Annotated in this window: 48 protein-coding genes and 1 pseudogene; 17 read left to right on the forward strand and 32 right to left on the reverse strand. The window is 69.4% G+C overall.

The genetic code is table 11. The annotated features are described in order from the left end of the window. From ACX28W_RS36420 to kdpF, 6 genes are all read right to left on the reverse strand, one after another. On the reverse strand, positions 1-384 hold a 384-nt coding region (locus ACX28W_RS36420; protein WP_459004283.1), incomplete at its 3' end, for a histidine kinase. Positions 385-401: 17 nt separating this feature from the next. Beyond that, positions 402-1,085, reverse strand: a complete 684-nt coding sequence (locus ACX28W_RS36425) for a response regulator (RefSeq protein WP_459004284.1) — start codon at positions 1,083-1,085, stop codon at positions 402-404. Positions 1,086-1,252: 167 nt separating this feature from the next. Continuing rightward, complete coding sequence (locus ACX28W_RS36430) at positions 1,253-1,966, reverse strand: potassium-transporting ATPase subunit C (protein WP_459004285.1); 714 nt, start codon at positions 1,964-1,966, stop codon at positions 1,253-1,255. 3 nt (positions 1,967-1,969) lie between these two features. Continuing rightward, complete coding sequence (gene kdpB, locus ACX28W_RS36435) at positions 1,970-4,111, reverse strand: potassium-transporting ATPase subunit KdpB (RefSeq protein ID WP_459004286.1); 2,142 nt, start codon at positions 4,109-4,111, stop codon at positions 1,970-1,972. Next, a complete protein-coding gene (gene kdpA / locus ACX28W_RS36440) occupies positions 4,108-5,772 on the reverse strand; it encodes a potassium-transporting ATPase subunit KdpA (RefSeq protein ID WP_459004287.1) in 1,665 nt (554 codons plus the stop codon). Before kdpA ends, kdpB begins: the two co-directional genes overlap by 4 nt. A gap of 8 nt (positions 5,773-5,780) precedes the next feature. Continuing rightward, on the reverse strand, positions 5,781-5,870 hold the full coding sequence (gene kdpF / locus ACX28W_RS36445) for a K(+)-transporting ATPase subunit F (protein ID WP_043188605.1): 90 nt from the start codon (positions 5,868-5,870) through the stop codon (positions 5,781-5,783). Positions 5,871-5,905: 35 nt separating this feature from the next. Here kdpF and ACX28W_RS36450 point away from each other — a divergent pair, with 35 nt between their 5' ends. Then, positions 5,906-6,064, forward strand: coding sequence for a hypothetical protein (locus tag ACX28W_RS36450; protein ID WP_459004288.1), 159 nt, complete (start codon positions 5,906-5,908; stop codon positions 6,062-6,064). Positions 6,065-6,505: 441 nt separating this feature from the next. After that, entirely contained in the window at positions 6,506-6,913 is a 408-nt protein-coding gene (locus ACX28W_RS36455) for a hypothetical protein (protein WP_459004289.1), read from the forward strand. Here the strand turns inward: ACX28W_RS36455 and ACX28W_RS36460 are convergent. After that, the gene (locus tag ACX28W_RS36460; protein WP_459004290.1) at positions 6,910-8,541 is read right to left on the reverse strand and encodes a nuclease/transposase family protein; all 1,632 of its coding nucleotides are present in this window, start codon (positions 8,539-8,541) and stop codon (positions 6,910-6,912) included. The two genes, ACX28W_RS36455 and ACX28W_RS36460, sit on opposite strands and share 4 nt — an antisense overlap. 199 nt (positions 8,542-8,740) lie before the next feature. Between ACX28W_RS36460 and ACX28W_RS36465 the strand changes: the two genes are divergently transcribed. Further along, on the forward strand, positions 8,741-8,908 hold the full coding sequence (locus tag ACX28W_RS36465; RefSeq protein ID WP_459004291.1) for a hypothetical protein: 168 nt from the start codon (positions 8,741-8,743) through the stop codon (positions 8,906-8,908). Positions 8,909-9,288: 380 nt separating this feature from the next. Here ACX28W_RS36465 and ACX28W_RS36470 read toward each other — a convergent pair whose 3' ends face one another. Then, on the reverse strand, positions 9,289-9,807 hold the full coding sequence (locus tag ACX28W_RS36470) for a hypothetical protein (RefSeq protein ID WP_459004334.1): 519 nt from the start codon (positions 9,805-9,807) through the stop codon (positions 9,289-9,291). Positions 9,808-10,025: 218 nt separating this feature from the next. Between ACX28W_RS36470 and ACX28W_RS36475 the strand changes: the two genes are divergently transcribed. Beyond that, complete coding sequence (locus tag ACX28W_RS36475) at positions 10,026-11,975, forward strand: APC family permease (protein WP_459004292.1); 1,950 nt, start codon at positions 10,026-10,028, stop codon at positions 11,973-11,975. A gap of 137 nt (positions 11,976-12,112) precedes the next feature. Here the strand turns inward: ACX28W_RS36475 and ACX28W_RS36480 are convergent, their stop codons facing one another. Both ACX28W_RS36480 and ACX28W_RS36485 read right to left on the reverse strand, forming a co-directional pair. Continuing rightward, positions 12,113-12,895, reverse strand: coding sequence for an FMN reductase (locus ACX28W_RS36480; RefSeq protein ID WP_459004293.1), 783 nt, complete (start codon positions 12,893-12,895; stop codon positions 12,113-12,115). Next, on the reverse strand, positions 12,892-13,983 hold the full coding sequence (locus ACX28W_RS36485) for an LLM class flavin-dependent oxidoreductase (RefSeq protein WP_459004294.1): 1,092 nt from the start codon (positions 13,981-13,983) through the stop codon (positions 12,892-12,894). Before ACX28W_RS36485 ends, ACX28W_RS36480 begins: the two co-directional genes overlap by 4 nt. A gap of 125 nt (positions 13,984-14,108) precedes the next feature. Between ACX28W_RS36485 and ACX28W_RS36490 the strand changes: the two genes are divergently transcribed. The 4 genes from ACX28W_RS36490 (at position 14,109) to ACX28W_RS36505 (ending at position 16,442) form a co-directional block, all read left to right on the forward strand. Then, on the forward strand, positions 14,109-14,930 hold the full coding sequence (locus ACX28W_RS36490) for a DUF6597 domain-containing transcriptional factor (RefSeq protein ID WP_459004295.1): 822 nt from the start codon (positions 14,109-14,111) through the stop codon (positions 14,928-14,930). Between the two features lie 91 nt (positions 14,931-15,021). After that, positions 15,022-15,360, forward strand: a complete 339-nt coding sequence (locus ACX28W_RS36495; RefSeq protein ID WP_459004296.1) for a YnfA family protein — start codon at positions 15,022-15,024, stop codon at positions 15,358-15,360. Positions 15,361-15,507: 147 nt separating this feature from the next. Continuing rightward, entirely contained in the window at positions 15,508-16,278 is a 771-nt protein-coding gene (locus ACX28W_RS36500; protein WP_459004297.1) for an SDR family NAD(P)-dependent oxidoreductase, read from the forward strand. Next, entirely contained in the window at positions 16,278-16,442 is a 165-nt protein-coding gene (locus ACX28W_RS36505) for a hypothetical protein (protein WP_459004298.1), read from the forward strand. The genes ACX28W_RS36500 and ACX28W_RS36505 overlap by 1 nt, the downstream gene beginning before the upstream one ends. Positions 16,443-16,486: 44 nt before the next feature. Here ACX28W_RS36505 and ACX28W_RS36510 read toward each other — a convergent pair whose 3' ends face one another. From ACX28W_RS36510 to ACX28W_RS36530, 5 genes are all read right to left on the reverse strand, one after another. Next, entirely contained in the window at positions 16,487-17,542 is a 1,056-nt protein-coding gene (locus tag ACX28W_RS36510; RefSeq protein WP_459004299.1) for a cytochrome d ubiquinol oxidase subunit II, read from the reverse strand. Beyond that, entirely contained in the window at positions 17,539-19,023 is a 1,485-nt protein-coding gene (locus tag ACX28W_RS36515; protein ID WP_459004300.1) for a cytochrome ubiquinol oxidase subunit I, read from the reverse strand. The genes ACX28W_RS36510 and ACX28W_RS36515 overlap by 4 nt, the downstream gene beginning before the upstream one ends. 280 nt (positions 19,024-19,303) lie before the next feature. After that, positions 19,304-20,143, reverse strand: a complete 840-nt coding sequence (locus ACX28W_RS36520) for an SDR family oxidoreductase (protein WP_459004301.1) — start codon at positions 20,141-20,143, stop codon at positions 19,304-19,306. 205 nt (positions 20,144-20,348) lie between these two features. Continuing rightward, complete coding sequence (locus tag ACX28W_RS36525) at positions 20,349-20,885, reverse strand: gluconokinase (protein WP_459004302.1); 537 nt, start codon at positions 20,883-20,885, stop codon at positions 20,349-20,351. 326 nt (positions 20,886-21,211) lie between these two features. Beyond that, positions 21,212-22,405, reverse strand: coding sequence for an RtcB family protein (locus tag ACX28W_RS36530; RefSeq protein ID WP_459004303.1), 1,194 nt, complete (start codon positions 22,403-22,405; stop codon positions 21,212-21,214). A gap of 215 nt (positions 22,406-22,620) precedes the next feature. Between ACX28W_RS36530 and ACX28W_RS36535 the strand changes: the two genes are divergently transcribed. The 3 genes from ACX28W_RS36535 to ACX28W_RS36545 all read left to right on the forward strand — a co-directional run bounded on the left by ACX28W_RS36535 (position 22,621) and on the right by ACX28W_RS36545 (position 26,004). Further along, positions 22,621-23,478 (forward strand): DUF3558 domain-containing protein, encoded by an 858-nt coding sequence (locus tag ACX28W_RS36535; RefSeq protein ID WP_459004304.1) that lies wholly within the window; start codon positions 22,621-22,623, stop codon positions 23,476-23,478. Between the two features lie 147 nt (positions 23,479-23,625). Continuing rightward, the gene (locus tag ACX28W_RS36540) at positions 23,626-24,516 is read left to right on the forward strand and encodes a DUF3558 domain-containing protein (RefSeq protein ID WP_459004305.1); all 891 of its coding nucleotides are present in this window, start codon (positions 23,626-23,628) and stop codon (positions 24,514-24,516) included. 159 nt (positions 24,517-24,675) lie between these two features. Then, positions 24,676-26,004, forward strand: coding sequence for a DUF2637 domain-containing protein (locus tag ACX28W_RS36545; protein WP_459004306.1), 1,329 nt, complete (start codon positions 24,676-24,678; stop codon positions 26,002-26,004). A gap of 71 nt (positions 26,005-26,075) precedes the next feature. Here ACX28W_RS36545 and lysS read toward each other — a convergent pair whose 3' ends face one another. Next, positions 26,076-27,812, reverse strand: a complete 1,737-nt coding sequence (gene lysS / locus ACX28W_RS36550) for a lysine--tRNA ligase (protein WP_459004307.1) — start codon at positions 27,810-27,812, stop codon at positions 26,076-26,078. Positions 27,813-28,163: 351 nt separating this feature from the next. Between lysS and argS the strand changes: the two genes are divergently transcribed. The 3 genes and pseudogenes from argS to ACX28W_RS36565 all read left to right on the forward strand — a co-directional run bounded on the left by argS (position 28,164) and on the right by ACX28W_RS36565 (position 31,049). After that, positions 28,164-29,942, forward strand: a complete 1,779-nt coding sequence (gene argS, locus ACX28W_RS36555) for an arginine--tRNA ligase (RefSeq protein WP_459004308.1) — start codon at positions 28,164-28,166, stop codon at positions 29,940-29,942. 72 nt (positions 29,943-30,014) lie between these two features. After that, positions 30,015-30,098: pseudogene (locus ACX28W_RS36560) on the forward strand (DUF397 domain-containing protein); the annotation flags it as partial. 36 nt (positions 30,099-30,134) lie between these two features. Further along, complete coding sequence (locus tag ACX28W_RS36565; RefSeq protein ID WP_459004309.1) at positions 30,135-31,049, forward strand: DUF4253 domain-containing protein; 915 nt, start codon at positions 30,135-30,137, stop codon at positions 31,047-31,049. 7 nt (positions 31,050-31,056) lie between these two features. Here the strand turns inward: ACX28W_RS36565 and ACX28W_RS36570 are convergent, their stop codons facing one another. The 8 genes from ACX28W_RS36570 to ACX28W_RS36605 all read right to left on the reverse strand — a co-directional run bounded on the left by ACX28W_RS36570 (position 31,057) and on the right by ACX28W_RS36605 (position 40,543). Next, positions 31,057-32,256 carry an aminotransferase-like domain-containing protein gene (locus ACX28W_RS36570; RefSeq protein WP_459004310.1) on the reverse strand — a complete coding sequence of 400 codons (1,200 nt, stop codon included), beginning with the start codon at positions 32,254-32,256 and terminating at the stop codon, positions 31,057-31,059. Positions 32,257-32,386: 130 nt separating this feature from the next. Beyond that, on the reverse strand, positions 32,387-33,289 hold the full coding sequence (locus ACX28W_RS36575; RefSeq protein ID WP_459004311.1) for an SAM-dependent methyltransferase: 903 nt from the start codon (positions 33,287-33,289) through the stop codon (positions 32,387-32,389). Between the two features lie 95 nt (positions 33,290-33,384). After that, complete coding sequence (gene hemB, locus ACX28W_RS36580; protein WP_459004312.1) at positions 33,385-34,377, reverse strand: porphobilinogen synthase; 993 nt, start codon at positions 34,375-34,377, stop codon at positions 33,385-33,387. A 297-nt stretch (positions 34,378-34,674) separates the two neighbouring features. Beyond that, the gene (locus ACX28W_RS36585) at positions 34,675-36,378 is read right to left on the reverse strand and encodes a bifunctional uroporphyrinogen-III C-methyltransferase/uroporphyrinogen-III synthase (RefSeq protein ID WP_459004314.1); all 1,704 of its coding nucleotides are present in this window, start codon (positions 36,376-36,378) and stop codon (positions 34,675-34,677) included. Next, positions 36,375-37,334 (reverse strand): hydroxymethylbilane synthase, encoded by a 960-nt coding sequence (hemC, locus tag ACX28W_RS36590; protein ID WP_459004316.1) that lies wholly within the window; start codon positions 37,332-37,334, stop codon positions 36,375-36,377. The genes ACX28W_RS36585 and hemC overlap by 4 nt, the downstream gene beginning before the upstream one ends. Next, positions 37,327-39,066, reverse strand: a complete 1,740-nt coding sequence (locus tag ACX28W_RS36595) for a glutamyl-tRNA reductase (RefSeq protein WP_459004318.1) — start codon at positions 39,064-39,066, stop codon at positions 37,327-37,329. Before ACX28W_RS36595 ends, hemC begins: the two co-directional genes overlap by 8 nt. Next, a complete protein-coding gene (locus ACX28W_RS36600; protein WP_459004319.1) occupies positions 39,063-39,821 on the reverse strand; it encodes a redox-sensing transcriptional repressor Rex in 759 nt (252 codons plus the stop codon). The genes ACX28W_RS36595 and ACX28W_RS36600 overlap by 4 nt, the downstream gene beginning before the upstream one ends. 377 nt (positions 39,822-40,198) lie before the next feature. Continuing rightward, a complete protein-coding gene (locus ACX28W_RS36605) occupies positions 40,199-40,543 on the reverse strand; it encodes a glutaredoxin family protein (protein WP_459004321.1) in 345 nt (114 codons plus the stop codon). Positions 40,544-40,669: 126 nt separating this feature from the next. On the opposite strand from ACX28W_RS36605, the gene ACX28W_RS36610 reads away from it, so the two are divergent. The 3 genes from ACX28W_RS36610 to ACX28W_RS36620 all read left to right on the forward strand — a co-directional run bounded on the left by ACX28W_RS36610 (position 40,670) and on the right by ACX28W_RS36620 (position 44,761). Then, on the forward strand, positions 40,670-41,611 hold the full coding sequence (locus ACX28W_RS36610) for an HAD family hydrolase (protein ID WP_459004323.1): 942 nt from the start codon (positions 40,670-40,672) through the stop codon (positions 41,609-41,611). 889 nt (positions 41,612-42,500) lie between these two features. After that, entirely contained in the window at positions 42,501-43,283 is a 783-nt protein-coding gene (locus ACX28W_RS36615; protein ID WP_459004324.1) for an ECF subfamily RNA polymerase sigma factor, BldN family, read from the forward strand. 254 nt (positions 43,284-43,537) lie between these two features. Further along, a complete protein-coding gene (locus ACX28W_RS36620; RefSeq protein ID WP_459004326.1) occupies positions 43,538-44,761 on the forward strand; it encodes a DUF5667 domain-containing protein in 1,224 nt (407 codons plus the stop codon). 119 nt (positions 44,762-44,880) lie between these two features. On the opposite strand, the gene ACX28W_RS36625 is transcribed toward ACX28W_RS36620, so the two are convergent. From ACX28W_RS36625 to ACX28W_RS36660, 8 genes are all read right to left on the reverse strand, one after another. Continuing rightward, positions 44,881-45,948, reverse strand: coding sequence for a lysophospholipid acyltransferase family protein (locus ACX28W_RS36625; protein ID WP_459004327.1), 1,068 nt, complete (start codon positions 45,946-45,948; stop codon positions 44,881-44,883). Positions 45,949-45,962: 14 nt separating this feature from the next. Beyond that, complete coding sequence (locus ACX28W_RS36630) at positions 45,963-47,024, reverse strand: NAD-dependent epimerase/dehydratase family protein (RefSeq protein WP_459004328.1); 1,062 nt, start codon at positions 47,022-47,024, stop codon at positions 45,963-45,965. Positions 47,025-47,354: 330 nt separating this feature from the next. Next, the gene (locus ACX28W_RS36635; RefSeq protein ID WP_003948845.1) at positions 47,355-47,453 is read right to left on the reverse strand and encodes a 30S ribosomal protein bS22; all 99 of its coding nucleotides are present in this window, start codon (positions 47,451-47,453) and stop codon (positions 47,355-47,357) included. 141 nt (positions 47,454-47,594) lie between these two features. Beyond that, positions 47,595-47,807 carry a helix-turn-helix domain-containing protein gene (locus ACX28W_RS36640; protein ID WP_004984898.1) on the reverse strand — a complete coding sequence of 71 codons (213 nt, stop codon included), beginning with the start codon at positions 47,805-47,807 and terminating at the stop codon, positions 47,595-47,597. 129 nt (positions 47,808-47,936) lie between these two features. Further along, the gene (locus ACX28W_RS36645; RefSeq protein ID WP_459004330.1) at positions 47,937-48,752 is read right to left on the reverse strand and encodes a phosphatase; all 816 of its coding nucleotides are present in this window, start codon (positions 48,750-48,752) and stop codon (positions 47,937-47,939) included. 304 nt (positions 48,753-49,056) lie between these two features. Continuing rightward, complete coding sequence (locus ACX28W_RS36650; RefSeq protein ID WP_459004332.1) at positions 49,057-50,229, reverse strand: acetoin utilization protein AcuC; 1,173 nt, start codon at positions 50,227-50,229, stop codon at positions 49,057-49,059. Then, positions 50,180-51,394, reverse strand: a complete 1,215-nt coding sequence (locus ACX28W_RS36655; protein ID WP_459004333.1) for an MFS transporter — start codon at positions 51,392-51,394, stop codon at positions 50,180-50,182. Before ACX28W_RS36655 ends, ACX28W_RS36650 begins: the two co-directional genes overlap by 50 nt. Positions 51,395-51,575: 181 nt before the next feature. Next, entirely contained in the window at positions 51,576-52,220 is a 645-nt protein-coding gene (locus ACX28W_RS36660; RefSeq protein WP_459004331.1) for an HAD family hydrolase, read from the reverse strand. Positions 52,221-52,314: the final 94 nt, after the last annotated feature.

Raw genomic sequence — 52,314 nt, forward strand, 5'->3', positions numbered from 1 at the left:
CAGGTGCTGGATGTTGACGGTCGAGATCACGTCGATCCCGGCGGCGAGCAGCTCCTCCACGTCCTGCCAGCGCTTGGTGTTGCGCGAGCCGGGGATGTTCGTGTGGGGCAGCTCGTCGACCAGGGCGACCTGGGGACGCCGAGCCAGTACGGCGTCGACGTCCATCTCGGTGAAGACGCTGCCCCGGTACTCCAGGTCCTTGCGGGGGATCTGCTCCAGACCGTGCAGCATCACCTCGGTGCGTGGGCGGTTGTGGTGCTCCACGAAGGCGACCACGCAGTCGGTGCCCCGCTCGACGCGGCGATGGGCCTCGGACAGCATCGCGTACGTCTTGCCGACGCCCGGCGCCGCGCCGAGGTAGATCCGAAGTCTGCCGCGTGCCATGGTGTTCTCCGTGCCTCTCACGCCTCGAAGCGGTAGCCCATGCCGGGCTCGGTGATCAGATGGCGGGGGTGCGAGGGATCCGCCTCGAGTTTGCGCCGGAGTTGGGCCATGTACACCCGCAGGTAGTTGGTCTTGTTGCTGTGCGAGGCTCCCCACACCTCCTTGAGCAGCCGGCGCTGGGTGATGAGCCGGCCCGGGTTGCAGACCAGGATCTCCAGCAGGTGCCACTCGGTCGGGGTGAGGCGCACGTCGTGGCCCGCGCGGGTGGCCTTCTTGGCGACCAGGTCGACGGTGAACTCGTCGGTGGTGACCAGGACGATCTCGGGGGCGATCGAGACGGAATCGGTCCGGCGCACGGCGGCGCGCAGCCGGGCCAGGAGTTCGTCCATGCTGAACGGTTTGGTGATGTAGTCGTCGGCGCCGGCGTCGAGCGCGGCGACCTTCTCGTCGGAGGCGCGGCGCGCGGAGAGCACCAGGATCGGGACACGGGTCCAGCCGCGCAGGGCCTTGATGACGTCCGTGCCGTCCATGTCGGGCAGCCCCAGGTCCAGTACGACCACGTCGGGCTGGCGCGCGGCGGCGAGCCGGAGCGCGCTGGCGCCGTCGGGGGCCGCGTCGACCCCGTACCCGCGCGCCTGCATGTTGATCACGAGCGCCCGTACGAGCTGAGGGTCGTCCTCCACCACCAGCACGCGGGTCATCGGTGTGTGCCTTTCCTGTTGCAGAGAGGGTGGTACGGGGTGCCGGTGTGCGAGTAACCGGTGTCATGGCTGCGGGAGTTGACGAATCCGAGGGATACCTCGGTCGCCAACTCCCGCGTGGTGCGTGTAAGCCCATCAGTGCGTCAGCTCTTCAGCTCTTCAGCTCTTCAGCCCTTCGCGAGGAGTTCCTTCAGCGCGATGTTGAGTTCGAGGACGTTGACGGTGGGCTCACCCATGAAGCCGAGGGTGCGGCCGTCGGTGTGGTCGTCGACCAGCTTCTGCACCTGGGCGACGGACAGACCGTTCTTCTCCGCGACCCGGTGCACCTGGAGGTCGGCGTACTCCGGGGAGATCGCCGGGTCCAGGCCGGAGCCCGAGGACGTCACCGCGTCGGCGGGGATGTCGGAGACCTTGACCTCGTAACCGGGCACCGAGTTGTCCGTCTTGACGGCTTCCTGGGCGGAGCGGACCCAGTAACAGAGCGTGCTTTCCTCCGCCTTGCCCAGCGGCGGGCAGACGCCGTCGACCGCGCCGTTGTCACCGGAACGGTTGGTGGCACCGGAGAGGATCAGCGCGTACTGGGTGTTGACGCCGTTGGTGCCGAGACCGTTCTGCGGACGGCCCTGGAACCACGTCAGGTCGGCCTCCGCGGTCTCCTGACCCTCCTTCAGCGGCAGGTTGTAGGACTGGCCGATCAGCGAGGAGCCGACGACCTTTCCGTCCACCTTGATCTCCGAGCCGTTCGCCTTGTCGTTGAACAGACCCTGGGCGACGCCGGTGATGACCAGCGGGTAGATGATGCCCGTCACCACGGTGAGCACCAGCAGGGCGCGCAGTCCGGCCCAGAGCAACCGGGCAGTGTTCGTAACCGAGTTGTTCATGGCTCAGCCGATTCCGGGGATGAGGGAGATGATCAGGTCGATGATCTTGATGCCGATGAAGGGCGCGATCAGGCCGCCGAGGCCGTAGATCCCGAGGTTGCGCCGCAGCATCTTGTCCGCGCTCACCGGCCGGTACTGCACGCCGCGCAGGGCGAGCGGGACCAGCGCGATGATGATCAGCGCGTTGAAGATGACCGCCGACAGGATCGCGGAGTCGGGCGAGGACAGGCCCATGATGTTGAGCTTGTCCAGGCCCGGGTAGACCGCCGCGAACAGCGCCGGGATGATCGCGAAGTACTTCGCGACGTCGTTGGCGATGGAGAACGTCGTCAGCGCGCCACGGGTGATCAGCAGCTGCTTGCCGATCTCCACGATCTCGATGAGCTTGGTGGGGTTGGAGTCCAGGTCCACCATGTTCCCGGCCTCCTTGGCGGCCGAGGTACCGGTGTTCATGGCCACACCCACGTCGGCCTGAGCGAGCGCCGGGGCGTCGTTCGTGCCGTCGCCGGTCATCGCGACGAGTTTGCCGCCCGCCTGCTCCCGCTTGATGAGCGCCATCTTGTCCTCGGGAGTGGCCTCCGCGAGGAAGTCGTCGACGCCGGCCTCGTCCGCGATCGCCTTGGCCGTCAGCGGGTTGTCACCCGTGATCATGACGGTCTTGATGCCCATGCGGCGCAGCTCTTCGAACCGGTCCCGCATGCCGTCCTTGACGACGTCCTTGAGGTGGATGACGCCAAGGACGCGGGCGCCCCCGGCATCCTCGATGGCGACGAGCAGCGGCGTGCCACCCGCCTCGGAGATCCGGTTGGAGAGCGTGTCGGCGTCCTCGGACACCTCGCCGCCCTGCTCCCGCACCCAGGTGATGACCGAACCGGCCGCGCCCTTGCGGATCTTGCGCCCGTCTACGTCCACACCCGACATACGGGTCTGGGCGGTGAAGGCGATCCACTCGGCGCCGGACAGCTCACCCTGGTGACGCTCGCGCAGCCCGTACTTCTCCTTCGCCAGTACGACGATGGAGCGGCCCTCGGGCGTCTCGTCGGCCAGCGAGGAGAGCTGGGCGGCGTCGGCGACCTCGGCCTCGGTGGTGCCGGTCACCGGCACGAACTCCGAGGCCTGACGGTTGCCGAGGGTGATGGTGCCGGTCTTGTCGAGCAGCAGGGTGGAGACGTCACCGGCGGCCTCGACCGCACGGCCCGACATCGCCAGGACGTTGCGCTGGACCAGCCGGTCCATGCCCGCGATACCGATCGCGGAGAGCAGCGCGCCGATCGTGGTCGGGATCAGGCAGACCAGGAGGGCCACCAGGACGACCATGGTGAGGTGGGTGTCCGCGTAGTCCGCGAACGGCGGCAGGGTGGCCACCGCGAGCAGGAAGACGATGGTGAGGGACGCGAGCAGGATGTTCAGCGCGATCTCGTTGGGCGTCTTCTGCCGCGCGGCGCCCTCGACCAGGGCGATCATGCGGTCGATGAAGGTCTCGCCCGGCTTCGTCGTGATCTTGATGACGATGCGGTCGGAGAGGACCTTCGTACCGCCGGTGACGGCCGAGCGGTCGCCGCCGGACTCGCGGATGACCGGAGCCGACTCGCCGGTGATCGCCGACTCGTCCACCGAAGCCACGCCCTCGATGACGTCACCGTCACCGGGGATGATGTCGCCGGCCTCGCAGACGACCAGGTCGCCGATGCGCAGATCGGTGCCGGGGACCTGCTCCTCGACCGTGCCGTCGAGACGGCGGGCGACCGTGTCGGTCTTGGCCTTGCGCAGGGTGTCCGCCTGCGCCTTGCCACGGCCCTCGGCCACCGCCTCCGCCAGGTTGGCGAAGATCACGGTCAGCCACAGCCAGGCGCTGATCGCCCAGCCGAACCAGTCACTCGGGTCCTTGAAGGAGAAGATCGTCGTCAGCACCGAGCCGATGAGGACCACGAACATGACCGGCGACTTGACCATGATCCGCGGGTCGAGCTTGCGGCAGGCGTCCGGCAGCGACTTGAGCAGCTGCTTGGGGTCGAACAGACCCGCGCCGACACGTTCGTCCTTGTGGCCGGTCGGCACATCGCTGTGCGGCGCCCGGGTCGGAGTGGCTGTGGACATCGAGTCCTCTTGGTCGTTCGAACGGGACTTCTCTGTACGGGTGGTCATGACGCCAGCCCCTCGGCCAGCGGACCCAGCGCCAGGGCCGGGAAGTAAGTCAGGCCGGTGATGATCAGGATCGCGCCCACCAGCAGACCCGTGAACAGCGGCTTCTCGGTGCGCAGGGTGCCCGCGGTCGCCGGGACCGGCTTCTGCTCGGCGAGCGAGCCGGCCAGCGCCAGCACGAACACCATCGGCAGGAAGCGGCCGAGCAGCATGGCCAGCCCGATGGTGCTGTTGAACCACTGGGTGTCCGCGTTCAGACCCGCGAAGGCCGAGCCGTTGTTGTTGGCGCCCGAGGTGTAGGCGTACAGGATCTCGGAGAAGCCGTGCGCACCCGAGTTGGTCATCGAGTTCCCCGGGGTCGGCAGGGCCATCGCCGCGGCGGTGAAGATGAGCACCAGTGCCGGGGTGATGAGGATGTACAGCGCCGCGAACTTGATCTCGCGGGTGCCGATCTTCTTGCCCAGGTACTCGGGGGTGCGGCCGACCATCAGACCGGCGATGAACACCGCGATGATCGCCATGATCAGCATGCCGTAGAGGCCGGAGCCGGTACCACCGGGTGCGATCTCGCCGAGCTGCATGCCCAGCATCGTGATGCCGCCGCCGAGGCCGGTGAACGAGGAGTGGAAGGAGTTGACCGCGCCGGTCGAGGTGAGCGTGGTCGCCACCGCGAAGATCGACGAGGCGCCGACGCCGAAGCGGTTCTCCTTGCCCTCCATCGCGCCGCCGGCGAGGTCGAAGGCCGGGCCGTGGTGGGCGAACTCGGTCCACATCATGAGGGCCGTGAAGCCGATCCAGATGGTGGCCATCGTGGCGAGGATCGCGTAGCCCTGCTTCAGGCTGCCGACCATCCGGCCGAAGGTCCGGGTCAGCGAGAACGGGATGACCAGGAGCAGGAAGATCTCGAAGAGGTCGGAGAACGGGGTGGGGTTCTCGAAGGGGTGGGCCGAGTTGGCGTTGAAGTAACCGCCGCCGTTGGTGCCCAGCTCCTTGATGGCCTCCTGGGAGGCGACCGCGCCACCGTTCCACTCCTGCGAGCCGCCCATAAACTGGCCGACCTCGTGGATGCCGGCGAAGTTCTGGATGGCGCCGCACGCGACCAGGACGATCGCGGAGACGGCGGCGATCGGCAGCAGGATGCGGACGACACCGCGCACCATGTCGGCCCAGAAGTTGCCGAGCTCACCGGTGCGGGAGCGCGCGAAGCCCCGTACGAGAGCCACCGCGACGGCGATACCGACCGCGGCGGAGACGAAGTTCTGCACCGCGAGGCCGCCGGTCTGTACGACGTGGCCCATGGCCTGCTCGCCGTAGTACGACTGCCAGTTGGTGTTCGACACGAAGGACGCGGCGGTGTTGAACGCCTGGTCCGGGTCGATGGAGGAGAAGCCGAGCGAGCCGGGCAGGACGCCCTGGACGCGCTGGAGCAGGTAGAGGAAGATGACGCCGACCGCGGAGAAGGCGAGGACGCCGCGCAGATAGGCGGGCCAGCGCATCTCGGTGTTCGGGTTGGCGCCGATGCCCTTGTAGATCCACTTCTCGACGCGCAGGTGCTTGTCGGAGGAGTAGACCTTGGCCATGTAGTCGCCGAGGGGACGGTAGGCAAGAGCCAGTGCCGCTATGAGGGCGAGCAACTGGAGCACGCCGGCGAGGACGGGTCCCATATCAGTGCTCAGAACCTCTCCGGGAAAACGAGGGCAAGGATGAGATAGCCCAGCAGGGCGACGGCCACGACCAGGCCGACGATGTTCTCGGCGGTCACAGCGACACCCCCTGGCGCCCGGTGGCAAGGAGGAGATGGCCCAGCAGGGCGGCGGGCACCACGAAGCCGACGCCGCCGATGAATGCAGCCTCGGCGGTCACAGCTTCGTCACCCCCTTGGCGACGAGGGCCACCAGCGCGAACACCGCGATCGTGGTGACGACGAAGGCCACGTCGGCCATCGTGAGCTCCTAGATGAGGTTCGGAAACGAGTCGGACGGTTAGAGGAAAGCGCCTCCCCGACCGAATTCGGCCACCGTTGACGCCTCCCTTACGGCGGCACATACGCCCTTGACGCATCCCTGACGCCGACGTCGGCGGCCTGTGTCAGGAGGTACGGGATCCGGTGTCAGGAGGTACCGGAGAGCCGGTGTCAGGTGATGCGGAAGCGCAGCCGGCAGATCACCGCGTCCGTGTCCTTCCGCACGGCGTGGGCGACCACCGCACCCCGCTGGTTCTGCAACAGCCGCTGCCACAGACGGTCGGGATCCACCGGCCGCATCGGCTGCGTATGGGCGCCGCTGGCGTGTTCTTCGCGCGGAACCCCGGACCTTGTCGCATCCTTGACGCCGCATCCCATCAGAGAGCCGTCAAAGCGTGCTGCCCCCCGCCTTCGGTGTGTCTACCGTCGGTCTTATGGAACGCCGCAACGACGCGCGCGACGCGGCCACCGCCCCCGCGCAACCGCCCTCAGAGGTGGTACACGACCATTTCTGGGCCCAGGACCTGCGCAGCGCGATCCGCTGCGCGGCCGTACTCCTCGGCCTTCTGCTCCTGATCGACTGGGGAGTCGGCACGATCACGACGCTGCGCGCCCTGCTGTGGGTCACACTCGCCGTCCTGCTGTTCGTGGTCCTCTACCCCACCCGGGTCTCCGCGAGCGAGGGCCGGATGGTCGCGCGCGGGCTGCGGGGCACGCGGCGGGTACGGACCGACCACCTCGTCTCGGTGCGCTGCCTCAACGGCGTGGGACAACGCCTCGTCCTGTGCGACTCCTTCGGCGCCCGCGTCACCCCCCGCGTCCTGGTCACCAACCGTTCCTAAAGACTGAGCGGGAGTGAGTCCTGTTGCCAGGGCCCGTGCTCAGCCGCGTGCCCCGAACGGTGTTGGGCACACTGGTCCCCCGCTTTCGCTCCGCATCCGGCGCGCACGGATCGGGTCCGTGGTCCGGGAATGCGGGGGCGGGTTCCCTCACGCCCGGGGATGCCCGGTCGGGCCTGGACGGTCCGATGCCCCTGCTCATCGCTCCGGTGAGCAGGGGGCGGTGCCGTCCGTCGCCGGATCGGATATCCCTGAGCGCGCCTTCCGATCGCCACGGCAGCCGCGTCGTGGCGAGTCGTCTTGCGGTTGCTGCTGGTGAGGGGCTTTTGCCAGTGCTCGGCGCCCCAGCGGCTGATGTAGGCCGGGTCCACCCCGATGATCGCGATGCCCGTCTGGTCGGCCATCGAGGTCAGCCGGGCGCGGAGGCGGCCGGTGGGCATGCCGGAGATGAGCCGGCGGAACCGCTTCTTGCGTCCGTGTTTCTCGCGGGTCTTCTCCGCGCTGAAGTCCAGGTCCTCGATGGCGATCGCCTTCACGCCGCAGGCCCGGGCCCAGTGCAGCAGCCGGGTGAGGGCGTGGCGGACCTGGGCGTCGCGGTGATCTCGTGTGCCGGACAGGTCGTAGAAGAAGCGGCGCGGGGTACCGGTCGGGTTGCCGTGGACATCGAGACGCCAGGCCGCGAGGTGGTCGGCGTTCATGTCGACACCGATCACGCCGTCGGCGAGCGCGGCGGCCAGGGGGATGGTCGGGGTGGGCGGGATCTGCCAGGAGGCGGTCAGGTACCAGCGATCCCGGCCTACGTCCAGGTGGATGCGGTAGGCCACGGCCCGGTTGGCTGCGACGCGGTCGGCCCATTCCTGTCCCCGGTGGGGAAACGTGACACGGCAGGCGAGCATGTACCGGCCGTGTGGGGCGTTCGCCAGATGCCTGAGCGGTGCGGGCAGCTTGATACTTACCTCGCCCTCCGGCGTGACGCGAATCGTCTCGTTGCCGTACCGCTTCCCGGACTCGCCATCGGCGGCGAGGAACCAGCGCTCGGCCTCCCACCGTCGGCGCCACTGCGGCTCGGTGAGCTGGGCGGCGTCCAGGTGGTGCCGGGTGCGGGCCAGGCGCTTGCCGCCGCGCACGACGTGCACGAGCCCGGCTGCGCGGTCGGCCCGCTCGGCGGCCAGCCGGTCCTCCAGCACGCGCAGACGACGAGCCTTGGCGTGCCACTCCTGCCGGGACCGGTAGCCCCCGGGCGCCCGCTTGGAGCCCTTCTGTCCGACGGGCAGGGACAGCCGGTGCTCAATGGCCCTCATGCCCGCTTCCAGGTTCTGGATGTGCGTGAGCTGGCAGCGGCGAGCCAGCGCCCACTGGTCGTGCGACGCCTTGGTTATCGTCCCGGCCCACCGCGACGACGAGGCCGGGGTCAGATCGCGCTTACGTGCCGCCCAGGTGTCGGCGGAGTGTTCCAGGCCGTCCTGGCAGCGCGTCTTGAGGTCCTTCGAGGCGAGAGCGCCCAGATGCACGCCGACCAGGCGCAGCATCTTCTCGTCCTCGGGTGCCAGGTGCTTGACCCGGGTACGGACCGCCACACCGATCGGACCGGACACGACGAACGGCTCCGCCACTTCCCTCAGCGCGCCCACCTGTTCACCCCCGCCCGGCTCCACCCGAAGATCAGATCCCCGTCGCCACATCCAACGAGCGCCACCCGCAAAGGTCACGCATTCGACAGGGGGACATCAGTTCCCTCCTGCAGGATCGATGCCATGGCCGCCATGCGCGGCACGCCACAGACCATCGGGGCTCGCTCCTGCTCACCAGAACACTCTTGAGCACACTTCAGTGGCAGCAGCTCCAGACCCTCCGTTGTGGCACCGCCTCGACGAAGACTCCCGTGTCTCCCCTCGGCGTGGCTCCCTGTCCTGCGGCGCGACCGCGCTGCGCCGCGTCTCGGAGCGGATCGACCGCGAGACGGCGCGGACGGTGTTCAAGGTGTCAGGGCTGGACTGATCCGCTCCGCCCGCTGATGCCTCATTCATCGCGCCGGGCGGTCACACACAGAGAACTCGCCCTGGAAGCGGGCGCTTCGCGAAGGGCCTGCCGGGGTTCACCAAAAAAAGCAAGCCCCGTCTCCGGAGTAACGGAGACGGGGCTGTATGGAGCGCCGGGCAGGCCTTGCACCTGCATTTCCCCGCAGGAAGCGGGGCGTCTTTCCTTGGACCACCAACGCCGGGCTTGCTACCGGGAGTTCCGGTGCAACGCTCAAGATCAATCATACCGCAGCCGCAGCGTCCGCACCATACGACGGCGTCCTGGGCAGGGCATCGGCCCTGCCTCGGCCTCGCAGCACGTCGGCCACGTTCCGCTCGTAGAGAGATGGTTGACGTCACTTACACCTCATGCACCTCATACGCCGCCTCCCACACTCTGCGGCCCTCGGGGGCGCCCCGCCTGCTCCGCGAACGGCAGCGACAGCACCATCGTGAGATCGCCACCCGGGGTGTCCTCCGGGACGGCAGCCCCGGATCAGGGTGTCGCCCTCGGGCCCGCCGGTGAGCGCGACCACGACCCGCTCCCGGGTCGTCGACCCGGTCGGCCACCCAGAGCAGGGTGAGCTGGCGCAGCGCGGTCAGGCGCAGCCCCTCGGGCGGCATGTCCACCAGCTCGAGCCGGCCTCGGCGGCGGTGGCCGTAGTGGCGACCCTGGTGTCGCCGCTGTCGTGCCAGATGGCGTTCGCACTGGGCGCGGCGCTCGCGGCGCCGGCCAGAGCTGACGCGTTCGGCCGCGGACTGGCAGTCCTCATCGACGTCGAGGTCAGTGCCACCGACCGCAAGACCTTCGAGGAGTTCGAGGCATTCCTCACCGGCAAGCTCAGTGGCCTGCCCTGCGTCGGGCGCCTCGAATCCCATCTGACCATGAAGAAGATCAAGACCGGCTCCCGACCGTCGTCACCTCGCCATGCCGATCCCGCCCCTGGTGGCCACAATGGGCGGGCATGGACAAGCGGAGGCATTCGTCTCAACGTGCGCGAGACCCTGAGCCTGTGGATCACTGGACGCATACGCCGGCCCGGCCGTCCGCGTGATGGCCACAACCCCACGCTTGGCAGCACGTCAGGAGCCCGCCGATGGCCACCACCGACCACGCCCCTCCGAGCCGTCTACGGGCGTGGATGCTGGAGGGCCTGTCCGACATGGGCAAGGCCCCGCAGGGCCCGCACGCCCCACCCGAGCCCGCGCACAAAGGCCAGCGCTGGTGGCGGGTGATGTGCCTGACCGGCGTCGACTACTTCTCCACCCTCGGATACCAGCCGGGCATCGCCGCCCTGGCCGCCGGGCTGCTGTCGCCCATCGCCACCATCGTGCTCGTCATCGTCACTCTGGCGGGCGCACTGCCCGTATACCGCCGGGTGGCCGAGGAGAGCCCGCACGGCCAGGGCTCGATCGCGATGCTGGAGCGGCTGCTGACGTTCTGGAAGGGCAAGCTCTTCGTCCTGACCCTGCTGGGCTTCGCCGCCACCGACTTCCTGATCACCATCACCCTTTCGGCCGCGGACGCCTCCACCCACCTCGTCGAGAATCCGCACCTCACCAGCGTCCTGCACGACAAGCAGATGCTGATCACCCTGATCCTCGTGGCGCTGCTCGGCGCGGTGTTCCTCAAGGGCTTTCTGGAGGCGATCGGGGTCGCGGTCGTCCTGGTGGGGCTCTATCTGGCGCTCAACGTGGTGGTCGTGATCGTCGGCCTCTGGCACGTGGTCACGGCGGGGCATGTGATCACCGACTGGTCGAACGCCCTCACCGCCGAGCACGGAAACGTCATCGCCATGGTCGGCGTGGCCCTGCTGGTCTTCCCGAAGCTGGCCCTCGGCCTCTCCGGCTTCGAAACCGGCGTGGCGGTGATGCCGCACGTCGAGGGCGATCCCGGGGACACCGAGGAGAAGCCGACCGGCCGTATCCGGGGCACGAAGAAGCTGCTGACCACCGCCGCCGTGATCATGAGCGTGTTCCTGATCTGCACCAGCTTCATCACCACCCTGCTCATCCCGGAGAAGGCGTTCGAGTCCGGCGGCGAGGCCAACGGCCGCGCCCTCGCCTATCTGGCACACGAGTACCTGGGCGCCACCTTCGGCACGATCTACGACGTATCGACGATCGCCATCCTGTGGTTCGCCGGCGCCTCGGCCATGGCCGGACTCCTGAACCTCATGCCCCGCTACCTCCCCCGCTACGGCATGGCCCCGCACTGGGCGCGCGCCGTGCGCCCCATGGTCATCGTCTTCACCCTGGTCGCCTTCCTGGTCACCTGGATCTTCAACGCCGACGTCGACGCACAGGGCGGCGCCTACGCCACCGGCGTCCTCGTCCTGATCAGCTCCGCCGCCATCGCCGTCACCATCGCGGCCCGCAAGGCCCGCCAGCGCAACTGGACCATCGCCTTCACGGCCATCTCTGCGGTCTTCCTCTACACGACCGTCGCAAATGTCATCGAGCGCCCCGACGGCGTCAAGATCGGCGCCTGCTTCATCGCCGGGATCATCCTCGTCTCGTTCCTCTCCCGCCTCGCCCGCGCCTTCGAACTGCGGGTCACCAGCGTGAGCATGGACGACATGGCGGAGCGGTTCGTACGGGACATCGCGAGCCGCCGGGCCCGCTTCATCGCCAACGAGCCCGACAACCGCGACATCACCGAGTACCGCGAGAAGATCGAGCAGATCCGCGCCGACAACGACGTTCCGTCCCAGGAGGACTTCGTCTTCGTCGAGGTCACCGTCCTCGACGCCTCCGAGTTCGAGGCGGGCCTGAACGTACGCGGCGAGGTCATGCACGGCCGCTACCGCGTCCTGACCCTGGAGTCGTCCTCCATCCCCAACGCCCTCGCCGCCCTCCTCCTCCACGTCCGCGACACCACCGGCTGCATCCCGCACGTCTACTTCGAGTGGACCGAGGGCAACCCCTTCGCCAACTTCCTGCGCTTCTTCCTCTTCGGCCAGGGCGAGGTGGCCCCGGTAACCCGAGAGGTCCTCCGCGAGGCAGAACCGAACCGGGCGCGACGCCCAAGGGTCCACGTCGGCTAGTGCTTTTCAGCCCGTCCGGCGTTTGAGGACGAGCGCGAAGCGCGAAGGGGGGTCTGGGGGCGCAGCCCCCAGAAACGGGACGGGAAGGGGCGGAGGGGGCGACCCCCTCCACCCCAACCCCCAACCCCCGCAGCCGCCTACGGCCGCAACGCCGCGAGCTGCTGCTCGAAGGGAATGACAGTGAACCCGTCGGCCGAGGTGACGGCCCCCTTGAGGGACCGAGGCGAGATGGCGGCAGCGGTGTCGGTGTCGACGCGCGCGCCCGCATCCACCACGTCCGCCGCACCCACCACGTCCGCCGCACTGACCACGTCCGCCGCATCCACCGCACCTGCACCTGCACCCGCACCCGCACCCGCACCCGCACCCGCACCCGCACGCACAACATCCACCCGCCTCACGCCACCACGCACCCCCACCATCAGCCCCACCAGCTCCCCCGCCGCCCTGTCGATCCGCTCAGCCAGTCCCTCCGCGCCCCAGTCCTCGGACGCGGCGTACACCGCGGTCGGCACGACCACCGCGCGCAGGTAGGCGAAGAGCGGTCGCAGGGCGTGTTCCAGCACGAGGGAGTGCCGGGACGAGCCCCCGGTCGCGGCGATCAGGACCGGCTTCCCACTGAGCGCGTCCTTGTCCAGCACATCGAAGAAGGACTTGAACAGCCCGCTGTACGACGCGGAGAACACCGGCGTGACGACGATCAGTCCGTCCGCCCCCGTCACCGCGTCGATCGCCGCGCCCAGCGCCCGCCCAGGGAACCCGTTCGTGAAGTTGTGGGCGATCTCGACGGCCAGGTCACGCAGTTCGACGACCTGGACGTCGGCGGAGGCCTCCCGGACCGTAGCGGCGGCCAGCCGATCGGCCAGCAGCCGCGTGGACGACGGGACACTCAGCCCCGCCGAGACGACGACGAGCTTCATGCGACGGTCACCCCTTCCGAAGCGGCGGCCAGCAGGGACTGGTGGGTCGGCGCGTCCGGCACCCCGGCCGGCCGCCCCTTGGCGAACTCCTCGCGCAGCACCGGCACGACCTTCTCGCCCAGCAGGTCGAGCTGCTCCAGCACGGTCTTCAGCGGCAGCCCGGCGTGATCCACCAGGAACAACTGCCGCTGGTAGTCACCGGCGTACTCCCGGAAGGCCAGCGTCTTCTCGATGACCTGCTCCGGCGAGCCGACCGTCAGCGGCGTCTGGTCGGTGAAGTCCTCGAGCGACGGCCCGTGCCCGTACACCGGTGCGTTGTCGAAGTACGGCCGGAACTCCCGTACCGCGTCCTGCGAGTTGTGCCGCATGAACACCTGACCGCCCAGTCCGACGATGGCCTGCTCGGCCGTGCCGTGCCCGTAGTGCGCGTACCGCTCCCGGTACAGCTCGACCATCTTCTTCGTGTGGTCGGCGGGCCAGAAGATGTTGTTGTGGAAGAAGCCGTCGCCGTAGTAGGCGGCCTGTTCAGCGATCTCGGGCGACCTGATCGACCCGTGCCAGACGAACGGCGGTACGCCGTCCAGCGGCCGGGGCGTCGACGTGAACGACTGGAGCGGCGTACGGAACTTGCCCTCCCACGTCACCACGTCCTCGCGCCACAGCCGGTGCAGCAGCGCGTAGTTCTCGATGGCGAGGTTGATGCCCTGCCGGATGTCCTTGCCGAACCACGGATACACCGGCCCGGTGTTCCCGCGCCCCATCATCAGATCCACCCGCCCCTCCGCCAGGTGCTGGAGCATCGCGAAGTCCTCGGCGATCTTCACCGGGTCGTTGGTGGTGATGAGGGTCGTGGACGTGGAGAGGATGAGCTTCTCCGTGCGCGCGGCTATCCAGCCGAGCATGGTGGTCGGCGACGACGGCACGAACGGCGGGTTGTGGTGCTCGCCGGTCGCGAAGACGTCCAGGCCGACCTCCTCGGCCTTCTGCGCGATGGCGACCATGGCCTTGATCCGCTCGTGCTCGCTCGGCGTCCGGCCGGTGGTCGGGTCCGGTGTGACGTCGCCGACGCTGAAGATCCCGAACTGCATGGTCGCTCACCCTCCGCAGGTTGTTTACGATTCAACTATACCCCGGAACAGTGCCGCGCCCCCCGCTATTCCACCTCTCGCTCCAGCCACCACCGACTGTCAGTACCCGGCCGTACGATCCCTGCATGGCCGCCCCTCGCCGTGACACCCGAGGCATCGTCGACGCCACGGAACTCTTCGCGCGCGTCCGCTTCCGCCGCCGCGAACCGGCCCCATCCCTCCGCCCCTACCTGGAGCACTACTGGCTGATCGACTGGGACCTGCCCCAGCCGTACGCCTCCCATGTGGTCCCCCACCCGTCCGTGAACGTCGTCTTCCAAAGGCACGAGGCCCAGGACCCGGCCGGCTTCGGCGAGGTCGCCGGCATCGGGCTCGGCCTGTTCACACAGAAGCTGGAGGGGAAGGGCCGGGTATGCGGGATCCAGTTCCGGCCGGGCGGCTTCCGACCCTTCGCGCCGGACCGGCCACTGACCACGCTCACCGGACAGCGGCTTCGCCTCCCGGAGGTGTTCCCCGACTCTGAGGGCGCCGTCGCCGCCGTACTCGACCCGGACGACGAGCAGGCCCGGGTAGCCGCACTCGACACGTTCCTCCTGGACCTGAACCCCCGACCGGACCCGCAGGCCGACCTCGCGATGGCCCTGGTCGACCGCATCCGCGCCGACCGCACGATCCGCCACGTCGGCGACTTCGCCCGCACCGAGGGCATGACGGTCCGCGCCCTCCAACGCCTCTTCGCCGCATATGTGGGCGTCGGCCCGAAGTGGATCATCCTGCGCTACCGCATCCACGAGGCCCTGGAGCGCGCGGAGACCTCCCACACCGTCGACTGGGCAGGCCTCGCCGCCGACCTCGGCTACGCCGACCAGGCCCACCTGGTGCGAGGCTTCACGGCGACGGTAGGAGTCCCCCCGACGGCGTACGCGAGCGGCCGCCATCCGTCGTAGGGGCGAGCCCCCGCCGCAGCCCCCTGTATCCCACTCCAGACCGCCGACAGGCGCCGTCCGACAGGTGATCCCCGCATGCGAAAGTGACGGCATGCTCATCGTCCGTTCCGCCGCCCTCTTCGTCATCGCCGCGCTCTTCGAGATCGGCGGCGCCTGGCTGGTCTGGCAGGGCGTACGCGAGCACCGCGGCTGGCTGTGGATCGGCGCGGGCGTCATGGCGCTCGGCGTGTACGGCTTCGTGGCCACGCTCCAACCGGACGCGGAGTTCGGGCGCATCCTCGCCGCGTACGGCGGCATCTTCGTCGCCGGGTCCATCGCCTGGGGCATGGTCGCGGACGGCTACCGCCCCGACCGCTGGGACGTGACCGGCGCGCTGATCTGCCTGGCCGGGATGGCCGTGATCATGTACGCGCCGCGCGGCGGCAACTGAGCCCCGACCAGACCGGGCCCGGAATCGGACCGGACCAGGCCCGGACCAGGCCCGGAACCCGGACAGTTCGACGCCGCCGCCCACCACCTGCCTATCCTGACGGGGATTCCCGTACGCCCGCCCGCGCACCCGCCAGAGGAGCCACTCATGACCGCGCCCGCCACCCCCTCCCGCATCGCCGTCATCACCGGCGCGAGCAGCGGCATCGGCGCGGCGACGGCCCGGCAGCTCGCCGCGGCCGGCTACCGCGTGGTCCTCACCGCCCGCCGCAAGGACCGCATCGAGGCGCTGGCGGAGGAGATCGGCAAGGCGGGCGGCCAGGCGACGGCGTACGCCCTGGACGTCACGGACCGCACCGCGGTCGACGAGTTCGCCACGGCCTTCAAGACGATCGGCGTCCTGGTCAACAACGCGGGCGGTGCGCTGGGCGCCGACCCGGTCGCGACGGGCGACCCGGCCGACTGGCGCCAGATGTACGAGACGAACGTCATCGGCACGCTGAACGTCACCCAGGCCCTGCTGCCCGCCCTCACCGCGAGCGGCGACGGCACGGTCGTCGTGCTCTCCTCCACCGCGGGCCACGGCACGTACGAGGGCGGCGCAGGCTATGTCGCCGCCAAGCACGCCGAGCACGTCCTCGCCGAGACCCTCCGCCTGGAGATCGTCGGCACGCCGGTCCGTGTCATCGAGATCGCACCCGGCATGGTCAAGACCGACGAGTTCGCGCTGACCCGCTTCAGCGGCGACGCCGAGAAGGCGGCGAAGGTGTACGCGGGCGTGGCCGAGCCCCTGACCGCCGACGACGTCGCCGACACCATCACCTGGGCGATCACCCGCCCCAGCCACGTCAACATCGATCTCCTGGTCGTCCGCCCCCGCGCCCAGGCATCGAACACCAAGGTCCACCGGGAACTGTGATGCCGGACGAGCCCTCCGAGGAGCAGGAGCGGGAGCGGGAACAGCGCCGCCTGGTCGAGGAGAAGAAGAACGAGCGGTACGTCTGGTGGTACCTGGCCTACTTCCTCTTCGGCATCCACATCGTCGCGTTCGTGATGATCTACGCGGTGACGCACGCGAAGTAGCGCTCACCGCCCTCCTGTGTGCCGTCGGCCTGGTGTCCGGGCGGTCAGCCGTTCCCCGCCGGGCCGTCACCGTCCTTGCCGCCGCTTCGCAGGTCGGCGTCGGTGAGTGCCTCCAACTCGCCCTGGGTGTCCAGCCAGTACAGAAAGACGACGGCCGGCACGACGAGCACCAGGGCCACCAGCGTGACGATCGCCAGCCAGGTCAGCGTGGCGGGTGCGCCCGCGCCCTCGGCCACGGTCAGCGAGGTGGGAATGAGGTAGGGGCGTTGGGCCATGCCCCAGGCGATGACAGCGGACGCGACCACCCCGACGGCTGTGATGCGGGCCCACTTGCCCGGCGTCCACAGGAGCAGCCAGGCCGTGGCGAGCGTGGCCACCCCGGCCAGGACGACGAAGAACAACCCCACGCCGTGGGTGAGTCCGCGCCCCACGTGAGGGGCGTCCTGGTGGGCGGCCAACAGCGTGATCACAGCCAGTGCGGCGAGTACGGCGAGACTGCCCAGCGCGCGCCGCCGGAAGTAGCCGACCAGATCGGGCGCGTCGAACCGGCGGGCGTCCCCGGTGAGGAACACCGCGCCGAGGAAGGCCGTGGTCGCGATGGCGAGCAGCCCGAACAGAACGGACGTGGGGTTGGCCCAGGCGTCCGCCGAGGCCTCGGTGCCGGGCGCGACCCGGCCCGAGGCGACCCCGCCGACGGCGGCGCCGAGGAAGAAGGGCGTGACGAGCGAGGCCACGGCGAACACGGCACCGTAGAGGCGCCGGCCGGCGAGCCGTCGGGCGGGCTTGCGGAAGGCGAAGCCGGCGCCGCGCAGGACCAAGCCCACGGCGGCCAGGGCCAGGGGGAGCCACATCGCGGAGAACACGGTCTGGAAGAGCGTCGGGAAGCCGGTCCACATGAGGACGAAGACGAAGATCAGCCAGACGTTGTTGACCTCCCACACGGGAGCCATGGCGTGGTCGATGAGCCACCTGGGCCGCTTGCCGCGTTCCGCGCCTCCGGCGGTCAGATCCCAGAAGCCGGCCCCGTAGTCGGTGCCGCCCGCGCAGGCGTAGGCGGCCACCGCGAGCAGCAGCACGACGGCGATGAGGTCGGCGGTCATGGCCGGCCGTCCCCGGACGGGCCGTCCGTGCTGTCGGCCGCGGTGGGAGCGTCGCCGGCGGGGACAGGTGCCCGCGGCCCGTAGGGGGTGTCCGCCTCCGGTGCGTGGGCCGGGCCCTCGGCTGCCTGCTGCGCGTCGGCGAGCCGCCAGCGGGTGCGCATCTTGAGCAGGACGGCGAGGAACGAGCCGAAGATGAACACGTACACCACCAGCACCACGGCGAACATGATCCACAGGCTGGTGGAGCGGGTCGAGGTGACCGCTTCGGCGACCCGCATGTTCTGGTAGACGATCCAGGGCTGGCGTCCCACCTCGGTGGCGACCCAGCCGCATTCGACGGCCACCACGGAGGCGACGCCCGCGCAGGCCGCGCCGCGGTAGAACCACTTGGAGGCGGGAAGCCGACGGTGCCGCAGCCAGACCAGGCCGTACCAGAGCGCGAGCAGCACCAGCACGGACCCGATCATGACCATGAGGTCGAAGGCCCAGTGGGCGATGGTCGCCTGAGTCGCCGTCGGCCGTTCGTCCGCCGGGACGGAGGTCAGTCCGATCACCTTGGTGTCGGGGCTGAATCCGGCCAGGACGGAGTCGAGCAACGGGACCTTGATGCCGCCCGAGACGGATCCGTCCGCGTGCAGGCGGCCGAACAGGTACTCCGGTACACGGGTGTCGGTCTTCCACACGATTTCCATGGCCGCGAACTTCACCGGCTGCTTGTGGAACACCGACCGGGCGATGGAGTCACCCAGAATGAACTGCACCGGAGTGGCCACCGCGGCGACGGTGAAGGGAACGGCGAAACCGAGCCGGTGGTAGCGGTCCCGGCGCCCGCGCAGCCAGCCCACGGCGTAGACGCCCGCCACCACATAACCCGCGGTCACCAGCATGGCCAGGACGAAGTGCCAGTACTGCGGCCCGAACATCGGGGTGAAGATCGCCTTCCAGACGTTCACGTCGACCGGGTTGCCCTCGGAATCGAGCGAGAACCCCTGCGGGGTGTTCATCCAGGAGTTCGCGGCCAGGATGCCGAACGCCCCGAGCAGCGCGGCGGCCGGGAGCGGCAGGGCGAGCAGGAAGTGCGTACGGGGCTTCAGCCGGCGCCATCCGTACAGGTAGATGGCGATGAGCACGGCCTCGAGGAAGAATGCCCACGCCTCGACACCGAATCCGATACCGAAGACATCGCCCCACCTGCCCATCAAACCCGGCCAGAGCAGGCCGAACTCGAAGGAGAGCACCGTGCCGGTGACCACGCCGACCGCGAACTGCACCGCCATGACGGCCGACCAGCGCCGCGCCAGCAGCAGGGCGGTGGAGTCCTTGTGCCGCAGCCCGCGGTAGTGCATCACCAGGGTGATGAAGGGGAGCGCCACGCCCAGGGGCACCAGGATGATGTGGGAGGCCAGGGTGAAGGCCATGAGCTCGCGGGCCGGCAGCAGTTGGGCCGGGGCGTCCGCCAGCAGATGGACCGAGGTGAGCATGGATGCCTTCCCTGTTCGGGACGTACAGGGTTCCGGGCGTACAGGGTTCGGGACGTACGGGGTTCGGGACGTACACGGTTCGGGACGTACACGGTTCGGGACGTACACGGTTCGGGACGTACACGGTTCGGGACGTACACGGTTCGGGACGTACACGGTTCGGGACGTACACGGTTCGGGACGTACACGGTTCGGGACGTACGAGGTTCGGGACGTACGAGGTTCGCGGGACGTACGGGGTTCCGGGGACGTACGGGGTTCGAGGGACCTACGGGGAAGGTCAGCCGCCGGTGGCGAAGCCCGGGAAGAGAGTCATCCCGCCGTCGACGTAGATCGTGGTCCCCACCACGTAGTCCATGAGGTCGGAGCTGAGTGCGACGACGGCGTGGGCGATGTCCTCGGGGTCGCCGATGCGGTCGTACGGGATCAGCCTCAGCAGGTCCTTGCTGGCCTCGGGCGTCTCCCATGCGCTGCGGTTGATCGGCGTCCTGATCGCCCCGGGCGCGACCGCGTTCACCCGGATCTTCTCCGGGGCCAACTCCTGGGCGAGCGTCGCCATCATCATCTGCACGCCGCCCTTGGAGGAGGCGTAGTTGACGTGGCCCGCCCAGGGGATGAGCTGGTGCACCGAACTCATGCAGATGATCTTCCCGGCGGCGCGGGACACCTCGGGGACGACCCCGCGGCGCCGGAACTCCTTGGTCGCCTCCCGGGCGCACAGGAACTGGCCGGTGAGATTGACGTCGATGACCTTCTGCCACTGGCCGAGGGTCATCTCGGTGAACCGGGCGTCGCGCTGCATACCGGCGTTGGCGACCAGGATGTCGATCGTCCCGAACTCCTCGACCATCCGGTCCATCATGGCCGTGACCTGGTCCTCCTGGGACACATCCGCCTGGTAGGCCGCCGCGCGCACTCCGAACGAGGCGATCTCCTCGACCACCTTCTCGGCGGCGTCGGGGTCGGCCACGTAGTTCACGACCACGTCGGCGCCGGCCCGGCCCAGCCCGATGGCCGTCGCCATGCCGATGCCCGAGTTGGCACCGGTGACCAGCGCCTTCTGGCCTTTCAGCAAATGTGCCGGGATCGCTGCCCGCGGTGCGTCCACGGTGACGTCCATGATTGCCCTGCCTTCTCGCTGCGCGGCTCGAATCGGCCCGGCCGCAGCCGGCCCGGCCGGAGTCACGCAATCACCGGCCGCGGCGGGCGGCGAGTCCCGCGAGCCGCCCTTGGGCTGTTGGGCGGAGTATCTTCCCCCGGTCGGACCAGTACCGGGACCGGCCGGTCGGTCACCTGTCGGGCTGCCCAGGCCGGGCAGCCCGGGCTCACCGTGCGCTCCCCCGCATCAACGACAGCACCTCGTCGACGACAGCCTCCGGCGGCTGATCGATCTGCACCACCAACGGGTGCTCGTCGGGCTCCGGCTCCTGGAGGTCCGCGAGCTGGCTGTCCAGCAGGGCGGCCGGGAAGAAGTGCCCGTGCCTGGCAGCCAGTCGGGAGCGGATCAGCTCGCGCGAACCGCGCAGGTAGACCAGACGGACCCCGGGCCGTCCGCCCAGAAGCCGGTCCCGGTAGGCGCGCTTGAGTGCGGAACAGGTGACCACGGCCGGCTGACGCGCCGCGATCTCATGGTCCATCCAGGCCCCGATGGCATCCAGCCAGGGCCATCGGTCGATATCCGTGAGGAAGTGACCGGCGGCCATTTTGTCGCGGTTGGACGGGGAATGGAACTCGTCCGCATCCCGGTAGGCCCAGCCGAGCCGCTCCGCGAGGAGCCGCCCCACCGTGGTCTTGCCCGACCCGGACACACCGACGACGAGCACCAGATCCGCCGACGGCCCGGCGGACGCGTCGCGCGCCACGGACCCACGCAACGCAGGCTCAGGCGCCCCGGCCGTCAGACGTTCTCGGGACCGGGAGCCGCGCACACCCACCCTTCGCTGCCCTGGATGCCACCTGCTCCGGACGGGTCCCGCCTGCATGACTCGTCATGACGCGTTCCTCCGTGTCGCACGGCCGGCCGGTCCGCCGCACGTTCCCGAGAGACGGACCGGATACTTCCAATCTCGGCCACCCGGCCCCACGGCGCACCCCGGCCACCGACGGCACGGACCCGACGTCGATCTCATTGCTACAGCGACCGTCGATCCCTGTGCCGCAGCGACCGGAGTCCTGCCCGCTCCGGCTCTCAGCCCTTGACGCAGACGACCTGCTTCAGCTTCGCAACGACCTCCACAAGGTCACCCTGCTGCTCCATGACCTGCTCGATCGGCTTGTACGCACCCGGAATCTCATCCACGACGCCCGAGTCCTTACGGCACTCGACGCCCTGCGTCTGCTCCTCCAGGTCCCGCGTCGAGAAACGGCGCTTCGCCGCGTTACGACTCATACGCCGGCCCGCGCCATGAGACGCCGAGTTGAAGGACTTCTCGTTGCCGAGCCCCTTCACGATGTACGAGCCCGTCCCCATCGAACCCGGGATGATGCCGTACTCCCCGGCCCTGGCGCTGATCGCTCCCTTGCGCGTGACCAGCAGATCCATGCCCTCGTAGCGCTCGCGGCTCACGTAGTTGTGGTGGCAGCTGACCTCCGGCTCGAAGGTCACTCGGGCCTTCTTGAACTCCTTGCGGATCACGTCCTTCAGGAGCGCCATCATGATCGTGCGGTTGTACTTCGCGTACTCCTGCGCCCAGTAAAGATCGTTCTGGTACGCCGCCATCTGCGGGGTGTCCGCCACGAAGACGGCGAGGTCACGATCGACCAGCCCTTGGTTGTGCGGGAGCTTCTGCGCAACACCGATGTGGTGCTCGGCCAGTTCCTTGCCGATGTTCCGGGAGCCGGAGTGGAGCATCAGCCAGACCGAACCACTTTCACTTATGCACACTTCCGTGAAGTGATTCCCGCTTCCGAGCGTCCCCATCTGCTTAGTGGCGCGTTCCTGACGGAATTTGACCGCCTCGGCGATCCCGTCGAACCGCCCCCAGAAGTCGTCCCACCCGGCAGTGGCCAGCCCATGGAACCGCCCCGGCTCAACCGGCGAGTCATGCATCCCCCGCCCCACCGGAATGGCCTCCTCGATCTTCGACCGCAGCCGCGAAAGATCCCCCGGCAGATCATTGGCGGTCAGCGAGGTCCGGACGGCCGACATCCCGCACCCGATGTCCACCCCGACCGCCGCGGGACACACCGCACCCCGCATCGCGATGACCGACCCCACCGTCGCACCCTTCCCGTAATGCACATCCGGCATCACGGCCAGCCCCTTGATCCACGGCAGCGTGGCCACGTTCTGGAGCTGGCGCAGGGCGACGTCCTCGACCGACGCCGGGTCGGTCCACATGCGGATGGGGACCTTCGCCCCCGGTATCTCTACGTACGACATAACATCCTCATTCCCCCGGACAACAACAGAAGTCACATAACGCAAAAACGGCGCCAAGGTCGAGGTATGGGACAACGGACCGGCGTCCACGGCATTGCGTGCGATACACATTGTCCTCAGGTGCCGCCCCCACGCGGCAACCGAATAACCACAGGACAGCACCACAGGACATCCCGGGCCCCAGGCCGCCGGGAACCGTCGAGAGGAGCCTCACCGTGCAGCGGAAGGCGTATGTACCCGGCGTCGCCGCGCTCCTCGCGGCAGTGCTGGCCGGCTGCACCGGCGGTTCCGGAAGCAACGACCCGACGGACGACGCCAAGCCGGGCAGCGGCGTCACGACCACCCCGGCTGCCCAGCCGGGCAGGTACCGCACGCTCCCCGAGGCCTGCGGCGCCGTCACCCACGACAGCCTCGACTCCCTGCTGCCCGGCATCAAGCAGATCACCGACCAGGACGAGCGCGACACGGCCTACGAGGGCACGGCCACGCCCACGTACGACACCGACCGCCGCGTCGGCTGCAGTTGGAAGGTGGAGTCCACGAACGCCACCGACCACCTCCGCGTCGACTTCGAGCGCGTGGTCTCGTACGACAACACGGTGAGCGACGACACCCGCGCCGAGGACGTCTACGGAACCGAGGAGACGGAGGCGGACCTCCCCGAGCCCGCCCCCTCGACCACCGTGTCCGACACCGCGACCGGTACCGCCACCGACCCGGACGCCACCCCCACCGACGAGGGCTCCGCCACCCCCACCCCCTCCAACTCGAGCCCCACCGCCACCTCCGCCTCGCCCAGTGCCACCGAGACCCCCGCCTCGCTCCAGCCCCGTACCCTCGACGACCTCGGCAACCAGGCGTTCCTGAACGACAAGCTGAGCACCACCTCCTCGACGTCCCAGCAACGCACGGTGACTGTGGTGTTCCGCACGTCCAACGTGATCGTGACGATCGAATACGCCGAGCAACCGACCGCCTCGGCCACCGCCTCCCACACCGCCCCGGACAGCAAGGAAATGCAGGACAAGGCGCGGAATCTGGCTCAGAAGCTCGTCGACCGGCTCAACAACTAGCGGGTCCGTCGAGGCGGCCGGGCGTCTCCCGCGAACCATGCGAACAGGAAACGCTCAGCTGTCTCACCGCGTACCGTGGCCCCTCGGACCCGACCGGTCGCGCGTTCCATGTGCGGCCGCACCACGAGCGCCACGAGTGAAGGAACCATGCACCGACCAGCACAGCGAGTAGGCCGAGCCCCGCGACTCACCCGCATCCTTGTCAGCGCAGCCGCCGTACCGGTGGTTCTCGTCGCCGCCGGCTGCTCCTCGGACTCCGGCTCCGACTCCAGCTCCGGTGACAACGCGAACGCGGCACAGAGCGCCGATGCCACGTCGACGGCGTCCCCGAGCGCCTCCGCGAGCACCGTCGCGGCAGCCGCCTACTCGACCCTCCCCGAGCCCTGCGCCGTGCTGTCGAAGAAGACGCTGGGCGACCTGGTCCCCAAGGGCCTCAAGTCCTCCAAGGCGGCCAAGTCGGACGACGCGGAGACCCGCGGCGGCTGCTCCTGGAACAGCCTCGACAACAACGGTGTGGACGGCTCCCAGTTCCGCTGGCTGAACGTGTCGCTGCTGCGCTTCGACTCGGACGCGACCCGCGGCGAGGGCAACCAACTCGCGCAGACCTACTACGAGAAGCAGGTCAAGGACGCGCAGGCGGTATCCGGCGCGAAGAACACCAAGTCGGAGCCGGTGGCCGGAGTCGGCGACGAGGCGACGGTGGTGCGCTACGACCTGAAGAAGAAGGAAGGCACCTTCAAGCAGCAGACGGTCGTCACGCGCGTCGAGAACGTCGTCGTCACCGTCGACTACAACGGCGCCGGTCTGGCGGGCGACAAGACCCCCAGCGCGGACGATCTGACGAAGGCCGCACAGAAGGCCGCCAAGGAGGCGGTGGCCGCGGTGGCCACCGCGAACAAGGACGACAGCAGGGCGACCACCGCCCCGACGAAGTCGGCCTCTCCCTCCACGTCGGCCTCTGCCTCCAAGTCCGCTTCCCCCTCGAAGTCGGCCACCAAGAGCGCGACCCCGTCCAAGTCCACCACCAGCAAGAGCTGACCCCGGACCCGCTCCGGCGGCCCAACTCGTAGACAGACCAGCACATTTGCGGGAGTCCGGCCCCCACAGGGACCGGACTCCCGCATACCGCCCGCCCGTACGGCGTACACATGTGCCACCCTGTTGCGCGCAACAACAAGCAAGGGGAGGGGAGTACGGGTGTCCGCGCCCATTCAGCTCACACGCACGCACCGGATTCTCATCGGCGTGGTCGTCGCCGGTGCGGTCGTCATCGCGGGCATCGGCTTCGCCGGTTCGTACGCGGCCGTCCGCGAGCTCGCGATCCAGAAGGGCTTCGGGAACTTTTCGTACGTCTTCCCGATAGGCATCGACGCGGGCATCTGCGTCCTGCTGGCCCTGGACCTGCTCCTGACCTGGATCAGGATCCCCTTCCCCCTGCTGCGCCAGACGGCGTGGCTGCTGACGATCGCGACGATCGCGTTCAACGGCGCGGCGGCCTGGCCGGACCCGCTGGGCGTCGGCATGCACGCCGTCATCCCGATCCTCTTCGTGGTCTCGGTCGAGGCGGCCCGGCACGCGATCGGCCGCATCGCCGACATCACGGCCGACAAGCACATGGAGGGCGTCCGCCTCACCCGCTGGCTGCTCTCCCCGCTCCCCACCTTCCTCCTCTGGCGCCGCATGAAGCTGTGGGAGCTGCGCTCCTACGAGCAGGTCATCAAGCTGGAGCAGGAACGTCTCGTCTACCAGGCCCGGCTGCGCTCCCGCTTCGGCCGCGCCTGGCGCCGCAAGGCCCCGGTCGAGTCCCTGATGCCGCTGCGCCTCGCCCGCTACGGCGTCCCGCTGGCGGAGACGGCCCCGTCGGGCCTGGCCGCAGCGGGCATCGAGCCCGCCCTCCTGCCCCCGGCGCCGACCCCGACCGCCCCCACCGTCCCGGCCCCGGCCGCCGTCCAGGCCCCGCCGCCCACCGAGCAGCTGGAGCTGGAGTCCCCCGCGCCCGCCCCTGAGCAGCAGCCCCAGCCCGCATACGCACAGGAAGCGCAGGTTCCCGTCCCGCCGCCGGACGAGAGCCCCTGGTTCCAGTCCCCCGCCCCCCAGGAGATCGTCTACGAGGGCGGCTACGACCCCTCGTACGTCCCCGAGGAGCAGTACGAGCAGTGGTACGAGGAGCAGCAGGCCCAGGCGTACGAGCCCGGCCCGGAGGAGACGGGCAGCTTCCCGATCCCGGCGGGCCCCGGCCGCACGCGCCAGCTGGGCGAGGGCGGCGCCCCGGAGCCCGAGCAGCAGCTGCCCATCCCGGGCCCGCGCGACGAGCTGACGCTCCCGGACGACATGTCGCGTGAGGACGCTTACTACCAGGTGTTCCGGCAGTCGATAAGCGGTCAGGGCCTGCCCACGACCCGCGAGTTCGGCGCGAACATCGAGGCCTCGTACGGCGTCTCGCTCAGCGACCGCTCCCTCCAGCGCTACATGAGCCGCTTCCAGAACCGCCTGAACGCGGAGCTGGAAGAGGACCACATCGCGTAGAAGCCGATACGGCGATACGACGAAGGGGGCGCCCGGAGAATTCTCCGAGCGCCCCCTTCCTCACTCTGCCGTCAGGCGGCCAGCAGCTTGCGCACCCGGTCCTGCCCGACCGCGAGCAGCAGCGTGGGCAGCCGCGGCCCGGTGTCACGCCCGACCAGCAGGTGGTAGAGCAGCGCGAAGAACGTGCGCTGGGCGACCTTGATCTCCGGCGGGAGCTCCTTGGCGGTCGCGTCGGCGGGGAAGCCGGCCTGGACCTTGGGGACGCCGTAGACGAGGTGGGTGAGCCCGTCGAGAGACCAGCTCCCCTCCAGGCCCTCCAGCAGCAGCCGCAGCGACTCGCGGCCCCGGTCGTCGAGCGACTTGAGCAGCTCGACGTCGGCCTCGTCGCGCACGACGGTGCGCTCCTCGGCCGGGACCTGCGTGTTGATCCAGGTCTCCGCCTTGTCGAGCCGCGGCCGGACCTCGTCCAGGGAGGCCAGCGGGTTCTCGGGGTCGAGCTCGCTCAGGATCCGCAGGGTCTGGTCCTCGGCGCCGGCGGTGATGTCGGCGACGGAGGCGAGGGTGCGGTATGCCATCGGGCGAGGCGTCCTGGGCAGCTCACCGGCGGCGGTGCCGACGGCGCGAGCGTGAGCGGCGGCATCCGCGGGCAGCACGGACCCCTCGGCCACCTTCCCCTCGAGCTTGTCCCACTCGTCGTAGAGCCGCTGGATCTCCTGGTCGAAGGCGATCTTGAACGACTGGTTGGGCCGACGGCGGGCGTACAGCCAGCGCAGCAGCTGCGGCTCCATGATCTGGAGCGCGTCGGCGGGCGTGGGCACGCCCCCCTTGCTGCTGGACATCTTCGCCATCCCGCTGATGCCGACGAAGGCATACATGGGCCCGATCGGCTGCTTCCCGCCGAAGATCCCGACGATCTGCCCGCCGACCTGGAAGCTCGACCCCGGCGAGGAGTGGTCGACACCGCTCGGCTCGAAGACGACACCCTCGTAGGCCCAGCGCATGGGCCAGTCGACCTTCCAGACCAGCTTGCCGCGGTTGAACTCGCTCAGCCGCACGGTCTCGGAGAACCCGCAGGCGGAGCAGGTGTACGTCAGCTCGGTCGAGTCGTCGTCATAGGCCGTGACGGTGGTGAGGTCCTTCTCGCACTGCCCGCAGTAGGGCTTGTACGGGTAGTACCCGGCGGCCGAGCTGCCGTCGTCCTCGGCGGCGGCACCGGACCCTTCGGCGGCCTCGACCTCAGCTTCGTCAAGGGGCTTCTGCTGCTTCTTGGCAGGCGCCTTCTTGGTCCGGTACTGGTCGAGGATCGCGTCGATGTCACCGCGGTGCTTCATCGCGAACAGCACCTGCTCGCGATAGACACCGGAGGTGTACTGCTCGGTCTGGCTGATCCCGTCGTACTCGACACCCAGCTCGGCGAGCGCCTCGACCATCGCGGCCTTGAAGTGCTCGGCCCAGCTCGGGTACGCGGATCCGGCGGGCGCGGGTACGGAGGTCAGCGGCTTGCCGATGTGCTCACCCCACGACTCGTCGACACCCGCGACCCCCGCCGGAACCTTGCGATAGCGGTCGTAGTCGTCCCAGGAGAGCAGGTGGCGCACGGTGTACCCACGCCGGCGGATCTCGTCGGCGACAAGATGCGGGGTCATGACCTCGCGGAGGTTGCCGAGGTGGATCGGCCCGGAGGGTGACAGCCCGGACGCGACGACAACGGGTTTGCCCGGGGCCCGGCGCTCCGACTCCTCGATGACCTCATCCGCGTAACGGGAGACCCAGTCGGTGGTCTCGGTGCTCTGAGCCACGATCGGCACGTCCTTCTTTCCTCTGGAACAGCCGGCACGGTCACACGGCTGACGCTCCCATTCTCCCAGCTGGCCCGCCATCCACGAAAACCCCTTTTCAACGGGGCGCGGCTTCTCACCCCGACCGGCACAATCCAGCCCGTCCGGCGTTTGAGGACGAGGCCGTCCAGGCCGAAGCGGGGGTCTGGGGGCGGCAGCCCCCAGGGATGGGACGGGTAGGGGCGGCGGGGGCGAACCAAACCCGGCCCCCCGCCCTCGACGACGCCCCCACCCCACCCCGCGCCCGAGAAATCCGCTTGTCCCCCCATGGGATACTGGCGAGGTCTACCTAATTCCTCGAGGAGAACGGCACCCACTCCCATGGCCTCGGTCACGTCCCTCACCGCTTCCGTCCACCAGCGCCTCGCGACCGCCCTCTCGGCAGCCCTGCCGGAGGCCGGTTCCGCGGACCCGCTGCTGCGACGAAGCGACCGGGCCGACTTCCAGGCCAACGGGATCCTGGCACTCGCGAAGAAGGCGAAGGCGAACCCGAGAGACCTCGCGACGCAGGTCGTCGAGCGGATCACCACCGGCGAGGTGATCAAGGACATCGAGGTCTCCGGCCCCGGCTTCCTGAACATCACGGTCACCGACAGGGCGATCACCGAGAACCTCGCCGCGCGCTACGCGGACGCCGACCGCCTCGGCGTGCCCTTCGCGGAGCACCCCGGCACGACAGTGATCGACTACGCGCAGCCGAACGTGGCGAAGGAGATGCACGTAGGTCACCTGCGGTCGGCCGTGATCGGCGACGCGGTGGTCCAGATCCTGGAGTTCACCGGCGAATCCGTCGTCCGCCGCCACCACATCGGCGACTGGGGCACCCAGTTCGGCATGCTCATCCAGTATCTGATCGAGCACCCGCACGAGCTGGACCACAAGACGAGCGACGACCTCCAGGCTTCCGGCGAGGAAGCGATGTCGAACCTGAACCGCCTCTACAAGGCGGCGCGGGTGCTCTTCGACTCCGACGACGAGTTCAAGACGCGGGCGCGGCGCCGGGTGGTCGACCTCCAGGCGGGCGACCCCGAGACCCTCGCGATGTGGCAGAAGTTCGTGGACGAGTCGAAGATCTACTTCTACTCGGTCTTCGACAAGCTGGACATGGAGATCCGGGACCCGGACGTGGTCGGCGAGTCCGGCTACAACGACATGCTGGACGAGACGTGCCGCCTCCTCGAGGAGTCGGGCGTGGCGGTCCGCTCCGAGGGCGCCCTCTGCGTCTTCTTCGACGACATCAAGGGCCCGGACGGCAACCCGGTCCCACTGATCGTCAGGAAGTCGGACGGCGGCTACGGTTACGCGGCGACGGACCTGTCCGCGGTCCGTGACCGCGTCCACAACCTCAAGGCGTCGACGCTCCTGTACGTGGTCGACGCCCGCCAGTCCCTGCACTTCAAGATGGTCTTCGAAACGGCCCGCAAGGCGGGCTGGCTCAACGACGACGTGAAGGCGATCCAGCTGGCCTTCGGCACGGTGCTGGGCAAGGACGGCAAGCCGTTCAAGACCCGTGAGGGCGAGACGGTCCGGCTGGTCGACCTCCTCGAGGAGGCGATCGACCGCGCCACGACCGTCGTACGGGAGAAGGCCGAGAAGGTGGGCCTGACCGAGCAGGAGATCGAGGAGAACGGCCGTTACGTCGGCATCGGCGCCGTGAAGTACGCGGACCTCTCCACCTCCGCGGTACGGGACTACAAGTTCGACCTGGACCAGATGGTCTCGCTGAACGGCGACACGTCCGTGTACCTCCAGTACGCGTACGCCCGCATCCAGTCGATCCTCCGCAAGGCGGGCGAGGCACGCCCGGTCGCCCACCCGGAGCTCGAACTGGTCGCCGCCGAGCGCGAGTTGGGCCTGCACCTGGACCGCTTCGCGGAGACGATCGCGGAGGTCGCCGAGGAGTACGCCCCGCACAAGCTGGCCGCGTACCTCTACCAGCTGGCGTCCCTGCTGACCTCGTTCTACGACAAGTGCCAGGTCCTGAGCGACGACAACCCGACGGAGCTCGTCGAGAACCGCCTGCTCCTCGTCGACCTCACGGCCCGCACCCTGCACCGGGGCATGGCCCTGCTGGGCATCAGGACCCCCGAGCGCCTCTGAGCCCCGGGGGGACTCCCGGGAAACCGTGACCACCTTCGCGGAAGGTGGTCACGGTTTCCGCCGCCCGCCCTCCACATCCGCGACGCCAAGAACCCCACCGGCCCCACCCTGCGACTCCACCCCACCGCCTGGCAGGCCTTCACCGCCGCCGAATGATCGCCGTTGTCAGTACCTGCCCCTACAGTCACTGACATGGCGACACTTCCGAACCCGCTGCCGACACTGGCGGCCGATCCGAGCGGACGCGCGCTCGGACTTGAACTTCCGCCGGGCCGTCTGATCGACGATGGGGGCACCTCCCACGCCCTTGAGGCAGTGGGGGAGGACGACGGCCCATCGCACGAGCCGCTGCTCTGGCTGGCCGACGCCCCGGCCGCCCCCGGCGACTGGGCGGCGCTGGAGCCGGCCCGCCGCACGGCCGGCCTGCTCCCCCTCCTCATAGACGTCGGCGGCAGCCAAGGCAGCCCGGAGGACTGGGAGTTGATGCCCGACGAGGTGTCGTATCCCGGTGATCACGACGCCGAGGAGGTGCTGGCGGAGTTCTGGGAGGAGTACGCGGCGGACGAACTCGGCGCGGACGACGACTACCCCGGCAAGGAAAGGGTCGTCGAGGTCTTCGGCGAGCCCACGACGTACGACGAGGCGATCGCGCCGTACGGCCCCGAGTGGCCGGGCCTCGCACCCGCCACCGAACACGCCGCCGACCCCGACGCCGAAGCCGCCGAACTCGCCGATTCCCTCGCGGACAGCGACTCATGGTTCAAGGAACCGCGCCTCACCCTGGTCCCCGCGCGCCGCAGCGCGGACATCCCAGCGGCGATCGGCTGGTCCGGTCCGCTGAACTACGAGGGCGACGTGGCGCGGCTCTGCGCGGTCCTCCGCTCCTGGGAGGACCGCTTCGGCATACGGGTGGTCGCCCTCACCTTCGACCAGCTCGTCGTGTCCGTGGCGGCCCCGCCGACCACGATGGCCGAGGCCGAGGCGGTCGCCGCCGAGCACTTCGCCTTCTGCCCGGACAACATCACCCAGGGCGACCACGAGGCACTGCGCACGTACGCGGCTCACGAGGTGCTGGGCAAGCGATCCTGGTCCTTCTGGTGGGACTGAGCCCCGCTCAGGCGCGCAGCCCATTGGCGAGCCGCCGCAACCCCTCCCCGATCTCCTCCGGCGTCTGCGTGACAAAGCAGAGCCGCAGCGTCGCGGGGTCGGGCGTACCGGCGTAGAAGGGCGCACCGGGCACGTAAGCCACGCCCTGCTCCACCACTCCCCGGAGCAGGGCCGTGGTGTCGTACGGCTCCGGCAGCCGCGCCCAGAGAAACATTCCGCCCTCGGGCCGTGTCCAGGTGGACCCGACCGGAAGGGCATCGCCGATCCCCGCGAGCATGGCGTCACGCCGCTCCCGGTACACGCCCGCGACCCGCGCCACATGCGCGTCGAGGTCCCGGTCGGCCAAGTACCGCGCTGCGGCGAGCTGGTTGACGGTCGGGGTGTGCAGGTCGGCGGCCTGCTTGGCGACGGCACAGGCACGACGCAGTGCGGCGGGCGCCCGCAGCCACCCCAGCCGCATCCCGGGTGCCATCACCTTGGAGAAGGACCCGAGCAGCACGGTCCGGTCCCCGGCACCGTCGTACGAGGCGATCCACGGCACCCGCTCCCCCGAAAAGCGGAGCTCTCCGTACGGGTCGTCCTCCACGATCCACAGCCCGCGCAGGGCGGCGACCCGGGCCACGGCGGCGCGCCGCTCACCCGGCAGGGTCCGCCCGGTCGGGTTCTGGAAGGTCGGCACGGTGTAGAGCAGCTTGGGCCGCTCACGCGCCACCAGCTCATCCAGCGCGTCGGGGTCGATCCCCTCCTCGTCCCCCGGCACGGCCACGATCCGCGCCCCGGCGAACGCGAACGCCTGAAGTGCCGCCAGATAGCAGGGACTTTCGACGAGCACGGTGTCGCCGGGCTCCACCAGGGCCGTGGCGAGCAGCGAGAGCGCCTGCTGCGAGCCGGTGGTGACCAGCACGTCATCCGCGTCGGTCGCCAGCCCGCGCGCGGTGGTACGGCCCGCCAGGGCCGCCCGCAGCACGGGCTCCCCCTCGGTGGTCGAGTACTGCAACGCCCGCTCGGGCTCGTCCGCGAGCACATCCCGGTACGCGGCGGCGATGCCCTCCGTGTCGAACAGTTCGGGCGCGGGCAGCCCGCCCGCGAAGTTGATCACCTCGGGCCGCGCGGTGACCGCGAGGATGTCCCGTACCGGCGACCCGCCGATCGATGTGGCCCGCGCGGCGAGCGGCGGCACGGCTTGGACGACTCCGGAAACGGTCACGGCACGACTCCTTCTGCTACGACTCCCCGCCTGCCCTGCGTGCCGCCACCCTAAAGAAATGACTGCCTACTACAACGATCAATTCCGCGATATGGACCGCACCGCACCGCACCGCACCGCACCCGAACGCTCAACGCTTGACGGCGGTGGCGACATACACGTTGATGTCCGCGTCCGTGACGTCATTGATGTCGCGGTAGCCGAGCTGCGCGATGTCGTCGAGGGTCGCGAGGTACGCGGGCTCCGCTTTCTCGGGGGCCGGGACCGCGCCGTCGGGACGCCAGTGGTGGGCCGGGACGACACCCGGCTCGTCCAGCTCCAGGCCGTTCTCCGTGAAGAAACGCTCGACCTCGGCCTTGGACCGCAGGACGAAGGTGAAGCCGCGCTCGGTGTACGTCCGCTGGACCGCGCGGATGTTCTCCGGGTTGAGGTCCTCGGTGAGGTGGCTGAGGACGAGCCGGCTGCCCGACGGCAGCGCGTCCACGAGCTCACGCACGATCGGGTAAGCCTCCTCGTCCTCGATGAAGTGCAGGACCGCCACGAGCACGAGGGCGATCGGCTGGTCGAAGTCGAGGGTCTTCGCGGCCCCTTCGAGGATCTGGGCGGGCTGCTTCAGGTCCGCGTCGATGTAGTCCGTCTCGCCCTCGGGCCCGCCGGCGAGCAGGGCACGCGCGTGGGCGAGGACGACCGGGTCGTTGTCGACGTACACGACCCGCGCGTCCGGGGTGATCCGCTGGGCTGTCTGGTGGACGTTCTCCTGCGTCGGCAGCCCCGTGCCGATGTCCAGGAACTGGCGGATGCCCGCTTCCTGGGTCAGCGTGGTGACCGCCCGCCGCAGGAAGTCCCGGTTGTGCCGGACGTCGAGGTAGCCCCGCGGATTGGCCGCGAGCGCCGCGGCGGCCGCTTCCCGGTCGACCGGGTAGTTGTCCTTGCCCCCGAGAAAGACGTCGTAGACGCGCGCCGGGTGCGCCTTGGTGGTGTCGATCCGCCTTCTCAGCTCGGCGGGGTCCTGGCTGAGAGCATCACCGGGCATAAAGCATCCCCCTGGAGAGTCGCGTCATTGACTGAGCAACAACCTAACCCCCAGGGGGACTTGATAGTGCCCATCCGGCACTGTCGCGGCTCCCGCTAACGCAACTGGCGCGCCACCTCGGTCGCCCAGTACGTGAGGATGTTCTGCGCTCCGGCCCGCTTGATCCCCGTCAGGGCCTCCAGGATCGCCTTGTCCCGGTCGATCCAGCCCTTCTCCGCCGCCGCCTCGATCATCGAGTACTCACCGGAGATCTGATAGGCGACGACCGGCACGTCCACCGCGTCCGCGACCTTCGCCAGGATGTCGAGGTAGGGTCCGGCCGGCTTGACCATCACCATGTCGGCCCCCTCCTCCAGGTCGAGGGCCAGCTCCCGCATGGACTCACGCACGTTGGCGGGATCCTGCTGGTACGTCTTCCGGTCGCCCTTCAGCGAGGAGCCGACGGCCTCCCGGAAGGGCCCGTAGAAGGCGGACGAGTACTTGGCGGTGTACGCGAGGATGGCCACGTCCTCGCGCCCGATCTGGTCGAGGGCGTCACGGACGACCCCGATCTGCCCGTCCATCATCCCGCTGGGCCCGACGACATGAGCGCCGGCGTCGGCCTGGACCTGGGCCATCTCGGCGTACCGCTCCAGAGTCGCGTCATTGTCGACACGCCCTTCCGCGTCCAGCACCCCGCAATGCCCGTGATCGGTCGTCTCATCCAGACACAGATCGGACATCACGAGCAGTTCGTCCCCGACCTCGGCCCGCACATCGCGGATCGCGACCTGCAAAATCCCGTCCGGATCGGTGCCGGGCGTCCCCACGGCGTCCTTCTTCGAATCCTCCGGCACCCCGAAGAGCATGATCCCGGAGATCCCGGCCTGCACCGCCTCCAGGGCGGCCTTCTTCAGACTGTCCCGCGTGTGCTGCACGACCCCGGGCATCGCCGCGATCGGCACCGGCTCACTCACGCCCTCCCGCACGAACGCGGGCAGGATGAAGTCGGCGGGGTGCAGTCGCGTCTCGGCGACCATGCGCCGCATCACAGGCGTCGTACGCAGCCGCCGCGGCCGCGTACCGGGGAAGGATCCGTACTTCGTCATGGCCCCTACGCTACGCCCGCACCAGGACCCCCCTTGCCGACACCATGCCGGTACAGGTCGCGCCCCATAAGGGGCGCGGGGCTGTGACATCGTGCGGCTCCGCCGCGTGCGCGCGCCCAGCCCCCACAGCCCGCAGCAGAAGAACCACCCGGCGGGGGTCTGGGGGCGGCAGCCCCCAGGGATGATGGGGGTCCCCCCTGCTCGAGCGAAGTCGAGAGCTTGGGGGAGGGTAGGGGCGGCGGGGGCGAAAAAGCCCCACCGCCGCCCCCACCACCCGTACTGAGCGGTCCCCCGCCCCTACGTGGTCCGCCGCCTCCGCGACCCCGGCCGCCGCTCACTCGGCCGAGTAACCGGATCACCCGCCTCCTGAGCCGCGGCACGCCGCTTCAGCCCGAAGTCGGCCAACGCCTCCGCCAGCTTGTGCACAGACGGCTCCGGAGCCATCACATCGACCCGCAGCCCGTGCTCCTCCGCCGTCTTGGCGGTAGCCGGCCCGATACAGGCAATCACCGTCACGTTGTGCGGCTTACCCGCGATACCGACCAGGTTCCGCACGGTGCTCGACGACGTGAACAGCACCGCGTCGAAGCCACCCCCCTTGATCGCCTCGCGCGTCTCGGCCGGCGGCGGCGACGCCCGTACGGTCCGGTAGGCCGTGACGTCGTCGACCTCCCAGCCCAGCTCGATGAGCCCCGCGACCAGCGTCTCGGTGGCGATGTCGGCACGGGGAAGGAACACCCGGTCAATGGGATCGAACACCGGATCGTAGGGCGGCCAGTCCTCAAGCAACCCAGCCGCGGACTGCTCCCCACTCGGCACCAGATCCGGCTTCACCCCGAAGGAGACCAGCGCCTTCGCCGTCTGTTCGCCCACCGCCGCGACCTTGATCCCGGCGAAGGCACGGGCATCGAGCCCGTACTCCTCGAACTTCTCCCGTACGGCCTTGACCGCGTTGACGGACGTGAAGGCGATCCACTCGTACCGCCCCGTCACCAGGCCCTTGACCGCCCGCTCCATCTGCTGCGGCGTGCGCGGCGGCTCGACGGCGATCGTCGGCACCTCGTACGGCACGGCGCCGTACGAACGCAGTTGGTCGGAGAGCGAGACCGCCTGCTCCTTCGTGCGCGGCACGAGCACCTTCCAGCCGAACAGCGGCTTGGACTCGAACCACGAGAGCTGCTCACGCTGAGCCGCGGCGGAACGCTCACCGACCACGGCTATGACAGGCCGCCCACCGTCCGGGGACGGCAGAACCTTCGCCTGCTTCAGCGTCTGCGCGACGGTCCCGAGGGTGGCGGACCAGGTGCGCTGACGCGTAGTGGTACCCGCGACGGTCACGGTCATCGGCGTATCGGGTTTGCGCCCCGCGGCGACCAGCTCACCCGCGGCCGCGGCCACGGACTCGAGCGTCGCCGACACGACGACGGTCCCGTCCGACGCGCCGACCTCGGTCCAGCACCGGTCCGAGGCCGAACGCGCGTCGACGAACCGCACGTCCGCGCCCTGCGCGTCCCGCAGCGGCACACCGGCGTACGCGGGCACGCCCACGGCCGCGGCGACCCCGGGCACGACCTCGAACGGCAGCCCCGCGGCGGCGCAGGCCAGCATCTCCTCGGCGGCGTACGTGTCGAGCCCGGGGTCACCGGACACCGCACGCACGACCCGCTTGCCGCCCCGCGCGGCCTCCATGACAAGATTGGCAGCGTCCCTCAACGCGGGGTCACCAACCGTTGTTGACGTGCCGTCAACAACGGTCAGCTGAGGCGTGCCTGGGCCCGGATACGTACGTGAAGACGTATCCGAATCCGTGTTCAGTACGGCGACGCCTTGTCTGGCATGGACGCGGACCACGTCGAGCACTTCGTGCTCGGCGACGAGGACATCCGCGTTCGCCAGCGCCTCGACGGCGCGCAGTGTCAGTAGGCCCGGATCTCCGGGTCCGGCACCAAGGAAGGTGACGTGCCCGTGTTCGGGACCGGCGGGAAGGGTGGTGGGGCTCAATGTGCTCGCTCCCCCATCAGACCGGCCGCGCCCTTGGCAAGCATCTCGGCGGCGAGTTCACGGCCGAGCGACATTGCTTGGTCATGTGTCTCGGGCACGGGACCGGTGGTGGACAGCTGCACCAGCGTCGAGCCGTCGGTCGTGCCGACGACGCCGCGCAGGCGCATTTCCTTGACAATCTGCCCGTCGGCCAGCAGGTCGGCGAAGGCACCCACAGGTGCGCTGCAGCCGGCCTCCAGGGCGGCGAGCAGGGATCGCTCGGCGGTCACGGCGGCCCGGGTGAACGGGTCGTCGAGCTCGCCGAGCGCGGCGACGAGATCCGCGTTGTCCGCGGCACACTCGATCGCCAGGGCCCCCTGGCCGGGGGCGGGCAAAACAGTGTCGACCGAAAGGAACTCGGTCACTTCCTCACTACGGCCTATCCGGTTCAGTCCGGCGGCGGCCAGCACGACCGCGTCGAGCTCACCCTTCCGCACATACCCGATCCGGGTATCGACGTTCCCACGGATCGCGACCGTCTCGATCGTCATCCCGTGGTCGCGTGCGTACGCGTTCAGCTGGGCCATCCGGCGCGGCGACCCGGTGCCGATGCGCGCCCCGTCGGGCAGCTCGGCGAAGGTGCGCCCGTCGCGGGCGACGAGCACGTCACGCGGGTCCTCGCGCAGCGGTACGGCGGCCAGCGCCAGCTCGTCGGGCTGCCCGGTCGGCAGATCCTTGAGGGAGTGCACGGCGAAGTCGATCTCCCCCTTGAGGAGCGCCTCGCGCAACGCGGTGACGAAGACTCCGGTGCCGCCGATCTGCGCGAGGTGCTCACGGGAGGTGTCGCCGTACGTCGTGATCTCCACGAGCTCGACCGGCCGTCCGGTCACCTGGCTCACGGCTTCCGCCACCTGCCCGGACTGGGCCATGGCGAGTTTGCTGCGCCTGGTCCCGAGCCTCAGTGCCTGCTCACTCATCTCGCCCTCGGTTCTTGGCGTTCTCGGTGTTGTTCTCGGCCCGCGAGACGGAGGCGACCGTCTCGGGGTCCAGGTCGAAGAGGGTGCGCAGCGCATCCGCGTACCCCGCGCCGCCGGGTTCGGCGGCCAGTTGTTTGACCCGTACGGTCGGCGCGTGCAGCAGCTTGTCGACGACGCGCCGCACGGTCTGCGTGATCTCCCCGCGCTGCTTCTCGTCGAGTCCGGGCAGCCGCCCGTCGAGCCGTGCGATCTCGTTCGCGACGACGTCGGCGGCCATGCTGCGCAGGGCCACGACGGTGGGCGTGATGTGCGCGGCCCGCTGAGCCGCCCCGAAGGCGGCCACCTCGTCGGCGACGATCCGGCGCACCAGGTCGACATCGGCGGCCATCGGCGCGTCGGCGGACGCCTCGGCGAGCGACTCGATGTCCACGAGCCGCACGCCCAGCAGCCGGTGCACGGCCGCGTCGATGTCACGGGGCATGGCCAGGTCGAGCAGCGCGAGCACGGTCGCGGGCCGGGGGGCCTCGACGACGGGTTCGGGCTTGCGGCGCTCGGGCACGCGCCCGACGGTGGCAGCCGCGGCCGCGAGCGCCGCGATGGCGTCCGCGTCGGCCTGCGGGTCGAGCACGACGGCCGTGGCACGCGGGGCGCGGCCCGCCGCGTCGCCCTTGTCCACCCAGGCCGCGTGCTGCTCCAGCTCGGCCGCGGCCATACCGGCCACGGCGGCCTCGCCGAGCACGGAGAAACCCGCCGTGCCCTGCACGCTGGACAGATCGAGGGGGCAGCCGTCATCGGTGCCGACGCTGGTGGCCGCGGACATCGCCGTACGACCCGAGCTCGAGCCCGGGGCCGTACGACCGGAGTCGGCGCCGTGCACCACGGGCTCCCCGACACGTCCCTCCACAGCGGCCGCCACGGACTCGGCCGTCAGGACGAGCCCCGTCGCGCCCGTGCAGGAGACGGCGACATCGGCACGTGTCAGCTCGACCGGCACCGAGTCCATCGGTACCGCGCGGGCCGACACGTCCGTGCCGTTCCCCTCATTGAGGATCTCGGCGAGTCGCTCCGCGCGGTCCAGCGTGCGGTTGGCGATGACGATCTCGGCGACTCCGGCGCGCGCGAGCGTCGCCGCGGCCAGCGAGGACATGGAGCCGGCGCCGATGACGAGGGCCCGCTTGCCCTTGGCCCAGGCGTCGACGGCGGCGCCGGACGACAGCTGCTCCAGGCCGAAGGTGACGAGGGACTGCCCGGCCCGGTCGATGCCGGTCTCCGAGTGCGCGCGCTTACCGACCCGCAGCGCCTGCTGGAACAGGTCGTTCAGCAGCCGGCCCGCGGTGTGCAGTTCCTGCGCGGTCGCGAGGGCGTCCTTGATCTGGCCGAGAACCTGCCCCTCGCCCACGACCATCGAGTCGAGTCCACACGCCACCGAGAACAGATGGTGGACGGCCCGGTCCTCGTAATGCACGTACAAGTAAGGGGTGAGCTCCTCGAGCCCGACCCCGCTGTGCTGGGCGAGCAGCGTGGACAGCTCGGCGACGCCCGCGTGGAACTTGTCCACGTCGGCGTACAGCTCGATCCGGTTGCAGGTGGCGAGCACCGCGGCTTCGGCGGCCGGCTCGGCGGCGAGGGTGTCCTGGAGCAGCTTGACCTGCGTGTCCGCGGTCAGTGCGGCCCGCTCGAGGACGCTGACCGGAGCGCTGCGGTGGCTCAGCCCGACGACGAGGAGACTCATGCCGGCATCACGGCGGGGACATCCCCGTCAGGCTCTTTGCCGTTTTTCGCCCGGGGCGCCTGGACCATGGCACTGGCCTGGGCCTCGGCCTCCTCGCCGGCCTTGCGCTGCTCGTGGAAGGCGAGGATCTGCAGCTCGATCGAGAGATCGACCTTGCGTACGTCGACGCCGTCCGGGACGGACAGGACGGTCGGCGCGAAGTTGAGGATGGAGGTGACCCCGGCGGCGACGAGCCGGTCGCAGACTGCCTGGGCGACGCCTGGCGGGGTGGTGATGACCCCGATGGAGACGCCGTTGTCGTCGACGATCTTCTCCAGGCCGTCGCTGTGCTGTACGGCGATCCCGGCGACCTGCTTGCCGGACATCTCCGGGTCGGCGTCGATCAGCGCGGCGACCCGGAACCCACGGGAGGCGAACCCGCCGTAGTTGGCGAGAGCGGCGCCGAGGTTACCGATACCGACGATCACAACCGGCCAGTCCTGGGTCAGGCCCAGCTCACGGGAGATCTGGTAGACGAGATACTCGACGTCGTACCCCACACCGCGCGTCCCGTAGGAGCCGAGGTAGGAAAAGTCCTTACGCAGCTTCGCGGAGTTGACTCCCGCTGCGGCCGCGAGCTCCTCGGAGGAGACGGTGGGTACCGAGCGCTCCGACAGTGCGGTGAGGGCTCGGAGGTACAGCGGAAGCCGGGCGACGGTGGCCTCGGGAATCCCTCGGCTGCGGGTCGCCGGTCGGTGAGTTCGGCCAGTTGCCACGGTGCTCCTGCGGGTAGCGCGGGGCTGCAGGCGGTCACACGTACCTAGACCGCCCCGTCGAATGCAGGCTATGTCTTTGTGAACGCGTGCACAAAGATAGTGTCCGATTTGCCCGGGCAACGTGACGGGGGTCACGCACTCCCGACGCGCGCGTATGGAACCGGCGCGCAGACAACTTCGTTCCGCACCTGAAGGGGGCAAAACCGAACACTCTCCTCAACGAATCCCGCCCCCGAGACCAATCGCCGTCGATCCTAGGCGACTTTCCGGGCATCCTCTGCGCCTGAACCGGCGCCGCTCTCACGGAGCTCGTTGCTCACCGTCGTGGTTCCTCGATCGCCGGTTGCGGTGATCGCGGGTGAAAAGGGTCACCCAGGTCACTGGGTGAGCGCGCGGCGCAGCCGGTCCTCGTTCACCCGCCAGAACGTGTGCTGGGCGCCGTCCACGAGCACCACGGGGATCTGTTCCCAGTAGGCGCGGTGCAGCTCCTCGTCCTGGGTGATGTCCTTCTGCTCCCACGGGACCCCGAGATCCCCACACACCTTCTCCACCACCCCCTGTGCGTCTTCGCACAAATGGCACCCGGGCTTCCCGATCAACGTGACAAGCCGTCCCTCGGCCACCTTCGCCTCCACGTTCTCAGCGTTCTCCGCGTTCTCCGCGTTCTCCGCGTTCTCCAGCTTCTGCGTACGGCGCCCGCCGCGCCGGAACATCGGACTCATACAGGCCATTCTCGCGCCGCCGACGCACCGATGGGATCGCTTCTTTAACGACTCGGTCGCGGAGAGTTCACAGCCTCGAATCCTCTCGACTCCGGAACCACGTAACTAACTGGCTATGCTCACGCCATGGCCGCTCTCGGATGGCTCACTCCCCGTAGGCGCTCCGCCACCGCGCGGAGCGTGTTGGCAGGCGAGGCCTCGGCGGAGGCCGCGCGCAAAACCTCCCAGGAACTGGAGGAACTCGCGCCGGACACCGCCGTGGTGCACGCGGAGGAACCGGAGTTCCCGGTCCTCGGCGACGACAAGGCCGCCGCCTTCTTCGACCTCGACAACACCGTGATGCAAGGCGCCGCCCTCTTCCACTTCGGCCGGGGTCTGTACAAGCGGAAGTTCTTCGAGACACGCGATCTCGCCCGATTCGCCTGGCAACAGGCGTGGTTCAGGCTGGCCGGGGTCGAGGATCCCGAGCACATGCAGGAGGCGCGCGACTCGGCACTGTCGATCGTCAAAGGCCACCGGGTCTCGGAGCTGATGTCCATCGGCGAGGAGATCTACGACGAGTACATGGCGGAGCGGATCTGGCCCGGCACTCGAGCTCTCGCCCAGGCACACCTGGACGCGGGCCAGAAGGTGTGGCTGGTGACGGCGGCCCCCGTCGAGATCGCCACGGTCATCGCCCGCCGCCTGGGCCTCACCGGTGCACTGGGCACAGTCGCCGAGTCCGTCGACGGCGTCTACACGGGCAAACTGGTCGGCGAACCGCTGCACGGCCCGGCGAAGGCGGAGGCCGTACGCGCGCTGGCCGCCGCGGAGGGCCTCGACCTCTCCCGCTGCGCCGCCTACAGCGACTCCCACAACGACATCCCCATGCTGTCCCTCGTCGGCCACCCCTACGCCATCAACCCCGACGCCAAGCTGCGCAAGCACGCCCGCACCTTCGAATGGCGCCTGCGCGACTACCGCACGGCGCGAAAGGCAGCGAAGGTCGGCATCCCCGCAGCGGCCGGAGTCGGCGCGGTAGCAGGCGGCACAGCAGCCGCAATCGCCCTACACCGCCGCCGCCGCTGACCCTCCCGTTCCACCGGGCCCCGGAACACAGCCCCGCAACAACACCCCCAACCGAATCCGCGACAACATCCCCGCACCACAGATTCGAGACCAACCCCCGGCCGGCTCACGTGCCTCCCACCCCAGATCCCGGGACACCACCCCCTGAGCAGCCCCCAGGGCAGCCCCCACCTGGGGCGGAGCCCCCTGGCAGGTTCCGGGCGGGGGGAGGCGGCCCCCTGGCAGGTTCCGAGCGGCGCGCCGTCGGGCTCAGGGTCCGGGGCGCAGCCCTGTGGCGGATCCGGGGCGCAGCCCGTGGCGAGTCCGGGACACAGCTCCGTGGCGAGTCCGAGCGGCGCGCCGTCGGGCTCAGGGTCCGGGGCACAGCCCCGCGGCAGGTCCGGGCGCAGCCCAGGCGGCTCGGGGTCCGGGGCGCAGCCCCGCGGCAGGTCCGGGGCACAGCCCCGCGGCAGGTCCGGGCGCAGCCCAGGCGGCTCGGGGTCCGGGGCGCAGCCCAGGCGGCTCGGGGTCCGGGGCGCAGCCCCGGGGATGGGACGGGTAGGGGCGGCGGGGGCGACACCCCACCCCGGCACAACGCCCGCCCCGCAGCCAATTCCGCCGTCCTACCCCCTCAACCCCCCACCCAGTCCCCCCACCCCCACACGGCCACAACACGCCCCGCACCCAGACGTAACCCGGACCAATCCGATCAACAATCAGTCACCGTCCGACACTTGATCAGGCGTCAATCGGTTACAGAAGCGACGTAATCGATGATTTGAGCAACTGGGTGTAGCGCTGCCTGTACGAAGCGTTATTCTCCTCAGACGCAAACCGGTACCCCTCCGTCGCTACGACGGGTGAAAGGTCCCGCACTGCACGTGATGGAAGCTCTGCCTCTGGGAGTCCCGTGTACTCACACGTCGGGGTTGACGCCTCGGGCCTGGCTACGCTGCGCGCAACGGTCCTAGACCGCTTGCGCGGCTTCGTCCCCACCGCGTACGCCGTCCCCGCCGTCCCCGCCTTCGCCGCCGCCCCCGTCGGCCCTTGCTACGCCCTGGCCGACGGAAGCGCGGCGGTCGGCAGACGGGGCCGCTCGGGCTCGGCCGCCACGCCCACCGCACGCCGCCCGGCCGCAGACAGTGACAGCGCCCGGATGATGGACCTCGTAGAGCGCGCCCAGGCCGGCGAGGCCGACGCCTTCGGCCGTCTCTACGACCAGTACAGCGACACCGTGTACCGCTACATCTACTACCGCGTCGGCGGAAAGGCGACCGCCGAAGACCTCACCAGCGAGACGTTCCTGCGCGCCCTGCGCCGCATCGGCACGTTCACCTGGCAGGGCCGCGACTTCGGCGCCTGGCTGGTCACCATCGCCCGCAACCTGGTCGCCGACCACTTCAAATCGAGCCGTTTCCGACTCGAAGTGACCACCGGCGAAATGCTCGACGCGAACGAGGTCGAGCGCAGCCCCGAGGACTCGGTTCTCGAATCACTGTCCAACGCGGCACTGCTCGACGCCGTACGACGCCTCAACCCCCAACAGCAGGAGTGCGTCACCCTGCGCTTCCTGCAAGGCCTCTCGGTCGCCGAGACCGCCCGCGTGATGGGCAAGAACGAGGGCGCGATCAAGACCCTCCAGTACCGAGCCGTCCGCACCCTGGCCCGACTCCTCCCGGACGACGCCCGCTGAGCACCGGCACCCACGCCACGCTCAGCGACATTCAGCGACGCCCAACTCACCTTCCGTGACAGTCCGTTGACTTCACGGTCCCATCATCCGCCGTGCGTAACCCAAGTGCCGCGACGCTCGTTGTGCGGGATACAGGCTCCCTGTGGTCACTCCCTGACCGCCACCGATCACTCGATCGTGTGGATGTGGTCAGGGCGTGCAACCCTCAGGACCCCCTGGGGAGTCGACCGTCATGACGAGAGGAGGTGCCGCCAGTGATCGCGAACGTATCGGCACACCGGCGGGCGAACGCCTTCGCCCAGGCCCTGGAGGAGCATTCCGACCAGGGCACGGCGGCCGAGCAGCCCGATGGGTCGGCACCGTCCCAGGCTGCTGCGGAACAGACCGGGCAGGGCCTGCTGTTGGCCCTCGCCATCGGTCTCGGCGAACTGCCCAAACCGGAGCTGGACCCCGAGGTCAAAGTCGTGCAGCGAGCGCAGCTCGTGGCAGCGATGGAGGCCATGCTGCTGGAAGGCACCGCTGCGGGGGGCACAGGCCCGGACCGTTCCGTGCCCGAGCAGCGATCCCCCCGCGCACGGGGCGCGCACCGGGCGAACGGACTGGCGAAGTTGCGTCCACGTTCGCGTTTGACGAAGGGCCTGGCCGCGGGCGGGCTCACCGTCGGCGTGGCCGCCGGAGCTTTCGGCGGCGTGGCCGCCGCCAGCTCCGACGCCCTGCCCGGAGACTCGCTCTACGGGCTCAAGCGGGGCATGGAGGACATCAAACGGGGCCTGGCCCACGGCGACAGCGACCGGGGCGAGCTCTACCTCGACCAGGCCTCGACCCGGCTGAGCGAGGCGCGCCGCCTGATGGAGCGCGGCCGCTCCGGCCATCTCGACCACGAGTCCCTGGGCGAGATCCGCCGCGCCCTGTCCGGCATGCAGCACGACGCCTCCGAGGGCCACCGCCTGCTGCGCGAGGCGTACGAGCGGGACGGCTCACTGGGCCCGATCCAGGCCCTCTCCACCTTCGCCCAGTCGCACCGCGAGGCGTGGGGCGCACTGCGCGACAGGCTGCCCGTCCAGCTCGGCGACGTCAGAGACCAGGTCTCGTCGGTCTTCGACGCCATAGACGAAGAAGTCCACCCGCTACTGCCGCAGCTCCCCGAACCGGAGGGCACAGGCCGTCACCGGGGCGCCAGTTCGGACACCACCGGCCCGTCCGGCACGGACCGTCCGACGAAGCCCAGCGCCCCCAGCGGCTCGGCCAGCGGCAGCCACAGCAGCGGCAAGCCGAAGCCGTCCACCTCAGGCAGCGCCGACGGCGGCCTGCTCGGCGGCAGCACGGGCGGCCTCCTGGACCCGCCCAAGAGTCCCACCAGCTCGTCCCCGTCAGCCGGCAGGACCAGCCCGACCACCGGCGCCCCGGACGTCACCGTGCCCCCGCTCCTCCCCGGTCTCCTCCCGGGCCTGGGCATCGACGGCGAGAACACCGACTGAGACAGCGGCTGTACGGCAATGGGGGCGCCCTTCCTGCGAAGGGCGCCCCCATTGCCGTACGGAAAAACCTGGAACTACCTGAACTGGAAGTACCTGAACCTGAAAGTAGCCAGAAGTACCTAGAAGAAAACCGACCTCCGCTGCACCAGCAGCTTGTACAGCGTGTGCTGGATCTGTTCCCTGACCTGGTCCGTCAGGTTGAACATCAGCATCGGGTCCTCGGCGGCCTCCGGCGGATAGCCGTCCGTGGGGATCGGCTCGCCGAACTGAATCGTCCACTTCGTCGGCAGCGGCACCGCGCCCAGCGGGCCCAGCCACGGAAACGTCGGCGTGATCGGGAAGTACGGGAAGCCCAGCAGCCGGGCCAGGGTCTTCGCGTTGCCGATCATCGGGTAGATCTCCTCCGCGCCCACGATCGAGCACGGAATGATCGGGGTGCCCTGCCGCAACGCGGTCGACACGAAGCCGCCGCGCCCGAAGCGCTGGAGCTTGTACCGCTCGCTGAACGGCTTGCCGATGCCCTTGAAGCCCTCCGGCATCACGCCGACCAGTTCACCGCGCTCCAGGAGCCGTTCGGCGTCCTCGGCGCAGGCGAGGGTGTGACCGGCCTTGCGGGCCAGCTCGTTGACCACCGGCAGCATGAAGACCAGGTCGGCCGCGAGCAGGCGCAGATGGCGGCCCGCGGGGTGGTTGTCGTGGACGGCGACCTGCATCATCAGGCCGTCCAGCGGCAGCGTCCCGGAGTGGTTGGAGACGATCAGCGCCCCGCCCTCGGACGGGATGTTCTCGATGCCCTTCACCTCGACCCGGAAGTACTTCTCGTACAGCGGGCGGATCATGGACATCAGGACCTGGTCGGTGAGCTCCTGGTCGTAACCGAAGTCGTCGATCTCGTAGTCACCGGTGAGGCGTCGGCGCAGGAAGGCGAGGCCGCCGGCGATGCGCCGCTCGAGGCCGCCAACGCTCTGCGGCTGCTGGGGTGGCTGGGGCTGCTGCGGCGACTGCTCCTCACGCGTCACAGGAACATCATCCTGCGGAAAGGCCCGGCCAGGCAGGGGCTGGACCTCACGTACCACCACGGGATCGCCCTTGCGCCGGCTCCCCGCGGCCCGCCGCCGCGGCGGGCGCTGCACAGCGCCCCCACGCGACCGGTCGTCGTCGAACGGAATGACCTTGGCGTCCGCCATCGTCGATGCGCTCCTCAGTTGGCGCTCAGTGTCGGGGGGTGGCCGCCGCCCAGGTAGGGCAGCGCGGCGATCCTGTCGACGGCCCCCGCAAGGGCCTCGGGGGGCAGGAGTCCGGGGCCTCGGCTGCGTGCGAAGTCCGCGAAGGTCTCCGCGGTCGTGTACTTCGGTTTGTAACCCAGCGTCTCGCGCATCTGGTTCGTCGACACGACCCTGCCATGGGTGAGCAGCCGCAGCTGCTCCGGCGAGAAGTCCGTCACTCCCAGCGTACGCACCGCCGTGCCCGCCCAGGAGAGCGCCGGCAGCAGCAGCGGCACCGTGGGGCGGCCCAGGCGCCGAGCGCACTGCGAGAGCAGCAGGACACCGTCTCCGGCGATATTGAACGTGCCGCTGTTGAGGGTGCCGCGCTCCGGGTCGTGCGACGCGATCCGCAGCACCTCGATCACGTCGTCCTCGTGGACGAACTGCAGCCGCGGGTCGTAGCCGAACACGGTCGGCAGCACCGGCAGCGCGAAGTACGAGGCGAGCGGAGAGTCCGCGCTCGGCCCCAGGATGTTCGCGAACCGCAACACGCACACGGCGACATCGGGACGCCGGCGCGCGAACCCTCGCACATACCCCTCGACCTCCACCGTGTCCTTCGCGAAGCCGCCGCTCGGCAGCGACTTGGGCGGGGTGGTCTCGGTGAACACGGCGGGATCGCGCGGCGCGGACCCGTAGACGTTCGTACTGGACTTCACGACCAGCCGCTTGACCGTCGGGGACTTCTGGCAGGCGCCGAGGAGCTGCATCGTGCCGATGACGTTGGTCTCCTTGACCGTGGTCCGGCTGGCGCCGCCCAGCGCGATGCCCGTGACATCCATGTGGACGACCGTGTCGACGGAGTGCTCGGCGAGCACCCGGGCGATCGTGGGCTGGCGGATGTCGGCCTGGATGAAGTCGGCGCCGCCCAGATGGTGCTCGGGCGGCACCGCGTCCACGGCGATCACCCGGTCCACCTGCGGGTCACGCTGGATCCGTCGTACGAACCGGCCCCCCAGCTGACGGGCCACCCCGGTCACGAGCACGACCTTCCCCAAGATCAGCGCCTCTCTTCCCGTTCAGGACGTATCTGGACGTAGCTCTGCTCGTACCCCGTGTCCGGCCAACCTAGCGGGTTGATGTTGCGCTGTGATGACCGCCCGATGCACGAAGTGACGGCGACCACAGACGTACGTCCAGGCCGAGCCGGGTGACACGACAGGCATACGCACAGCATCGCCCCCGATGGCTCTCCCGTCGCAGATGCGCGGCCGTCGCGGCCGGAAAACGACCGTGGCCCCCCACCGGCAGGTGGGGGACCACAGAGCGCGCTGTTCGCAGCGGTCGCACAAGCGCAAGGACGAGCCCCGCTGAGGCGGGGCACGGCCTTACTTCTTGTTGCGACGCTGAACGCGAGTGCGCTTGAGCAGCTTGCGGTGCTTCTTCTTCGCCATCCGCTTGCGCCGCTTCTTGATAACAGAGCCCACGACTACCCTCGCTCACTTCTCTTTACTCGGTGCTGGGCTGCATGGGCCCACACGACCTATGAGGGGCCAGCCTACCGGTCCGAGCGCTGAGGTCGTAATCGAGGGGTTCCGGGAGATCTTGGACGATCTCCCGGAACGCCGTCAGGCGGTCTCCACCCCCACATAGCTCTCGCGGAGGTACTCGTGAACCGCTTGCTCCGGCACCCGGAAGGACCTCCCCACCCGGATCGCCGGCAGATGACCGCTGTGCACCAACCGGTACACGGTCATCTTCGACACTCGCATCACCGAGGCGACTTCCGCCACGGTAAGGAACTGAACCTCGTTCAGAGGCCTCTCGCCAGCTGCAGCCATGACACACCTGAACCTTCCGCACTCGACGGTCACCGGCTTCCCCTTCCGGTGACTCTTCGTCGTTGCGTGCTCACTCCCCAATGTAGGGGCGGGTGATGCGAGTGGGGAAGAGGGGATGCCATCGGCCGCCTACTGTGACAGACACGCTCGATTGAGTACATAGCGAGTAAGCGGTCGGTAGTAATCAGACCGCACAGCGTCATCAAGCGGAACGACGACGGACACCCGCCCCTCTGCCTCTCCGACGAAGAGCGCAGGATCGTCCGTATCGGCGAGCCCCATGGCCTCAAACCCCAGCTGACCTGCTCCGCAGACCCATCCGTGGTCTCCGATGACGAGCTCCGGGAGCCGCCCGCCGGCCTCCGCCGCGGCCGCCAGAACGGTCCGAACCGGGAGCGGAGAGTGGGTGTGTGCGCCGGTCGCACCACCGGGGGCTCGCGCGCCCGGTTCGCGTACCAACGCGACTCCTTGTACGTAGTCGAGGTTGTACGTGCGTAGACCGAACCGGGTCGTTATGTCGACAGAGCTACCCTGTGCGGGGGTGAGGACCGTACATCCCGCCGCCGACAGGGCGTCCGCGAGCGCGGCGTAGAAACCGAGCAGTCGGTGCGGATGTCCGGTACCGAGAAGCACCGGGTCGCGGTTGAGGGCCGCTTTCCCGAGCCGCTCCGCGAAGGCGTCGAGGGCGGCCAGGGTCCGCTCGGGATCGATCACATCATGCCCTGTGGTGTGCGTGGGATCGGCCGAAACCCCACACTTGTCGGACATCAACTCGATCACATCCCGCTGCCGCCATGTCCACTCGGGATCGAGTCCAAGCAGCACACGAGGATCACGGGCGGCGAAGAGCCGATAACTCCGCAGGCTCTCCTCGCGCGAGGTGGCAACAGGCCCGGCCAACCGAGCGGCCAGCAGGTGCGCACGCAATGCTCCGGTGCTCAACACGACAGCGATGCTGACGCATTTGCCGGAGGTTCACCCCGAAAATCCCGAAAAGCCCGCACAGTTGGCGTAATGCGCACTCACGTGCCCGCTTCAGCCCCGACCGGGGCTTGCTCTTCCCGCCGGTCCGGCGTTTGAGGACGAGCCCTTCGGGCGAGGCGGGGGGGCCGGGGACGGCAGCCCCCGACCCCGAGGCGGGGGTCCAGGGGGTGCAGCGCCCCTGGCGGGGGTCTGGGGGCGGAGCCCCCAGAAAGGGATGGGACGGGTAGGGGCGGCGGGGGCGAGAAACCCCCACCCCTCCCCCCCCTTACGGCAACATCCCCCGCAACGGAAACACCGCCCGCCGCGTAGCCACCACCGCCTGATCAACCCGATCCGCCGGGTCGTACCCACCCTCCCAGCCCTTCCAGGACACAGGCCACCGCCCATCCGTCATCCGCACAGGCGCCAACTGCCGCGTACGAGCGAAAACTTCCTGCCGCCAGCTCTCAGGAATCACCGTCTCGGGCTCCACCGGCCGCCCCGCCGCGATGGCGACCAAATGCGTCCACGACCGCGGCACGACGTCCACGACCGCATACCCGCCCCCACCCAGCGCGATCCACCGCCCGTCGGCGTACTCGTGCGCCAGGTCGTGACACGCGACCTGCACAGCCCGCTGCGCATCCAGCGAGACGGCGAGATGCGCGAGCGGATCCTCGAAGTGGGTGTCGGCACCGTGCTGGGTGACGAGCACCTGCGGCCGGAAGTCGGCGATCAGCTCAGGCACCACCGCATGAAACGCCCGCAACCACCCTGCATCCCCGGTCCCGGCCGGCAACGCCACATTCACGGCGGACCCCTCCGCGCACTCGGCCCCCGTCTCCTCCGGCCACCCCGTCTGCGGAAACAACGTCCGCGGATGCTCATGCAGCGAGATCGTCAGAACCCGCGGATCCTCCCAGAAGGCGGCCTGCACACCATCCCCGTGATGCACGTCCACATCGACGTACGCGACCCGCTCGGCCCCCAGCTCCAGCAGCCGCGCGATCGCCAGCGAGGCGTCGTTGTAGATACAGAACCCGGACGCACCACCCGGCATCGCATGATGCAGCCCACCCGCGAAGTTCACCGCATGCAGCACATCCTCGCGCCACACCGCCTCCGCCGCCCCCACCGACTGCCCGGCGATCATCGCGGACACCTCATGCATCCCCGCGAAGGCGGGATCATCCACGGTCCCGAGCCCGTACGAGGTGTCCGCGGCCTGAGGATCGGCGGACGCGGCCTTGACCGCCTCCACATAGTCCTCGCGGTGCACGAGCCGCAGCGTCGACTCCCCGGCGGGCTTCGCCGCGACCACGTCAATGTCCCGCTCGAGCCCGAAGGCGTCGACCAGCCGTCTGGTCAACGCCAGCCGGACCGGATCCATCGGGTGGTCCGGACCGAAGTCATAGCCCGTTACTGCCTCGTCCCACATCAGCTGTGCGCGGCCGCTCATGCCCGTCACCGTATCGGTCCGGTTGAGCATCGAACGACCGGGCGTACACCAACGTCACCAGCACCAACACCATCGGTACGAGCATGGCCCCGCGGTAGCTCCACGCGTCCCCCAGCGCCCCCACCAACGGCGAACCGATCAAGAACCCCACATAGTTGAAGATATTCAGCCGCGCGATGGCCGTATCCGAAGCGCCGGGAAACAACCGCCCGGCCGCCGCGAAAGTCTGCGGCACCAGCACACACAACCCCAGACCCAGCAATGTGAACCCGAGCATCCCGACCCACGCACCCGGCGCCACCGCCACCACCGCGAACCCGAGCGCCGCCACGACCGCCCCCAGCCGTACGACGGCGACCGCCCCGAACCGCCGTACCCCGAAGTCCCCAATGGCCCGCCCCAGCAGGGTCGTCACCATGTAGACGTTGTACGGAACGGTCGCCAGCTGCTCCGAACTCCCCAGCACGTCCTGCAGATACTTCGCACTCCAGTTGGAGACCGTCGAGTCCCCGATATAAGCGAACGTCATCACCAGACAAAGCGGCAGCAGCAGCTTGAAGACGACAGGCCCGCCCTCGGCCGCGTCAGCCACCTCCTTGTCAGGCGCACCCCCATCGACGTACCACCGACTCCCCACCAACGCGGCCGGCAACAGCACGAGCACCACCGGCAGATACGACACGAAGAGCGAGAGGTCCCAGTGCGCCCCCGCCCACGCGAGCGAGGCACCCACAATCCCGCCCAGGCTGTACGTGGCGTGGAAACCGAGCATGATGCTGCGCCCGTACGTCCGCTGCAGGCTCACCCCGAGCATGTTCATGGACGCGTCGAGCACGCCGACCGCGAGCCCGAACACCCCGAGCGCGACCGCCACTTCGACCAGCTGGTCACCGGCCCCGACGCCGAGCAGGGCGAGCAGGACGACCGGCTGCGACCACCTCAGGAGGAGGCTGGGCGGCACCCGCTTGACCAGGTGCTCAGTGGCCACACTTCCCACCCCGGCCAGAATCGGCACGGCGGCGAGGAAGGCGGGCAGCAGCGCGTCGGATATCCCGTAGCGGTCCTGGATGGCCGGGATGCGCGTCACGAGCAGCGCAAAGGCCGCGCCTTGGGCGAAGAAGCTGAACGCCAAGGAGGCCCTACCGCGCCGCAGCACATCAGTCATGGCGGCGAGCGTAGGGCCCCGGCTTACCGGTGGGTAGATCAAGCCGAAGATGAATTTTGCTCAGCTCTGTGGAACCGGCCTCCCGAGCCCCACCGAAACCAGCACACCGATGCCGATCACACTGCTGACGCCGCTGCCCTACGGTCCGCACCGCCGAAGCTGAGCCGGACGGTAGGCGTCGTCATACGAGCAGGTCGGCCAACTCCCCCATGTCGGAGAAAAGTTGAGTGGCGCCGACGAGCCTCGCGGCAGGCGTCATGGCGGTGAACCCGCATACGTCCATCCCGGCAGCGTTCGCCGCCCGCACACCAAGCGGACTGTCCTCGACGACGACACACTTCTGCGGCGGTACGCCCATACGTTCGGCCGCGTACAGAAACAGATCCGGCGCCGGCTTGCCCCGCCCCACGTCCTGCGAACTGAAAACACGCCCCTCGCCGAACCACCGATCGAGCCCGGTCTTCCGATGCCCCACCCGAATCCGCTCATGACTCCCGGAGGAGGCCACGCAGTACGGCACCCCGTCCGCCGCCAGCTTCTCCAACACCTGCACGGCACCCGGCACCGGCTCCAGCTCCCGCTCGAAGGCGGCGTAGACCCGCCCGTGGAAGACCTCGTCGAAGCCGTCCGGCAACCGACGCCCCGTGCGGGCGTGCACAAGGTCGTGGATACGGTGCATGGCCGACCCCATGTAGTCCCTGATGGACTCCTCGTAAGAGGTCGGGTGCCCGAGCTCGGTCAGATAGGCGGCCAAAATCGTGTTGGAAATCGGCTCACTGTCCACGAGGACACCGTCATTGTCGAAGATGACTAGGTCGTAGCGCATAACAAGACCCTAAACGACCCTGAACGCAGAAAACCCCTGTACCGGATTCCCGGTACAGGGGTTTTCTCTACAATTAGTTCGGCGGCGTCCTACT

Source organism: Streptomyces sp. SD15, assembly GCF_054462255.1.

What these genes read in the sequence shown, in the direction of transcription:
- ACX28W_RS36425 (WP_459004284.1), bottom strand. Translation starts at nt 1,085, where the DNA reads ATGACCCGCGTGCTGGTGGTGGAGGACGACCCTCAGCTCGTACGGGCG.
- ACX28W_RS36430 (WP_459004285.1), bottom strand. Translation starts at nt 1,966, where the DNA reads ATGAACAACTCGGTTACGAACACTGCCCGGTTGCTCTGGGCCGGACTG.
- kdpB (WP_459004286.1), bottom strand. Translation starts at nt 4,111, where the DNA reads ATGACCACCCGTACAGAGAAGTCCCGTTCGAACGACCAAGAGGACTCG.
- kdpA (WP_459004287.1), bottom strand. Translation starts at nt 5,772, where the DNA reads ATGGGACCCGTCCTCGCCGGCGTGCTCCAGTTGCTCGCCCTCATAGCG.
- ACX28W_RS36450 (WP_459004288.1), top strand. Translation starts at nt 5,906, where the DNA reads ATGGCCCAGCAGGGCGGCGGGCACCACGAAGCCGACGCCGCCGATGAA.
- ACX28W_RS36455 (WP_459004289.1), top strand. Translation starts at nt 6,506, where the DNA reads ATGGAACGCCGCAACGACGCGCGCGACGCGGCCACCGCCCCCGCGCAA.
- ACX28W_RS36470 (WP_459004334.1), bottom strand. Translation starts at nt 9,807, where the DNA reads ATGGGATTCGAGGCGCCCGACGCAGGGCAGGCCACTGAGCTTGCCGGT.
- ACX28W_RS36475 (WP_459004292.1), top strand. Translation starts at nt 10,026, where the DNA reads ATGGCCACCACCGACCACGCCCCTCCGAGCCGTCTACGGGCGTGGATG.
- ACX28W_RS36480 (WP_459004293.1), bottom strand. Translation starts at nt 12,895, where the DNA reads ATGAAGCTCGTCGTCGTCTCGGCGGGGCTGAGTGTCCCGTCGTCCACG.
- ACX28W_RS36485 (WP_459004294.1), bottom strand. Translation starts at nt 13,983, where the DNA reads ATGCAGTTCGGGATCTTCAGCGTCGGCGACGTCACACCGGACCCGACC.
- ACX28W_RS36490 (WP_459004295.1), top strand. Translation starts at nt 14,109, where the DNA reads ATGGCCGCCCCTCGCCGTGACACCCGAGGCATCGTCGACGCCACGGAA.
- ACX28W_RS36495 (WP_459004296.1), top strand. Translation starts at nt 15,022, where the DNA reads ATGCTCATCGTCCGTTCCGCCGCCCTCTTCGTCATCGCCGCGCTCTTC.
- ACX28W_RS36500 (WP_459004297.1), top strand. Translation starts at nt 15,508, where the DNA reads ATGACCGCGCCCGCCACCCCCTCCCGCATCGCCGTCATCACCGGCGCG.
- ACX28W_RS36505 (WP_459004298.1), top strand. Translation starts at nt 16,278, where the DNA reads ATGCCGGACGAGCCCTCCGAGGAGCAGGAGCGGGAGCGGGAACAGCGC.
- ACX28W_RS36510 (WP_459004299.1), bottom strand. Translation starts at nt 17,542, where the DNA reads ATGACCGCCGACCTCATCGCCGTCGTGCTGCTGCTCGCGGTGGCCGCC.
- ACX28W_RS36515 (WP_459004300.1), bottom strand. Translation starts at nt 19,023, where the DNA reads ATGCTCACCTCGGTCCATCTGCTGGCGGACGCCCCGGCCCAACTGCTG.
- ACX28W_RS36520 (WP_459004301.1), bottom strand. Translation starts at nt 20,143, where the DNA reads ATGGACGTCACCGTGGACGCACCGCGGGCAGCGATCCCGGCACATTTG.
- ACX28W_RS36530 (WP_459004303.1), bottom strand. Translation starts at nt 22,405, where the DNA reads ATGTCGTACGTAGAGATACCGGGGGCGAAGGTCCCCATCCGCATGTGG.
- ACX28W_RS36540 (WP_459004305.1), top strand. Translation starts at nt 23,626, where the DNA reads ATGCACCGACCAGCACAGCGAGTAGGCCGAGCCCCGCGACTCACCCGC.
- argS (WP_459004308.1), top strand. Translation starts at nt 28,164, where the DNA reads ATGGCCTCGGTCACGTCCCTCACCGCTTCCGTCCACCAGCGCCTCGCG.
- ACX28W_RS36565 (WP_459004309.1), top strand. Translation starts at nt 30,135, where the DNA reads ATGGCGACACTTCCGAACCCGCTGCCGACACTGGCGGCCGATCCGAGC.
- ACX28W_RS36575 (WP_459004311.1), bottom strand. Translation starts at nt 33,289, where the DNA reads ATGCCCGGTGATGCTCTCAGCCAGGACCCCGCCGAGCTGAGAAGGCGG.
- hemB (WP_459004312.1), bottom strand. Translation starts at nt 34,377, where the DNA reads ATGACGAAGTACGGATCCTTCCCCGGTACGCGGCCGCGGCGGCTGCGT.
- hemC (WP_459004316.1), bottom strand. Translation starts at nt 37,334, where the DNA reads ATGAGTGAGCAGGCACTGAGGCTCGGGACCAGGCGCAGCAAACTCGCC.
- ACX28W_RS36595 (WP_459004318.1), bottom strand. Translation starts at nt 39,066, where the DNA reads ATGAGTCTCCTCGTCGTCGGGCTGAGCCACCGCAGCGCTCCGGTCAGC.
- ACX28W_RS36605 (WP_459004321.1), bottom strand. Translation starts at nt 40,543, where the DNA reads ATGAGTCCGATGTTCCGGCGCGGCGGGCGCCGTACGCAGAAGCTGGAG.
- ACX28W_RS36610 (WP_459004323.1), top strand. Translation starts at nt 40,670, where the DNA reads ATGGCCGCTCTCGGATGGCTCACTCCCCGTAGGCGCTCCGCCACCGCG.
- ACX28W_RS36625 (WP_459004327.1), bottom strand. Translation starts at nt 45,948, where the DNA reads ATGGCGGACGCCAAGGTCATTCCGTTCGACGACGACCGGTCGCGTGGG.
- ACX28W_RS36640 (WP_004984898.1), bottom strand. Translation starts at nt 47,807, where the DNA reads ATGGCTGCAGCTGGCGAGAGGCCTCTGAACGAGGTTCAGTTCCTTACC.
- ACX28W_RS36650 (WP_459004332.1), bottom strand. Translation starts at nt 50,229, where the DNA reads ATGAGCGGCCGCGCACAGCTGATGTGGGACGAGGCAGTAACGGGCTAT.
- ACX28W_RS36655 (WP_459004333.1), bottom strand. Translation starts at nt 51,394, where the DNA reads ATGACTGATGTGCTGCGGCGCGGTAGGGCCTCCTTGGCGTTCAGCTTC.
- ACX28W_RS36660 (WP_459004331.1), bottom strand. Translation starts at nt 52,220, where the DNA reads ATGCGCTACGACCTAGTCATCTTCGACAATGACGGTGTCCTCGTGGAC.